The organism is Amphiplicatus metriothermophilus (genome assembly GCF_900199215.1).
In the GTDB taxonomy this organism is placed as follows: Bacteria; Pseudomonadota; Alphaproteobacteria; order Caulobacterales; family Parvularculaceae; genus Amphiplicatus; species Amphiplicatus metriothermophilus.
Map to the genome: position 1 here is coordinate 589,472 of NZ_FZQA01000002.1, position 49,927 is coordinate 639,398.

49 protein-coding genes, 2 other RNA genes, 3 pseudogenes and 1 other annotated feature (1 of these 55 only partly in view) are annotated in these 49,927 nt (G+C 63.9%); of the genes and pseudogenes, 21 read left to right on the forward strand and 33 right to left on the reverse strand.

The features are described 5' to 3' along the window. On the reverse strand, nt 1–870 hold the 5' portion of the coding sequence (locus CHB64_RS07420; RefSeq protein WP_089411940.1) for a sodium-dependent transporter. Its footprint begins 636 nt before the window's first position; 870 of the gene's 1,506 nt are visible here — the first part of the coding sequence; its start codon is at nt 868–870; its stop codon lies off the left edge, out of view. A 146-nt stretch (nt 871–1,016) separates the two neighbouring features. Here CHB64_RS07420 and CHB64_RS07425 point away from each other — a divergent pair, with 146 nt between their 5' ends. Continuing rightward, a complete protein-coding gene (locus CHB64_RS07425) occupies nt 1,017–1,403 on the forward strand; it encodes an Hpt domain-containing protein (protein WP_089411941.1) in 387 nt (128 codons plus the stop codon). Nucleotides 1,404–1,427: 24 nt separating this feature from the next. On the opposite strand, the gene rodA is transcribed toward CHB64_RS07425, so the two are convergent. From rodA to miaA, 7 genes are all read right to left on the reverse strand, one after another. Then, complete coding sequence (gene rodA / locus CHB64_RS07430; RefSeq protein ID WP_183234014.1) at nt 1,428–2,576, reverse strand: rod shape-determining protein RodA; 1,149 nt, start codon at nt 2,574–2,576, stop codon at nt 1,428–1,430. Between the two features lie 3 nt (nt 2,577–2,579). Beyond that, a complete protein-coding gene (gene mrdA / locus CHB64_RS07435) occupies nt 2,580–4,499 on the reverse strand; it encodes a penicillin-binding protein 2 (protein WP_159462439.1) in 1,920 nt (639 codons plus the stop codon). 4 nt (nt 4,500–4,503) lie between these two features. Beyond that, on the reverse strand, nt 4,504–5,016 hold the full coding sequence (locus tag CHB64_RS07440; protein ID WP_089411943.1) for a hypothetical protein: 513 nt from the start codon (nt 5,014–5,016) through the stop codon (nt 4,504–4,506). 1 nt (nt 5,017) lies between these two features. Further along, a complete protein-coding gene (mreC, locus tag CHB64_RS07445; protein WP_089411944.1) occupies nt 5,018–5,956 on the reverse strand; it encodes a rod shape-determining protein MreC in 939 nt (312 codons plus the stop codon). Nucleotides 5,957–5,998: 42 nt separating this feature from the next. Beyond that, nucleotides 5,999–7,039, reverse strand: a complete 1,041-nt coding sequence (locus tag CHB64_RS07450; protein ID WP_089411945.1) for a rod shape-determining protein — start codon at nt 7,037–7,039, stop codon at nt 5,999–6,001. Between the two features lie 154 nt (nt 7,040–7,193). Beyond that, nucleotides 7,194–7,958 carry a TVP38/TMEM64 family protein gene (locus CHB64_RS07455; protein WP_089411946.1) on the reverse strand — a complete coding sequence of 255 codons (765 nt, stop codon included), beginning with the start codon at nt 7,956–7,958 and terminating at the stop codon, nt 7,194–7,196. Nucleotides 7,959–8,131: 173 nt separating this feature from the next. After that, nucleotides 8,132–9,037, reverse strand: a complete 906-nt coding sequence (miaA, locus tag CHB64_RS07460) for a tRNA (adenosine(37)-N6)-dimethylallyltransferase MiaA (RefSeq protein WP_200815272.1) — start codon at nt 9,035–9,037, stop codon at nt 8,132–8,134. A 26-nt stretch (nt 9,038–9,063) separates the two neighbouring features. Between miaA and serB the strand changes: the two genes are divergently transcribed. Then, complete coding sequence (serB, locus tag CHB64_RS07465) at nt 9,064–9,966, forward strand: phosphoserine phosphatase SerB (RefSeq protein WP_089411948.1); 903 nt, start codon at nt 9,064–9,066, stop codon at nt 9,964–9,966. Between the two features lie 167 nt (nt 9,967–10,133). On the opposite strand, the gene CHB64_RS07470 is transcribed toward serB, so the two are convergent. Then, complete coding sequence (locus CHB64_RS07470; RefSeq protein ID WP_327078521.1) at nt 10,134–10,640, reverse strand: MerR family transcriptional regulator; 507 nt, start codon at nt 10,638–10,640, stop codon at nt 10,134–10,136. Here CHB64_RS07470 and CHB64_RS07475 point away from each other — a divergent pair. The 3 genes from CHB64_RS07475 to merA all read left to right on the forward strand — a co-directional run bounded on the left by CHB64_RS07475 (nt 10,639) and on the right by merA (nt 12,881). Continuing rightward, the gene (locus CHB64_RS07475) at nt 10,639–11,028 is read left to right on the forward strand and encodes a mercuric transporter MerT family protein (RefSeq protein WP_089411950.1); all 390 of its coding nucleotides are present in this window, start codon (nt 10,639–10,641) and stop codon (nt 11,026–11,028) included. The two genes, CHB64_RS07470 and CHB64_RS07475, sit on opposite strands and share 2 nt — an antisense overlap. 12 nt (nt 11,029–11,040) lie before the next feature. Beyond that, complete coding sequence (locus tag CHB64_RS07480; protein WP_089411951.1) at nt 11,041–11,373, forward strand: heavy-metal-associated domain-containing protein; 333 nt, start codon at nt 11,041–11,043, stop codon at nt 11,371–11,373. An 83-nt stretch (nt 11,374–11,456) separates the two neighbouring features. Further along, nucleotides 11,457–12,881 (forward strand): mercury(II) reductase, encoded by a 1,425-nt coding sequence (gene merA / locus CHB64_RS07485; RefSeq protein ID WP_089411952.1) that lies wholly within the window; start codon nt 11,457–11,459, stop codon nt 12,879–12,881. Between the two features lie 86 nt (nt 12,882–12,967). On the opposite strand, the gene CHB64_RS07490 is transcribed toward merA, so the two are convergent. From CHB64_RS07490 to hflK, 3 genes are all read right to left on the reverse strand, one after another. After that, complete coding sequence (locus CHB64_RS07490; protein ID WP_089411953.1) at nt 12,968–14,347, reverse strand: Do family serine endopeptidase; 1,380 nt, start codon at nt 14,345–14,347, stop codon at nt 12,968–12,970. A gap of 131 nt (nt 14,348–14,478) precedes the next feature. Beyond that, nucleotides 14,479–15,357 (reverse strand): protease modulator HflC, encoded by an 879-nt coding sequence (gene hflC / locus CHB64_RS07495; protein WP_200815273.1) that lies wholly within the window; start codon nt 15,355–15,357, stop codon nt 14,479–14,481. After that, a complete protein-coding gene (gene hflK, locus CHB64_RS07500) occupies nt 15,354–16,547 on the reverse strand; it encodes an FtsH protease activity modulator HflK (protein WP_089411954.1) in 1,194 nt (397 codons plus the stop codon). Before hflK ends, hflC begins: the two co-directional genes overlap by 4 nt. A gap of 162 nt (nt 16,548–16,709) precedes the next feature. Here hflK and CHB64_RS07505 point away from each other — a divergent pair, with 162 nt between their 5' ends. Then, entirely contained in the window at nt 16,710–17,801 is a 1,092-nt protein-coding gene (locus CHB64_RS07505; RefSeq protein WP_089411955.1) for an Mrp/NBP35 family ATP-binding protein, read from the forward strand. Here the strand turns inward: CHB64_RS07505 and CHB64_RS07510 are convergent. From CHB64_RS07510 to CHB64_RS07520, 3 genes are all read right to left on the reverse strand, one after another. Next, nucleotides 17,791–19,059, reverse strand: a complete 1,269-nt coding sequence (locus CHB64_RS07510; RefSeq protein WP_089411956.1) for a DUF4440 domain-containing protein — start codon at nt 19,057–19,059, stop codon at nt 17,791–17,793. The two genes, CHB64_RS07505 and CHB64_RS07510, sit on opposite strands and share 11 nt — an antisense overlap. A gap of 116 nt (nt 19,060–19,175) precedes the next feature. Beyond that, a complete protein-coding gene (locus tag CHB64_RS07515) occupies nt 19,176–19,673 on the reverse strand; it encodes a dihydrofolate reductase (protein WP_234993324.1) in 498 nt (165 codons plus the stop codon). A gap of 35 nt (nt 19,674–19,708) precedes the next feature. Further along, on the reverse strand, nt 19,709–20,503 hold the full coding sequence (locus CHB64_RS07520; RefSeq protein WP_089411958.1) for a thymidylate synthase: 795 nt from the start codon (nt 20,501–20,503) through the stop codon (nt 19,709–19,711). Nucleotides 20,504–20,618: 115 nt separating this feature from the next. On the opposite strand from CHB64_RS07520, the gene CHB64_RS07525 reads away from it, so the two are divergent. After that, on the forward strand, nt 20,619–22,115 hold the full coding sequence (locus tag CHB64_RS07525; RefSeq protein ID WP_159462440.1) for a DUF4153 domain-containing protein: 1,497 nt from the start codon (nt 20,619–20,621) through the stop codon (nt 22,113–22,115). Between the two features lie 15 nt (nt 22,116–22,130). On the opposite strand, the gene CHB64_RS07530 is transcribed toward CHB64_RS07525, so the two are convergent. Then, a complete protein-coding gene (locus tag CHB64_RS07530) occupies nt 22,131–22,358 on the reverse strand; it encodes a helix-turn-helix domain-containing protein (RefSeq protein WP_089412042.1) in 228 nt (75 codons plus the stop codon). A gap of 96 nt (nt 22,359–22,454) precedes the next feature. On the opposite strand from CHB64_RS07530, the gene ssrA reads away from it, so the two are divergent. The 5 genes from ssrA (at nt 22,455) to CHB64_RS07555 (ending at nt 25,616) form a co-directional block, all read left to right on the forward strand. Beyond that, nucleotides 22,455–22,820, forward strand: a transfer-messenger RNA (tmRNA) gene (ssrA, locus tag CHB64_RS07535). Between the two features lie 203 nt (nt 22,821–23,023). Next, nucleotides 23,024–23,503, forward strand: coding sequence for an SspB family protein (locus CHB64_RS07540; RefSeq protein ID WP_200815274.1), 480 nt, complete (start codon nt 23,024–23,026; stop codon nt 23,501–23,503). Between the two features lie 89 nt (nt 23,504–23,592). Then, nucleotides 23,593–24,984, forward strand: a complete 1,392-nt coding sequence (gene fumC / locus CHB64_RS07545) for a class II fumarate hydratase (protein WP_089411961.1) — start codon at nt 23,593–23,595, stop codon at nt 24,982–24,984. 139 nt (nt 24,985–25,123) lie between these two features. Continuing rightward, on the forward strand, nt 25,124–25,342 hold the full coding sequence (locus tag CHB64_RS07550) for a hypothetical protein (RefSeq protein WP_089411962.1): 219 nt from the start codon (nt 25,124–25,126) through the stop codon (nt 25,340–25,342). Between the two features lie 52 nt (nt 25,343–25,394). Next, a complete protein-coding gene (locus tag CHB64_RS07555; protein ID WP_089411963.1) occupies nt 25,395–25,616 on the forward strand; it encodes a ribbon-helix-helix domain-containing protein in 222 nt (73 codons plus the stop codon). On the opposite strand, the gene CHB64_RS07560 is transcribed toward CHB64_RS07555, so the two are convergent. Beyond that, nucleotides 25,613–28,306, reverse strand: coding sequence for a [protein-PII] uridylyltransferase family protein (locus CHB64_RS07560; RefSeq protein ID WP_089411964.1), 2,694 nt, complete (start codon nt 28,304–28,306; stop codon nt 25,613–25,615). The genes CHB64_RS07555 and CHB64_RS07560 overlap by 4 nt on opposite strands. Before the next feature lie 255 nt (nt 28,307–28,561). On the opposite strand from CHB64_RS07560, the gene CHB64_RS07565 reads away from it, so the two are divergent. Beyond that, nucleotides 28,562–30,196: a chloride channel protein gene (locus CHB64_RS07565; protein WP_089411965.1), complete on the forward strand. Its 1,635-nt coding sequence runs from the start codon at nt 28,562–28,564 to the stop codon at nt 30,194–30,196. Nucleotide 30,197: 1 nt separating this feature from the next. Here CHB64_RS07565 and CHB64_RS07570 read toward each other — a convergent pair whose 3' ends face one another. After that, on the reverse strand, nt 30,198–30,956 hold the full coding sequence (locus CHB64_RS07570) for a squalene/phytoene synthase family protein (protein WP_159462441.1): 759 nt from the start codon (nt 30,954–30,956) through the stop codon (nt 30,198–30,200). 56 nt (nt 30,957–31,012) lie between these two features. On the opposite strand from CHB64_RS07570, the gene CHB64_RS07575 reads away from it, so the two are divergent. Then, nucleotides 31,013–31,615 carry a superoxide dismutase gene (locus CHB64_RS07575; RefSeq protein ID WP_089411967.1) on the forward strand — a complete coding sequence of 201 codons (603 nt, stop codon included), beginning with the start codon at nt 31,013–31,015 and terminating at the stop codon, nt 31,613–31,615. 96 nt (nt 31,616–31,711) lie between these two features. On the opposite strand, the gene CHB64_RS07580 is transcribed toward CHB64_RS07575, so the two are convergent. Next, nucleotides 31,712–34,600, reverse strand: coding sequence for a TonB-dependent receptor domain-containing protein (locus tag CHB64_RS07580; RefSeq protein WP_159462442.1), 2,889 nt, complete (start codon nt 34,598–34,600; stop codon nt 31,712–31,714). A 230-nt stretch (nt 34,601–34,830) separates the two neighbouring features. Between CHB64_RS07580 and CHB64_RS15060 the strand changes: the two genes are divergently transcribed. Further along, nucleotides 34,831–35,193 (forward strand): hypothetical protein, encoded by a 363-nt coding sequence (locus tag CHB64_RS15060; protein WP_143265962.1) that lies wholly within the window; start codon nt 34,831–34,833, stop codon nt 35,191–35,193. A 94-nt stretch (nt 35,194–35,287) separates the two neighbouring features. Further along, complete coding sequence (locus CHB64_RS15065) at nt 35,288–35,899, forward strand: hypothetical protein (protein WP_143265963.1); 612 nt, start codon at nt 35,288–35,290, stop codon at nt 35,897–35,899. Between the two features lie 271 nt (nt 35,900–36,170). Here CHB64_RS15065 and secF read toward each other — a convergent pair whose 3' ends face one another. The 4 genes from secF to CHB64_RS07600 all read right to left on the reverse strand — a co-directional run bounded on the left by secF (nt 36,171) and on the right by CHB64_RS07600 (nt 40,261). Beyond that, nucleotides 36,171–37,136 carry a protein translocase subunit SecF gene (gene secF / locus CHB64_RS07585; protein WP_089411969.1) on the reverse strand — a complete coding sequence of 322 codons (966 nt, stop codon included), beginning with the start codon at nt 37,134–37,136 and terminating at the stop codon, nt 36,171–36,173. Nucleotides 37,137–37,146: 10 nt separating this feature from the next. Then, nucleotides 37,147–38,763, reverse strand: a complete 1,617-nt coding sequence (gene secD, locus CHB64_RS07590; protein ID WP_089411970.1) for a protein translocase subunit SecD — start codon at nt 38,761–38,763, stop codon at nt 37,147–37,149. 44 nt (nt 38,764–38,807) lie between these two features. Further along, entirely contained in the window at nt 38,808–39,137 is a 330-nt protein-coding gene (gene yajC, locus CHB64_RS07595; RefSeq protein ID WP_089411971.1) for a preprotein translocase subunit YajC, read from the reverse strand. Between the two features lie 179 nt (nt 39,138–39,316). Further along, nucleotides 39,317–40,261 carry a bifunctional transcriptional activator/DNA repair enzyme AdaA gene (locus CHB64_RS07600; RefSeq protein WP_200815275.1) on the reverse strand — a complete coding sequence of 315 codons (945 nt, stop codon included), beginning with the start codon at nt 40,259–40,261 and terminating at the stop codon, nt 39,317–39,319. A gap of 119 nt (nt 40,262–40,380) precedes the next feature. Here CHB64_RS07600 and CHB64_RS07605 point away from each other — a divergent pair, with 119 nt between their 5' ends. Beyond that, nucleotides 40,381–40,743, forward strand: a complete 363-nt coding sequence (locus tag CHB64_RS07605) for a hypothetical protein (protein WP_089411973.1) — start codon at nt 40,381–40,383, stop codon at nt 40,741–40,743. Nucleotides 40,744–40,762: 19 nt separating this feature from the next. On the opposite strand, the gene CHB64_RS07610 is transcribed toward CHB64_RS07605, so the two are convergent. The 8 genes from CHB64_RS07610 to CHB64_RS07645 all read right to left on the reverse strand — a co-directional run bounded on the left by CHB64_RS07610 (nt 40,763) and on the right by CHB64_RS07645 (nt 46,288). Then, on the reverse strand, nt 40,763–41,974 hold the full coding sequence (locus CHB64_RS07610) for a beta-ketoacyl-[acyl-carrier-protein] synthase family protein (protein WP_089411974.1): 1,212 nt from the start codon (nt 41,972–41,974) through the stop codon (nt 40,763–40,765). Nucleotides 41,975–41,980: 6 nt separating this feature from the next. Beyond that, nucleotides 41,981–42,232, reverse strand: a complete 252-nt coding sequence (locus CHB64_RS07615; protein WP_089411975.1) for an acyl carrier protein — start codon at nt 42,230–42,232, stop codon at nt 41,981–41,983. A 71-nt stretch (nt 42,233–42,303) separates the two neighbouring features. Beyond that, complete coding sequence (locus CHB64_RS07620) at nt 42,304–42,789, reverse strand: YajQ family cyclic di-GMP-binding protein (protein ID WP_089411976.1); 486 nt, start codon at nt 42,787–42,789, stop codon at nt 42,304–42,306. A gap of 13 nt (nt 42,790–42,802) precedes the next feature. Next, nucleotides 42,803–43,246, reverse strand: a complete 444-nt coding sequence (locus CHB64_RS07625; RefSeq protein WP_159462443.1) for an acyl-CoA thioesterase — start codon at nt 43,244–43,246, stop codon at nt 42,803–42,805. A gap of 76 nt (nt 43,247–43,322) precedes the next feature. Then, nucleotides 43,323–43,713: RNase P RNA component class A (gene rnpB, locus CHB64_RS07630), an RNA gene on the reverse strand. Nucleotides 43,714–43,740: 27 nt separating this feature from the next. Beyond that, nucleotides 43,741–44,448 carry an N-acetylmuramoyl-L-alanine amidase gene (locus tag CHB64_RS07635; RefSeq protein WP_089411978.1) on the reverse strand — a complete coding sequence of 236 codons (708 nt, stop codon included), beginning with the start codon at nt 44,446–44,448 and terminating at the stop codon, nt 43,741–43,743. Next, nucleotides 44,445–45,407: a DMT family transporter gene (locus CHB64_RS07640; RefSeq protein ID WP_089411979.1), complete on the reverse strand. Its 963-nt coding sequence runs from the start codon at nt 45,405–45,407 to the stop codon at nt 44,445–44,447. The genes CHB64_RS07635 and CHB64_RS07640 overlap by 4 nt, the downstream gene beginning before the upstream one ends. Nucleotides 45,408–45,502: 95 nt before the next feature. Continuing rightward, a complete protein-coding gene (locus CHB64_RS07645; protein ID WP_089411980.1) occupies nt 45,503–46,288 on the reverse strand; it encodes a COQ9 family protein in 786 nt (261 codons plus the stop codon). 257 nt (nt 46,289–46,545) lie between these two features. Here CHB64_RS07645 and rpsU point away from each other — a divergent pair, with 257 nt between their 5' ends. From rpsU to CHB64_RS15755, 3 genes and pseudogenes are all read left to right on the forward strand, one after another. Beyond that, nucleotides 46,546–46,755: a 30S ribosomal protein S21 gene (rpsU, locus tag CHB64_RS07650; RefSeq protein WP_089412043.1), complete on the forward strand. Its 210-nt coding sequence runs from the start codon at nt 46,546–46,548 to the stop codon at nt 46,753–46,755. 291 nt (nt 46,756–47,046) lie between these two features. Next, nucleotides 47,047–48,270 (forward strand): annotated as a pseudogene (locus tag CHB64_RS07655) (IS3 family transposase). Beyond that, nucleotides 47,331–47,447 (forward strand) — a sequence feature (AL1L pseudoknot). Its footprint overlaps the pseudogene before it by 117 nt. Nucleotides 48,271–48,278: 8 nt before the next feature. Next, the gene (locus CHB64_RS15755; protein WP_089412044.1) at nt 48,279–48,500 is read left to right on the forward strand and encodes an integrase core domain-containing protein; all 222 of its coding nucleotides are present in this window, start codon (nt 48,279–48,281) and stop codon (nt 48,498–48,500) included. A gap of 20 nt (nt 48,501–48,520) precedes the next feature. Here CHB64_RS15755 and CHB64_RS15835 read toward each other — a convergent pair. Both CHB64_RS15835 and CHB64_RS07670 read right to left on the reverse strand, forming a co-directional pair. Next, a pseudogene (locus CHB64_RS15835) lies at nt 48,521–48,651 on the reverse strand (transposase); the annotation flags it as partial. A 113-nt stretch (nt 48,652–48,764) separates the two neighbouring features. Continuing rightward, entirely contained in the window at nt 48,765–49,466 is a 702-nt protein-coding gene (locus CHB64_RS07670) for a PEP-CTERM sorting domain-containing protein (protein WP_143265965.1), read from the reverse strand. A 286-nt stretch (nt 49,467–49,752) separates the two neighbouring features. Between CHB64_RS07670 and CHB64_RS15760 the strand changes: the two are divergent. Beyond that, nucleotides 49,753–49,927 (forward strand): annotated as a pseudogene (locus CHB64_RS15760) (IS1595 family transposase); the annotation flags it as partial.

The window sequence follows — 49,927 nt, forward strand, 5'->3', positions numbered from 1 at the left end:
GTCCGATAGGCCGATGAATCGCGACGAGCGCGGAATATCCTGATCCTTCTCCATATAAGCTCCGTAAGTCATCATCAGCGCTGAGCCGAGACCGATGGAGAAGAATGCCTGTCCCAGCGCGGCCGAGATTACTGAGCCGTCAGCAAGGCCTTGGAGCAGCCCCTGCTCCCCGCCCAGACGCACGCCTAGAAGAAAATCGAGTCCGCGCCCGCGATCGCCCGTCACCAGCGCGAAGCCGACCAGCACCAATAGCATGACGAAAAATGCCGGCATCAGCAGCGACGTAACCCTTTCAATGCCGCCTTTCACGCCGCGGGCGACGATGAACACCGTCATCGTCATAAACGCCGCGTGATAGAAGATCATTCGTCCCGGATCATTAAGCAGGTCGATCAGCTTAGAATTCACGGCCTCCTGGCTTTCGCCGGCGAATGCGCCTGCGGCGAGGCCGACCGCGCCCTTCGAAGCGAAGGTCTGGATCAGATCGCCGCCGATCATGACGATATAGGCGATCACCCAGCCGGCGATGACCGAATAGTAGGTCAGGATGATGAACGAGCCGATCATCCCCAACCAGGACTGCAAGGCCCACCACGACGATCGCCCCTCCGCCTTGGCTAGAACGACGACGCTGCCCACCGCCGAGCGCCGACCCCGGCGGCCGATGAACAGCTCGGCCGCCAGCACCGGCAGACCGATCAGTACGACGCACAGCACGTAGAGGATCACGAAAGCGCCGCCCCCGTTCTCCCCTGCGACATAGGGGAACCGCCACAGATTGCCGAGTCCGACCGAGGATCCGATCGCCGCCAGAATAAAGGCCGCCCGCGACGACCAACGCGCGTCGCCCGCATCGCTCTGAATCGCCAAATTCCCCTCCTAGACGGTTGCTTGGTTTAGGTTTTCGCCCTCATCGCGATTTTAGACAAATCTTTACGAATCTTAGCAAATCTTCTTGAAGGAGGATGGGGGCATCCGTGGGGACGGATGTTTAGCCTGTGCAGAGGGACGGCGCAATGAACACTGCAAATGTCGCGGCCCCCGCGGGCAGAGCGGGTTGCAAAGCCATAATCGATACAAGTCAGATAGACGGTCTGGTCGAAGCCGCAGGCCCGGAGGGCGCCGCAGAAATCCTGGCGGCATTCTGGCGCTCGACCGACGAGCTTCTGGCGCGTCTCGCCCGGCAGCTGAAAGAACAGGACGTCGAAGAAGCCTCCCGCACGGCTCATGCGCTAAAGGGCTCGGCGCTGAACGTCGGCGCCGCCAAGTTTTCCGATCTCGCTCGGGCCATTGAGGAGGGTTGTCGCGCCGGCGATCCGGACAAAGCGCTTGCCCTGCTGGATCAGACCGATGCGCTGCGCACCGAAACGAAAGCCGCTTTTGCGCGCCGACTCGACCGATGAATCCAGCGCACCGATTCCGGAGGGCTATAAGCTCCCCCTTCCGCTGAAAGCGTCCTGCTCCCGGCTGACATAAGCGCTCATCAACAGACCGAAGCCCGCCATGATGGTGAGCATCACCGTACCGCCATAAGAAACGAGGGGCAGCGGCACGCCGACGACCGGCGCGAGCCCCATCACCATCCCGGTATTGATGAGAACATACAGCGAGAAAGTAACGATGACGCCGAGCGATGCAAGACGCGCGAAATGCGTCTTGGCGCCGAGCGCGATGTTGATGCCGATCATGATGACCGCGTAATAAAGCAGCAAGAGCCCGATCGCCCCGACGAAACCGAATTCCTCTCCGAAGATGGTGAAGATGAAGTCCGTCTGCATCTCCGGCAAAAATTTGAGCTGGCTCTGTGTGCCCAACATGTAGCCTTTTCCATCGAGACCGCCTGAACCGAGCGCGATTTTGGATTGCAGCAGGTGATAGCCCTTGCCAAGCGGATCGCGGTCCGGATCAAGAAAGGTCAAAATACGTTCGACCTGATATTGCTTGAGAATCCCGAAGCGATAAGCTGCCACGCCAGCCACAAAAGCACCAATGACGCCGATAATGCCGATGCGCCAGCTGAGGCCTGCTAAGAACACGATCGCCGCTCCCGTCGCCCCGATGAGAATCGCCGTGCCGAGATCCGGCTGCATGAACACGAGGGCGACTGGCGCGCCGATCATCACAAGGGGCGGAACCAGATAGAGCGGCTGCGAGACCTGTTCTGCGCGCAATCCGTGATAGTAACGGGCCAATCCCAGCACTAGGGCGAGTTTCATCAGCTCGGAAGGCTGAAACTGGAATCCGCCCACCTCAATCCAGCGTTGCGCGCCCATGTTGACCACGCCGATGAAAGGCACGGCCGCCAGCGCCGCCAACGCGAAGAAATAGACCGGATAAGCGAGCGTCATCCAGTGCCGCATGGCGACCATCGCCATCACGAGGAGCAGGCAGAGCGAAACAGCGAAGCGGATCAGATGCTTTAAGGCCCAAGGCTGCCATGAACCTTCCGCCGCCGAATAAAGCGTAACGACGCCGGCGCCGGCGACCATCGTCAGCAGAATGATAAGCGGCCAGTGCACTCGCGACAGACGCTCGCGCAAGCCCCGCTTCCCGCCAGGAAGAATAATCGTCGCCATCGACTATCCCTCCCTTGAGCGTTCAGGCGTCTGAGCAACCACGCGGGGATCGTAAGCCGGCCGCGCGGCCGGGTCTTTGGTCATGACCGCACGCATGATCTCTCGCGCCTTGGGGCCCGCCATGCGCGCCCCGCCGATGCCGTGCTCGACGACGACGGCGCAGGCGTAACGAGGATTATCGAAAGGAGCGTAACAGACGAATAGAGCGTGATCTCGCCGCTCCCACGGCAGGTCCTCTGGATCAGTGAGGCCGCGCGCGCGCTCCTCCGCCGTAATCTGGTAAACCTGACTCGTGCCTGTCTTGCCGGCCAGACGCCAGTCGGGATTATCAAGCCGCGAACGATACGCCGTTCCGCCCGGCTCGTTCGTCACTGCGTCCATGCCGACGCGCACGATGTCGAAATAGGCCGGATCTATGCCGAGGGGCGCGGCCGGCTGCGGCGGCGCGGCGATGTCGCCGAGCACCCGGACGATACGCGGGCGAACCTCCCTGCCCGTAGCAATGCGCGCCGTCATGACGGCGAGCTGCAAGGGCGTGGAGGTTACATAGCCCTGTCCGATAATGACCGAGAGCGTCTCTCCCTGGAACCATGGCTGGTTTTCCGGGCGGCCGGCGAAGAATCTGCGCTTCCACTCGCGGCTCGGCACCACGCCCTCGCGCTGGCCGGGAATGCCGAGCTCGAAGGTCTGCCCCAAACCGAGTTTCTTCGCGACATCGGCGATGATGTCGACGTCAATATCCTTGGCGATCGTATAGTAGAAGACATCGCAGGAATGCTTGATCGATCCTTTCATGTCGACCCAGCCATGGCCTTCCCGCTTCCAGCAATGGAAATAACGGTTGCCGTACCAAAGCCTGCCTGGGCAGTGCGCCCGAAAACCGGGCTTATAGCCGGCGATCTGCGCTGCAACGGCGCTGACCAACTTGAAGGTGGAGCCAGGAGGATAGACGCCTGACAAAGGCTTGTTCAGAAGAGGCTTGTACGGACTTTCGTTAAGCGCGCGCCATTCCTGCGGCGAGATTCCGATGTTGAACGCGTTCGGATCGAAAGCCGGCGTCGACGCGAGGACGAGGATATCGCCAGTCACGACATCCATCACCACGGCGGCAGCGCTTTCCCCCTCAAGCTCTTTCATTGCAGCGAGTTGCAGGTCGGCGTCGATAGTCAGCGCCAACGTTTCGCCCTGCACCGGCGGGATCGCCTGGTCTTTCAGTTCCTCGATCACGCGGCCATAGGCGTTGACCTTGACGTTCATTGAGCCCGCAGCGCCGCGCAATTCCTTGTCGTAAGTGCGCTCCAGACCCTCGCGCCCGACCTTGAAGCCTGGCTGGCGCAAAAGGATCCGCTCTTCTTCGCTTTTAGCCTGAGAAAGATCGCTTTCGGTTACGGCCCCGACATATCCGACTACGAACGCTGCGGCTTCGCCGTAAGGATAATCCCTAGTTTCCCCGACATCGGGCAGAATGCCCGGCAAATAAGGCAATTGGAAATTGATCTTAGAAAACTGATCCCAGCTCAGATTGTTTTCTATTTCAATTGGGATGAACGGCGCGCGTCGGCGGATCTGCCGCATGATACGCGTGCGTTTTTCTTCTGAAATATTGATGATCTCAGAAATGGCGTCAAGCGCGCCCTCGACGTCGCGGGTCTGTTCAGGCACAAATAGCACGCGAAAGTTCTTCCGATTGGACGCGAGCGGTTTGCCGAACCGGTCGACGATCTCGCCGCGCAGCGGCGTGATTATCCTGCGATTGAACTGATTGTCCTGCGCCAGTTCGACATAACGATCATGGTCGAGAATCTGAAGCTGGTATAGCCGCCCTCCCACGACGACGAGCCCGAGGCTGACTGCGCCGCCGAACAAGAAGGCGCGCCGATTTAAGATTTCCTGTCGTTCTGGATCGTGGACGTTGATGCGCACGGCCTCAACTCTCCACGAGAACGCGACGATGGAGATGCGAAAAGGCGCCGCTGAAAACCGGATAGACAAGCGCCGTCGTCGCCATCTGGAACGCCAGCCCCCTGATGGGGAGCAATACGCCTGATAACAAACTCATCGCCAGCCACAAAATGACCGAAGCGGCCGCCGCGGCGAACGCGAACCCTAGCCAGACTACACGCTGCTCGCGACCAAGAAAATAGGACCGCTGCGAGAGCACGATATACTGCGTGAAGAGATAAACGGCCGGCCACAGACCAAGCGGCCCGCCGGTCAAAAAGTCCTGCAGGAGACCAATGGCGAATATGCTGGGCGAGGGCAGAAAGTCCGGCGCGTATACTGACCAGAAAAAGACGACGACAAGCGGCAGGATCGGCGTCGGCACGCCCCCGTAGAAAAGGCGCAAGGGCAGCGCCAGCAACAACACGCCAAGCAGGCCGAGAAGCGTCGGCGTCGCCGCCTTCATCAGCCTGGCAAGTCCTTCGGCGCGTCTGTTCATCTCAGTCAGCGCCCGTCGGTCCGACGACAATCGCCCCCGACTCTACCGCGCCCCCCTCGACATCTTCCGCCATCGTTTCAAGCGCTGATGCCGGCTCGAAAGCAGGGAATTCATAGACGAGGATACGCACCATGCGCGTACGCGCATAATTCGCATAAAGATCAACGATCGCCTCGCCGTCGCGCTCGCCAGCGATCACGCCTACCGCTAAACCGCGCGGCATAGTCCCTCCGGAGCCAGAAGTCATCACGCGCTGGCCTGGCGTGAAGGGAATCGGATCGGAGTTCTCTGTGAACCGGATCGCCGGGCGCGCCTTCGTGCGTCCAACGAGAATGCCCTCGACGCCGGCCTCCTCAACATAAACCGGAACGCGGCTTTGAATATCCGTCAACAACAGAAGCCGCGAAGCGTGCGCGCCGACTTCGACGATACGCCCGACCAGGCCCATATCGTCCACCACCGCCTGCCCGCGCCTGACCCCGTCCGCTGCGCCGGCGTTGACCAGCATGGAGCGTGCGAAAGCGTCGTTGGACTCGCCGATGACGAAGCCGTCTATGGGCGTCGCCTCCGGCGGCGCATGATAGGTCTGCAGACGTTCGTAAACGGCGATCGTCTCGCGCAGATGGAGCGCCTCATTCATCCACTGACGCAGCTCGGCGTTCTCCTCGCGCAGCGCCTGGTTTTGCTCGAGCACGTTGAAATAGTCGCGGACGTCGCCGACGAGCCCCTGAATGTATGCGATAGGGCGGGCCAAAACCTCGAGCACAGGCGCAGCAGCGTCGATCACGCTTTCGCGCGCCTTGCGAAAGACAGACGCCTCGGCCGAATAAAGGCTCGACAACAGCAGGACCGCCGACACGAGCATCATCAGCAGCAAAACGAAGCGGGAGTTCGCCTTGCGCCCTAGTCCCTCGCGCCTGTTCTGGCCCAATACATCCATGCGCCGCCTGACAATTTCGGCCCTTAGCGCGGCTCAAGGCCGCTAGATGGCGGACGTAAGGACGCCGCGCATCAGCTTGCTGTTCTCCAGCGCCGCGCCGGTGCCGAGCGCGACGCAGGACAGGGGATCGTCCGCCACAGAAACGGGCAGGCCCGTCTCGTCGCGCAGCACCTGGTCGAGATTTCTGAGCAGCGCCCCGCCCCCTGTCAACATGATGCCGGTGTCGACGATGTCCGCAGCGAGCTCCGGGGGCGTCGCCTCGAGCGCCACCTTCACAGCCTCGATAATCTGGCTGACCGGCTCGGCGAGAGCTTCGGCGACTTGCGCCTCGCCGATCCGCACCTCCTTGGGCACGCCGTGCATCAAATCGCGGCCCTTGATCTGGATGGTCGCGCCCGACCCCTCGGTGGGAATCATGGCCGATCCGATCTCTTTCTTGATCCGCTCCGCCGACGCCTCCCCGATCAGGAGATTATACATGCGCCGGATATAGGCGATGATCGCCTCGTCCATTTTATCGCCGCCCACGCGCACCGACCGCGAATAGACGATGCCGCCCAGCGAGAGCACAGCGACCTCGGTGGTGCCGCCGCCGATATCGACGACCATGGAGCCCGTCGGCTGGGTCACCGGCAAGCCCGCGCCGATGGCGGCCGCCATCGGCTCTTCGATTAGCTCCACTTTGCGGGCGCCCGCCGACAGAGCCGATTCCTGAATGGCGCGACGCTCCACCGCTGTCGCGCCTGAAGGCACGCAGACAACGATCCGCGGGCTCGCGAAAGAGCGGCGGTTATGCACCTTGCGAATGAAGTGCTTGATCATCGCCTCAGCGACCTCGAAATCGGCGATGACGCCGTCGCGCATGGGCCGGATCGCCTCGATCTCGCCGGGGGTGCGTCCCAGCATTTCCTTCGCCTCATTGCCGACCGCGCGCACGATCTTGCGGCCTTGCCGGGTCTCGATGGCGACGACCGACGGCTCGTTGAGGACGATGCCGCGCCCTTTCACATAGACGAGGGTGTTCGCCGTGCCGAGGTCGATCGCCATGTCCGCGGACAGCATGCCGAACAGGGTGGAGAGCATGGATGAATCCTATCGTCGGAGTTTTTTCCCGACGTTTCACTTAACCTTAATGGGTTCCGAAATCGTCAACAAACGCCGTGACCTTTGCGCGTTCTCCGCAAAATGCGCCCTTTCCGCCTCGCTACACGGATTCTGGCCGCGAAAGCGAGCCTCTTCACTCGCCGTCCTTTCGGCGCATTCGAATATATGCCCGCCGCATGAGCAGCAAGAACGCCAGCCAGGCCGGAATAATGAGCGCCATCAGGGCAAGGTCGCGCGGCTCGCGGCTCTGAAAGAAGGCCACCACCGCATGCACGCCCTCCCGCAGGATTGACTGGTCGGGCGCCAGCGCCCCGATCGCGGCGACCAAGGCGATCTTCGGAATGATCCCGACGCCGGTCCCCGCCCAGTACTTCCAGAGGGGGATGTGCGCCGCCCCAGCCGCAGCGTTGACGACGATAAACGGGGCCGACGGCACGACCCTGATGATCCCGCTCGCCATAATCCCGTGCCTGCCCAGAAAATCGATCATCGATTGCGCGCGCTCGCCGCCAAGACGCCTGGCCCAGCTTCCGCCCAGCATATGGCCGAGAAAAAAGGTGAACGTGGCGCTCGCCATAGTGGCGATCCAGGCGTAAAGCGCGCCCGTCGCCGGCCCGAAAGTCAGTACGGTGGCCGTAAACAGCAGGATCTGAGGAAAACCTGTCAACGCCAGCAGCACGTAGACCGAGATGACCCCGACCAGCGCCCAAGGCGAATTCGCGGCGCGCGCGAGCAGGCCCGTCAGTTTCCCTTCCTGGTCGAGATGCAGCCATTGCTGGCCATAGGCGAACATCAGGATGACGAAGACAAGGAGCGCCGCGGAAACGCCGAGCGAGGTCATCGCCCGCGCGTCCATGGAGTTCAGAAAGCGCCCCAGATGGCGCAAAAACTCGAACATTCCGCGGCCCTGTCCGCCTTGCGGCGCCGAATTCAACAAAGGCGACGGCTCGCGCGGCGGACTCGCCCGCTCCTCGCCAAGCTGAGTTTGAGCCGTGTCTTCCGCCCCCCGCGGCCCCGCGTCTGCTTAACGCGCGGAACGGGGGAAAGCAATGGAGGCCGCTGCAACCGGCCTCAGCGGCCGAGGGTTTGACGGACGTGATCGATGGCTTCCCGCCAGTCTCTGGCGCGCGGCCATTCGGCCGCCTGATGGCGGAACCAGGTGAGCTGTCGCTTGGCGAAGCGGCGCGTGTTGCGTTTGGCGAGCACGACCGCTTCGTCGAGCGAGAGACGGCCGGCGCAATGGGCCATCAGCTCGGCCGCGCCGAGCGCTTTCATCACCGGCAGCTCGGGATCAAGCCCGCGCGCCAGAAGCCGACGCGCTTCTTCGATCGCCCCGCGGCGCACCATCTCGTCGAAGCGCTTCTCGCACGCGGCATAGAGGGCCTCGCGCTCCTGCTCGATCACGACCCGGGCCGCTGGAGGCGGAATAAGCGGGGCGCGCGGCGCCGCTTGAAAGGCCGTGAGCGGCCGGCCGGTCGCCTCGACCACCTCCCACGCGCGCAGAAGCCGCTGACGGTCGCCAGGAGCGATGCGCGCGGCGTCAGGATCGCGGCCGACGACCTCCTCCCGAAAGGCCGCGGATCCCAGCGCTTCCAGCCGCGCGCGCGCCTTGCGGCGAATGTCCCCGGGAACTTCGGGGATCGGCGAAAGCCCCTCCTCGAGCGCCCGGAAATACAGTCCCGTGCCGCCAACTACGACGGCGAAGCGGCCTCGCGCTGCAATTTGGGCGATCACGCGCGCGGCCTGGCGCGCCCAGCGCCCGGCCGAGCAGCGCTCCGCTCCGTCGATGAAGCCGTAGAGATGGTGCGGCGCGCGCGCGCGTTCGGCAGGCCCGGGCCTGGCGGAAAGAATGTCGAGATCGGCGTAGACCTGCAGGGCGTCGGCGTTGACGATCTCGCCGCCCAGCGCTTCGGCGAGCGCTAGCGCCGCAGCCGACTTGCCGCTGGCTGTCGGGCCTGCGATAAACACTGTCCGCACGTTCAGTTCATCCGGCATCGGAAAATATGGATACTGTCGTAACGCTGATTAGCAATCCGGCCGCGCCCCGTCTTGATGAGGCGATTGTCGACCGCGCGCGCAAGGCTATGCGCAACGCCGGTTTTGGAGAGATCGCGCAGCGCTGCCTCGCAGAAGGCGTCGCCTGCGACCTGCTGACCGCGGGGCGCCCCAGAAATTTCAAAAGCCTTGCAGACGATGTGCGCAACGCCCTCGCCGGCGCGCCTGTCGACGTCGTTGCGCAGCCGGCCGAAGCCCGCCGCAAGCGGCTTCTCGTGGCCGACATGGATTCCACCGTCATCGAACAGGAGTGCATCGACGAGCTTGCCGGCGTCGCCGGCAAGCGCGCGGAGATCGTCGCCATCACAGAGCGGGCGATGCGCGGCGAGGTCGATTTTGAAGGCGCGCTGACGGAACGCCTTTCCATGCTTGCGGGCCTTCCCGAACAGGCGCTTGAGCAGGTTTTCAGCGATCGGATCACCCTGACGCCCGGCGCCGGAATCCTTGTTCGCACCATGAAGAAATTCGGGGCCCATACGGCGCTCGTGTCCGGCGGCTTCACCTATTTTACAAGCCGCGTCGCAGCAGCGGCGGGATTCGATTTCAACGACGCCAATATACTCGAAATCGAGAACGGCCGGCTCACGGGCCGCGTGGCCGGCAAAATCCAAGGCGGCGCCGCGAAAAAAGCCGCGCTGATGCGTCATGCGGAAAATCTTGGGCTTTCGCTCTCCGAAACGCTCGCCGTCGGCGATGGCGCGAACGATCTTGCAATGCTCGCAACAGCCGGCCTTGGTGTGGCCTTTCGCGCCAAACCGGCCGTAGCGTCGGCGGCAGACGCGCGCATCGAACATGGCGACCTCACGGCGCTTCTGTACATTCAAGGCTATGAATGGAAAGACTTCGTTTGACGCGCCGCATCCGCCGACGCGCGCTTCGTTTCACATGCCCAACCCGCCAGGGGATCATGCCCGTTTTCTCATCACGGCTCGTCGCCGATGCAATGATTTTCCGCTCAACTGCATCAGCGTGCCTTTTTCCTAATCGACGAAGCGAACTGTTATTGGGGGCGCGATTCTTAGTCCGCAATCAGCGCGTCGACGATTGGACACTCGGGTGCTGAACCGGCCGCACAGCCCTTCGATATCGTTTTCAGCGTTTGCTCCAGCTTTTTCAAGTCCGCAATTTTCGCACTCACCGATCTCAGATGCGCCTGCGTCAGCGCATAAACCTCGCCGCAAGTATATTCGGCGGAGTCGATTATTGACAGAAGGCTGCGGATTTCCGCGATGGAAAAGCCAAGCTCGCGGGCCCGCAGGATGAATCGCAATCGGCGCTGGTCATCCTCCCTATAAAGGCGGTGCCCCGCCTGTGTCCGAGCCGGCGGCGGCATCAGGCCGACGTCTTCGTAATAGCGGATCGTTTCGAGATTGCAGCCTGACCGCCGGGCGAGCTCGCCGCGTTTTATAGAGCCTCGCGCCACTGTGAACGTCATAGCGGACTTCTCGCTTGATCCTGTAGTAACCACAGACCTTATGTAAGGACCCAAGCGATGTCGAGCCCTATCGGGAAACGCCGAATCCATGCTGGAAAAAGAGACTGAAATCGCAAAAGCGCGCGCCGGCGACTCGAAGCGCGGCGGCTGGTTTGCCTCATGCGGCTTGGCTGGCGCGCTGCTCGCCTCCGCCTGCTGCGTCGTTCCGCTGGTGCTGATCAGCCTCGGCGTCACCGGCGCATGGATCGGGAGCCTGACGGCGTTCGAACCCTATAAACCGATCTTCATCAGCGTGGCCGTCATCTTTCTCATCGCCGGCTTTTGGCGGGTCTATTTCCACAAGCCCGAACCTTGCAGTGAAGGAACGCTCTGCGCGCGCCCGCAATCGTCCTTGATCACCAAGGCCGCGCTGTGGGTCGGAACCGTTCTCGTTCTACTGGCGCTAACGATCAATTATTGGGCGCCGCTGTTTTACTGAAAGGAGCAGCTCATGAAGAAAGGACTTTTGGTTGGCGCAGCGCTCGCTGCTGCGGCGTTTGGCGGCCTCGCAATCGCCCGCGTCTCGCTATCTTCCAGCGGAGCCGTCGCCGCGACTGAGGCGCGCGAGGCGACGGCGCGATTCGCCATTGAGAATATGACATGCCCGACCTGCCCGATTTCAGTGCGCGCCGCGATGAACCGCGTCGACGGAGTGAAATCCGTTGAAGTCGATTTCGACACTAAGACCGCGACGGTAGTTTACGATCCAGCCAGGACGACCGCCGCCGAGATCGCCGCGGCATCAACAAAGGTCGGCTATCCCGCGACGCAGATTGAAGCATAAAGACGCTGCTGAAGACGCCGCCGGCCGGACGATCGTTGATGGAAATACGGCGCAGGGAAACCGCCTGCGTTGAAGGAGATGATATGTCAGACTCCACCTCGCCGAACGACGCAAAACGCTACGATCTGATTGTCGTCGGCGCCGGGTCGGCGGGATTTTCCGCCGCAATCACGGCGGCTGAAAACGGCGCGCGCGCAGCGCTGATCGGTCACGGAACTATCGGTGGAACCTGTGTCAATGTCGGCTGCGTGCCGTCGAAAACGATGATCCGCGCCGCAGAAGCCATCTATACGGCGCGCGCTGCTAAGCGGTTTGACGGTCTTGCGGGCGAGGCCTGCGTCGCCGATTGGGGCCGTCTCATCGCGGCCAAGGACGACCTCGTCAGGGAACTGCGCCAGAAGAAATATGTCGATCTTCTGAGCTCCTATGACGCGATCGCCTACATCGAAGGGAAAGCGAGGCTCGCCGACGGCGGCGTCTTTATCGACGACGCGTTGATCGCCGCTCCGAAGATCGTCTTGGCGACAGGCGCGCGACCCAAAGTTCCTCCCATACCGGGTCTCGAAAACATCCGCTTCTTGACCAGCACGACGCTGCTTGCGCTCGAGACCTTGCCGAAAAGCCTTATCGTGATCGGCGGGGGATTCATCGGCGCCGAACTCGCCCAGATGATGGCCCGCATGGGCGTTGCGGTGACGCTCGTCTGCCGCTCGCGACTCCTGCCGCAGACAGAACCGGAAGTCTCCGACGCGCTCGCGGAAGTCTTCCGCGCCGACGGCGTGAGGCTCCTTTGCGGCGTCGCCTACGACGCTTGCCGCAAGGATGATACGGGCGTCACGGTCTGCGTGAAGGAGAGCGGCGATCTCGTCGAGCTCAAGGCGGAGAAACTCCTCATTGCGACGGGGCGCGCGCCGAACACGGAGAGGCTCGGCCTTGAAGAGGCCGGCGTCACGCTCGACAAGCGCGGCGCCATCGTCGTCAACGATCATATGCGCACGTCGAAAGAGGGCGTCTACGCCGCCGGCGATGTGACGGACAAGGATCAGTTCGTCTACATGGCGGCGTACGGCGCCAAGCTCGCCGCAAAGAACGCTCTCAATGGCGACCGCCTCGCCTACGACAACCGAACGATGCCGTGGGTCGTTTTCACCGATCCGCAAGTCTCCGGCGTCGGGCTCAGCGAGGCCGCAGCGAAAGCTGCAGGTCACGACGTCAAGATCAGCGTGCTCCCGCTCGGCCAGGTCCCGCGCGCGCTCGCCGCGCGCGATACGCGCGGGCTGATCAAACTCGTCGCCGACGCTAAAACAGATCGCCTGCTGGGCGCGCAGATTCTCGCCCCCGAAGGCGCCGATTCAATCCAGACCGCCGCGCTCGCCCTTAAGTACAACATGACAGCGGCTGAGCTTGGCGAGACGATCTTCCCCTATCTTACCACCGTAGAAGGCCTGAAGCTCGCCGCGCAAGGCTTCGGCATGGATATAACGAAGCTCTCCTGCTGCGCAGGATGAGCGACCTATATCGCAAATGAACCAACCGGCTCCTCATGCAAAAGGGAGATTCGGAATCGAATGCAGAAAGTCGCCGACCATAGCTGTTATGGCCGCAGCAATTCGAAGAACAGCAGATCGCCGCGCTGAACATAGATCTGCACAGGGCCGCTATTGAGGTTGCGCAGCTTCTCCAGCTTGTCCACCGCGGCTTCAGGCCGGGTTATGCGCTCCCACCCGATTTCGAGGATCACGTCCCCCGGCTGGAGAACGATCGCCGCGGGACTATCGGGATCGACCGCCGTCACGACGACGCCTTCGATGTCGGGCGGCAGACCGAAGGCCGCCGTGACCTCGCGGCTAGGTTTCTGCAAAGTAAGCCCCGAACTCTTCATCGCGCCAAGCGGCAAGGCATCCAGACTGGAAGAGGCGGCCAACACCCGTTTTTCGCGCCGATCGAGCCGCACGTCCAAGATGATCCGACGGGAGCCGCGCATGAGCGTCACGCGCGCCGTTGAGCCGACCGGGGTTTGCGCCACAGCGCGCGTAAGGTCCCGGACGCTGCCCACCGGCTTGCGGTTGAACTCCAGGATGACGTCGTTTGGCGCAATGCCTGCCGCAGCGGCTGGACTGTTCGGACGGACGATCGTCACGACGGCGCCGCGGGGCCTGTCGAGGCCTAACTCGGCGGCGCGCTGTGACGTCATTTCTTCGATAGTCACGCCGAGCCAACCGCGGCGGGTTTCGCCATATTCGAGAAGCTGCTCGACCACGGTCGAAGCCAGACCCGCCGGTACGGCGAACCCGACGCCGACGGAGCCGCCTGTCTGGGAATATATCGCCGTGTTGACGCCGATCACCTTGCCCTCGAGATCAAAGAGCGGACCGCCCGAATTCCCCCGATTGATCGCCGCATCAGTCTGGATGAAGTCGTCGAAATTGCCAGCCTCGATATCGCGGTTGCGCGCGGAAATGATGCCTACCGTCACAGACCCGCCGAGCCCGAAGGGATTGCCGATGGCGAGAACCCAGTCGCCGACGCGCGCCTTGTCGGAATCGCCGAACGTCACATGCGGAAAACGTTGGCCGGGCGCATCGAGCTGCAGAACCGCAAGGTCGGTCTCGCGATCCACGCCTCTTATGGCGGCCTTGAACTCGCGTCCATCGTTGAGCGTGACTGTAATCTCATCGGCATTTTCAATAACATGATTGTTGGTCACGACGATGCCGACCGGATCGATGATGAAGCCCGACCCCAACGACACCGCTCGCCCGCCGAACTTGCGCGCGAGCGGCTCAAGCTCGCCCGTTGCAACCGCCCCTTGCACGCGCTGCGCCGTAGAGATGTTCACCACTGAAGGCGTCAACGCTTCTGCGAGATCAGCGAAACTCTCCGGCGCGCTGCGCGGCGCCGCCGGCGCTTCGCTGAAAAACATCGCCGCCCCAACCGCGATGAGAATAATCGCCACCCTGCCGCCGAACATCATTTTCAGCCTCGATCAGCGCCGCGGACTTCCTTACAGGCGCTTCAGGTTAACCTAACACGACGCCACGACAAGGGTCCCTTCGATAACCTGCGCGCGCGACGCGTCAGTCGCGGTCGGCCAGGATCCGGAACCTATCGGCGATTCCCACGTAAGTCATTGAAATAACGGAAGAATTCACTGTCCGGCGACAACACTAGCGTCGTCTCGCCATCCGCAAGAGCGGCTTCATAGGCGACGAGCGACCTATAGAAGTCGAAGAATTCCGGATCCTTGCCATAGGCGGCGGCGTAGACTGCGTTACGCTCGGCGTCGGCGGCGCCGCGGATACGCTCAGCCTCTTCTTCAGCTTGGGACAGAACCTCCGTCGCCTGTCTGTCGGCTTGGGCGCGGATCTGCTTCGCGGCTTCAGCGCCTTCGGAGCGGATCTGCTGTGCGAGTTGTTGGCGCTCGGTGATCATCCGCTGGAACACCGCCTGACTGTTCTGCGGCGGCAGATCGGCGCGGCGAATCTTCACGTCAATGATTTCGACCCCGAGCCCGCGCGCGCTTTCGCCGAACAGATCTCGGATCCGTCGCATCAGCACCGGACGCTGCGTGGTCACGATCTCATCGACGCTGACTTCAGCCAGCACGCGGCGCAAGCTGTCCTCCATCAGCGACAGCAGACGGCGCTCGCCGTCGGAGATCGTGCGCACGGCCTGGTAGAATTGCAAGGCGTCGACGACGCGATAGCGCGCGAAGGCGTCGACCCGCAATCGTTCTTGATTGCTCGCGATAATCTCGATCTCAGCATGATCGAGTTCGCGATTGCGTTTATCGATGAATTGCACGTTCTCGATAACAGGCGCTTTGAACTTGAGCCCCGCCATGGTGTAGACGTTCGTCGGCTCGCCGAACCTCAGCACGATCGCCGAGCGCGTTTCCGGCACGATGAACGCCGCATTCAAGATCAGGAACACAACGATGGCGGCGATGACGCCAACGACGACGATGGAAGCCTGCCGCATCATTGTCCGCCTCCCTGATTGCGTTGGGTCTGACCGCGCTGAAGCTCATTCAGCGGAAGATAGGGCACGACCCCGCCCGCCGCTTCTTCATCGATGATGACTTTGGTCTTGCCGCGCAGAATTTTCTCCACAGTCTCAAGATACATGCGCCGGCGGGTTACATCCGGCGCGCTTTGATATTCCGCAAGTATGGCTTCGAACCGCGCCGACTGTCCGCGCGCCTCCGCCGTGACCCGGGCCGCATAACCACGGGAGCCTTCAAGAATCCGCTGCGCCTCGCCGCGCGCTTCTGGAATCACCCTATTCGCGTAGGCGCGCGCCTCGTTGATGGAGTTCTCACGGTTCTGCTTGGCCGCCTCAACGTCGAGGAAGGCGGCGTTCACTTCTTCCGTTGGCGGATCGGTGTTGAGGATGTTGACGCTCCTTACTTCGATGCCGGAGCGGTATAGGTCAAAAGCTTCCTGCATCAGCGTACGGGTTTGCGCCTGGATTTCATCGCGGCCCGCCGTCTGGATGAACTCAAGCGGATGACGGCCGACGACTTCTCGAATCGCCGCCTCGCCAACGGTTCTGACAACTTTCTCGGGATCGTCGATGTTGAAGATGAACTGCGCTACGGGCGGCAGAACGCCGTCATCGGTGGACTGCAGATCTTCCTTGATTTTCCATTGAACCTGGATGTCCACATCGACGATGTTTTTATCGCCGGTGAGCATCAACCCTTCGAGCGAACCCGCCCGCCGAGCTGTCGCTTCATCAGGAATGATCGTCGGGCGCACCGTCGTCACTTTTTCGAGGCGCGCATTCTGCACAGGAAAGGGAACGTGCCAGTGCAGGCCGGGCCGCTTGACGGAATCATATTTGCCGAAAGTCGTGACGACGGCGAGCTCGTCGGTGTCGACCTGATAAAAGCCGCTGACCAGCCACAGCGCCAGAATTGCCCCTCCCGCATACAGAAGCGCGCTACGCGAAAGGACCGGCCCGCCTCCGCCGCCCTTGCCGCCGCGAGGAAAGGCGCGTTTCAGCCGCTGGCGCGAGGCCTGAAGCAGCTCTTCCAGATCGGGCGGCTCGCCGCGGCCGCGCCCGCCGCCGCCGCCGCCGCTTCCCTGATTGCGCGGGGGCTGCCCCCACGGTCCGCGGGCTGGCCCGCGATCGCCTGAGCCGCGGTTGCCGGAATTGTCTGACCAAGGCATGCGCTTCCTCCCAATCGCCGCACCCGGCCCAAATTGAGGCGGGAGCGGCGATGTGCGGCGCCGGGAAATCCTTTTAAAGGGTCGCCGGCCGGTTGCGTCGTATATATGTCAATGATTTGGGCAGGCGCAACGCACGCTCCAAGTTTTTCGCCGCAGGTTCAAATGGCTAACGACTCCCTCACGATGCGCGTCCGGGCCGCCCTAAGCGCTGTCGCCAATCCGCGGACAGGGCGCAGCATCGTTGCGGACGGTCTGACGCAGGGACTTACGGTCGGCGCTGACGGCGCCGTTCGATTCGCCATAGAAGCGCCCGACTCGGCAGCGGCCGAATCGCTTCTCGAAGAGGCCAAACGGGCCGTCGCAGCGGTCGAGGGCGTCACGCGCGTTTCGGCTGTCGCCACCGCCCATCGAGCCGCAGCGCAATCCTCTCCATCAAGCGGCGGACATGATGATCCGCTCAGCGTGCGCAAGCGCGCGCGGATCGACAAGGCAAGCGATTCCCTGCCGGGCGTACGTAATGTCATCGCCGTCGCCTCCGGCAAGGGCGGCGTCGGCAAATCCACGATCGCCGCCAATCTCGCCGTCGCTTTCGCCGAACGGGGGCTTGCGACCGGCCTTCTGGATGCGGACATCTACGGTCCGTCTCTGCCGACCTTGTTCGGTCTCAAAGCGAGGCCCGCCCTGCGCGACGGCAAGATCGTTCCGCTCGAAGCCTTCGGCGTGAAAGCCATGTCAATCGGCCTGCTCGTCGATCCGGATAAGGCGCTCGCCTGGCGCGGACCGATGGTGATGGGCGCGGTGCGTCAGCTTATGGGCGATGTGGACTGGGGCGCGCTCGACGTGCTCGTTATCGACACGCCGCCGGGCACCGGCGACGCGCATCTGACGCTTGCGCAATCGAAAAAACTAACGGGCGCCGTGATCGTCTCGACGCCCCAGGAGCTGGCGTTGGCGGATGTGCGCCGCGGGGTCGCGCTGTTCCGCACCGTCAATGTGCCGATTCTGGGCGTCATCGAGAACATGGCCTGGCTTGAAGGCCCGGACGGGACGCGCAGCTATCTTTTCGGCCGCGGCGGCGCCGAGCGTTCAGCGCGCGAGCTCGATGCGCCTTTTCTCGGCTTCGTGCCGATTTTTCCGGAACTGCGCGAGGCCAGCGACACAGGCGCGCCGCTTATCGCGCACGCCCCGGACTCGCCCGCGGCAGCCGCGATCCGCGATCTCGCGGACAAGCTGGCGACAACGCTCAATCCTTGATCGCGACAGCGGCGGGAGGCGCGTCGGCGACCGTGTGATCGTGCACGATGCGCCAAGCGCCGTCGATCCGACGCATCACCAGCGTGAAGGCGCCGGCGCCGTTCCCTTCAGCGCGTTCGAGCAGAAAGCGGCCGACCACGATCGCCACATCGTCCTCGATCATCTGCACGTCGAGATTTTCGAAGCTCAGATAGCCGAGAGAATCGCCCTGTCCGTAACGCTCGCGATAGCGTTTCAGGGCGGCTGCCCATCCCCTGGATACGCTCGATCCCGACACGAAACGCATATCCGGGCTGTTCCAGTAGACCTTCATAAAGGCCTCCAGATCGCCGTCATTCCATGCCGCCGCCTGGGCTTCCAGCGTGGCCCGGATGACCTCAGGCGCAGAACGAAGGCGCGCCGGCCGAGCCGGTTTATCCGCGACAGGAGGCGCGGCCGGCGAAATTATCGTCTCAGGCGATTGGTCTTCGCCCCCGGTCGTTTCCGGGATGACAGGCTCGTCCTCGGCAAACCGCGGCTCAATCGTATCGGGCGCGCGGCCGGGCGTAATGGGCGGCTCTTCCGGGCTTGCGCCGACAAGCTTGCCGGCCGAAACCTCGCGCGGCGCGGTCCGAACCTGTCCTTCAGCCGCCGCCGCTGGCGTCGGCGTCAGAGGGGTGGGCCCGCGCATGGCGTCTCCGCGCGCGGGGTCGGAAGGCTCCCCGCTGATCCGCGCGCCGTCCGCCAATTCGTCGGGAAGCGTTGCGTCGGCTGGAACCGCATCGGCGCCCGGCCCGTCGCCGCGAGGGGAGTCCAACGAAGGCGGCGGAGCAAGCGCTTCGGAGCCGAATGAGTCGAGAATTGGCGGCTCATCTTCCGACGGCTCCGAAGAGGGCTCGGAAGACGTCGCATTCGCTGGCGGCTCCCCCGCCGGGAGGCCTTCTGCGAACGCCGCCTCTTCCCTAACCCCGGCTTCGGCGGGCAAATCCGCCGGCGTCGCCTTTCCGCATGTGAAACCCGCCGCGACAAGCGACGCCGCAAGCGCGCGCGCGCGTTCGCCGCAGAAACCGGCGTCGTTGTCAGCGTGGTAAGGCACTGAAACATTCGTTCCGGCGTCGCGCACATAGCGCACGTCGCAGGCCGCGCCGACCTCCCCCGGCACGAGCACGGAAATCGTACGTTCATCTTCACCGCGCACGCATTTCTGCGTGGCCGTCTCGGCCTGCGCCGCGCCCGCCGCCGCAACGCCAAGGCCTGCGCAAAGCATGATCCGACGCATTGCTCCCCTCCTAATCGTCGCCTGCGACGCTCCGGCCGCCCTCCGTAAGGAAGAATAAGGGGTGTCGCGGTCCGGCGCGACCTCCAGACTCGCGTCGGTCGGCGAATTTTTCGTTGCTAGACAGGCGCTTGGAGGCGGTCGAGGATGAAAAAATCGCAAGCATGGTCGTTTTTCGCCCCGGCTTCGCAGCCGCCGGCGCAAACTTCCCGCCAGTCGTCCCGATTGAGGACAGGAAACGTCGCCTCACCCTCGACGTCCGTAGCGACGCGCGTAAGGTAAATGCGCCCGGCGAGCGGCAGCGCCTGGCGGTAGATCTGCGCCCCGCCGATGACGCAGATTTCGTCAGCGCCCACTTGTTCGGCGCGGGCTTTCGCCTCGAGCAGGGCCGCCTCCAGAGAGTCTGCGCAAATAACGCGTTCGGCCCGCCAGCCATGCTGGCGCGTCACAACGATATTGTCCCGTCCGGGGAGCGCCCTGCCGATGCTGTCGAAGGTCTTCCGCCCCATGACGATCGGCTTGCCCATGGTGACGCGCTTGAACCATTTGAGATCATCTGCGATGCGCCAGGGCAGGCGTCCGCCGGCGCCGATCACGCCGTTACGTGCCGCCGCCACTACGAGCGCGATCCGCGGATGTGAAACATCCCGACTCACACCGCCACCGGCGCCTTGATATGCGGCTGGGCTTCGTAGCCTTCGATGACGATGTCGTCATAGCGGAAGTCGAAAAGGTCCTGTACGGCCGGATTGAGCTTCAGCCGCGGCGGCGGCCACGGCTCGCGACGGAGCTGCTCTCGCGCCTGCACGAAATGATTGTGATAAAGATGCGCGTCGCCCAGCGTGTGAACGAAATCGCCCGGCTTCAAACCGGTCACATGCGCGATCATGTGGGTCAGCAGCGCATAGGAGGCGATGTTGAACGGCACGCCGAGAAAAATGTCGCCGGAGCGTTGATAGAGCTGGCAGGAAAGCCTGCCTTCCGCAACGAAGAACTGAAACAGGCAGTGGCAGGGCGGCAGAGCCATGGACTCCACGTCGGCCGGATTCCATGCGCTGACGACGAGCCGGCGCGAATAAGGATTGCGTTTTATTTCTGAAACAAGCCAGGCGATCTGATCGATCGAGCCACCGTCAGGGGCGGCCCAGGATCGCCACTGCTTGCCGTAAACCGGCCCCAGATCGCCCTTTTCATCGGCCCATTCGTTCCAGATGCTGACACCGTTCTCCTTAAGGTAGCGGATGTTCGTATCGCCCGAGAGAAACCAGAGCAGTTCGTGCACGATGGATTTGACATGCAGCTTCTTGGTCGTGAGCAACGGAAAGCCTTCCGTCAGGTCGAATCGCATCTGATAGCCGAAGATCGAGCGCGCGCCGACGCCGGTCCGATCCGGCCGATCGACGCCTTCTTCAAGCGCGCGGCGCAAAAGGTCGAGATATTGCTTCATGGGCGGGCGAATCTATTGCTGCGGGCGTATTGTAACAGCGGACGAAACCTGGTCACGGGCCTATCGGCGCGCGCGCGCAAGGATGGTAGGCTCTCATCTGCAGGGAGGGGCGGGCATGACATCGGCGAATAACGAGCGCAAGGGACCTGGTTTTGCCCTTTTCGGCCTTGCGACCGGCGCAGCGGCGGGCCTCGCCGGCTACGCGGTCGTCGAATTGTGGGCCGATCGGGCCGCGGACGAACGCGGCCCGCTGACGGTCTTCGCCTTTCTCGCCGCTTTCACGGCGGCGTTTCTGCTGCTCGCCGAACGCAAGCGGATCGCCTGGGCGGCCGCGCCCGCCTTGGCGATTGCGGGCGTACTGGCGATCCCGACCTGGTTCATGCTGGGCGCGGCCGCCCCGGAGGCGAATCTCAACGAATTTCCTGTGCGGTTCTGGTTTTTGATCGGCGCGCCGCTGGCCGCCTATGTAATGACGACGCTCGCCAAGGCGGCTCTCGAAGAGGGCGTCCCGCCCGGCTATTCGACGGTGTTTTTTCACGGCCTCACCCTGCCGCTGATCTATGCGGGCGCGTCGTTGTTCGCCGTCTTGGCGATCCTTCTGCTTTTCGCCTGGGCCGCGCTTCTGCGCGCCATGAACGTCGACTTTTTCCACAACATATTTCAGGAGGCGTGGTTTATCCTGCCTTTTTCAGGCGCAGTGGGCGGGGCGGCGATCGCCATGATGCGCGGCCTCGAATCGGTTCTGGGCGCGCTGCGATTCATTCTTCTTCTGTTCTGCCGGATCGCCATGCCGATCACGGCGGTTTTTTCGCTTACCTTCCTGCTCGTGCTCGCAACGAACGGCCCTGCGCCGATCTTCGAGAAGCCTTATCCCGCCGCAATCATGCTCGCCCTCGCCTTCGCCGGAATGCTGATCTTCAACGGCGTCTACCAGAACGGCGAAGGCGGTCCGCCGCCGCTCTGGCTGCGCGTTTCGTCCATCGCGGCGCTCATCGCTTTCCCGGTTTACGCCGGCCTTGCCGCCTATGCGCTGTGGCTGAGGATCGACGATTACGGCCTGACGCCGCCGCGGGTCATCGGGCTCGCCGCAAGCGGCCTCGCCGCGGCTTACAGCCTTGTCTGCCTCGCCGGCCTCATCACCGAAGCGCGCTGGCGGGGCGAGCGTTGGATGCCCCTGGTGGGCCAGTTCAACGTAGTCATGGCCGGCGCCTGGGCGCTCGTCCTCATCCTTCTCGCCACGCCCCTGCTGGATCCATGGGCGATGAGCGCGAAAAGCCAGGAGACGCTTTTGCGCCAAAGCAGGATTTCGCCAGAGGAGTTCGATTTCGGCTATTTGCGCTTCAAGCTTGGCGCGCACGGAACCCGCGTGCTCGAACGGCTCGCCGCGATAGAAGATCATCCCGAAGCCGCTCTCATCCGCAGGGGCGCGGAAAAGGCTCTAAGGGCCGAAAATCGCTGGGCTTATGAAAACGACGGCCGCGCCCCGACGCCCGCGCCGCGCGATCGGGCGGACCGGCCGGGCCCGCCGACGGACGTGGAAGACCTGCCGCTCAATCCGGCGGAGCCTGGAGAACGCGATGCGCGCCCCGAGAGCGAAGCGTCGCACCCCTGATCGGCCGCCCGCCGCCTATTCGCGCATCTGAACTTTACGGGTGGGACCATGATAGTCCGCCACCCCTTGCGCTAAGGCGTAACAGGCCAGCCGCACCGCCAGAGGAATCTTGACCTTTTCGCCGTCGCGCTCGCCCTTTTCGTAGTACTGGATCATGCGCCGCTTGAGGCCGAGGGCGTGCGCTGCATCCTTTTGGGACAGCTTTAGGGACTTTCGCCATTTCTTGAAGTCCGCCGGCTCCATGATCCCGCCCTGCATGACGCGCCCGGCGCGGCGCCAGCGCATTTAATGCACGGAAGTTGTTACAGTCGTTTGACAGAGGCCGACTTTTTCCGGGGCGCCCTTCAAAAACCGCCGTTCAGGCGTTACATAGGGAGCGCCGGTTTCGGCCGGCTATGGCGATAAAGGACTCGTGCAATAAGCGCATCGGACCCGGGGGCGGTACCCGGCGGCTCCACCAAAGCCTCTCCCCGTCTGCGGCCGGGGGATTTCGGCGGGGCCGAAATAGGATCGACGAGCGTGTAAAGACGAGATCTTCGCCCGGATGGCCTCCGTTATTGGGCCGCTCCAAATAGTTGCCAACGACAACTATCGGGAAGAGCTCGCTCTCGCTGCGTAATGCGGCTGAGCTGCTCGCTTTGAAGTCCTAGCCCCCTTCCAGGGCCAGGCGGGGTTCGGGAGCACCTGGCAACAGAAGCTCCCACTTTCATCTCGCGGCTGTTGGTTTGGGATCGCCTCTCCTCGCGGGCGAAAGGACAAGGCTATAAGCGTTTCCCCTCGGCGCAGACATTCTGTCCGGCGGGACATGACGAAGCGGTCATTTTTCGCAAGCCAGCCGCCTGACAAAACCGCAAATGCGGTCTAGGTATTTCTGCAGACAGCCGATACTAGGCGTTGGGGATCAGTCCGTGAGCGACGTCGAAATCGATTACGAATATCTGACCCAGAAGGCGCTCAAGGGCGTGTTGCGAGACGTTCTGGAGATGACGCGCGAATTGGGCGAGCCGCCGGGCGAGCATCATTTCTACATTGAGTTTCTCACCGACGCGCCCGGCGTCGAGATTCCGGACTTCCTGCGGGAGAGCTATCCCGAACGCATGACCATCGTGCTGCAACACCAGTTCGCCAATCTCGCCGTCTCCGAGGAGGCGTTCGAAGTCACGTTGTGGTTCAAGGGCCGCGAGGCGCGCCTGCGCGTGCCGTTCGAGGCGGTGGCGAGCTTCGCCGATCCGAGCGTGCAATTCGGGATGCGTTTCCTAGCCCCCGCCGAAGCGCGCGAGGCCGAGCAGCCTGAATCCGCAGCCCCTGCGCCTGACCCCGATGAGACGAAAAACGCTGCGGACGCCGGCGCCGAGGTGGTCAGCATCGACGCCTTCCGGAAGAAATAGCCGCGCGTGCAACTCCCCTCGCCTTGCCGGGCGCGAGCGCGCTGGGTACATGAGCCCGGCGAACGGTTCCCAATCTCAGCAAGGCGCCCATGACCAGGACACGCACTGAAACCGACAGCTTCGGCCCTATCGAGGTTCGCGCCGACCGCTACTGGGGCGCGCAGGCCGAGCGCTCGCGCAACAATTTCAAAATCGGCTGGGAGAAGCAGCCCGCGCCGATCGTGCGCGCGCTCGGCATCGTCAAGCGCGCCGCAGCCGAAACCAACATAGCGCTGGGCAAGCTTGACCCCAAGCTCGGCGAGGCGATCGTCAAGGCCGCGCAGGAGGTGATCGAAGGCAAGCTGGACGACCATTTCCCGCTGTCGGTGTGGCAAACGGGCTCCGGCACGCAATCGAACATGAACGCCAACGAGGTGATCGCCAACCGTGCGATAGAGCTGCTCGGCGGCGAGATCGGCTCGAAAAAGCCGATCCATCCTAATGACCACGTCAATATGAGCCAGTCGTCGAACGACACCTTTCCGACGGCGATGCATATTGCGTGCGCGGAGGAAATCCATCGCCGCCTACTGCCCGCCCTGCAGAAGCTGCGCAACGCGCTCAACGACAAGGCGCAGGCCTGGAAAGACATCATCAAGATCGGCCGCACGCACACGCAGGACGCAACGCCTCTCACCCTGGGCCAGGAGTTCTCCGGCTACGCCAAGCAGGTCGAGAACGGGATCGCGCGCGTCGAGCAGACCCTGCCGGGCCTGATGGAGCTCGCTCAGGGCGGCACCGCGGTCGGCACCGGCCTGAACGCGCCGAAAGGCTTCGCGGAGATGGTCGCCGACAAAATCGCCGCAATCACACAGCTTCCTTTCAGGACCGCGCCTAACAAGTTCGAGGCGCTCGCCGCCCACGACGCCATGGTGATGAGCCACGGCGCGATCGCTACGGTCGCAGCTTCTCTCTTCAAGATCGCCAACGACATCCGCTTTTTAGGATCGGGTCCTCGCGCCGGCCTTGGCGAGCTCGCCTTGCCCGAGAACGAGCCCGGCTCATCCATCATGCCGGGCAAAGTCAATCCGACCCAGTGCGAAGCTATGACCCAGGTTTGCGCTCACGTCATGGGCAATAACGCCGCCATCGTCTTCGCCGGCAGCCAGGGTCATTTCGAGCTCAACGTCTACAATCCGATGATGGCCTACAACTTTCTTCAGTCCGTGCGCCTCATCGCCGACGCCGCCGTGTCGTTCACAGACAATTGCGTCGTCGGCATCGAGCCGCGCCTCGACAATATAAAGGCCGGCGTCGAGCGCTCGCTAATGCTGGTGACCGCTCTCGCCCCCCATATCGGCTATGACAAAGCCGCAGAGATCGCCAAGGCCGCCCACAAGAACGGCACGACTCTCAAGGAAGAGGCCGTCCGTCTCGGCTACGTCGCGGCCGAGGACTATGATCGCATCGTGCGCCCCGAGAAGATGATCGCGCCGGAATAGAACTCCGCCGGGCTTGATCCGCTTCCATCCCCGATAGCCAAGCATGATCGACATGGACTAAATCTTGCTGAGGGACAAGAGAAAGCCGCCGGCAGGAGCCGGCGGCCCGACCTCCTTGGACCGGGTGATGGGGTTAACCATGTCAGAGACGAAATCGCCAAGTCAGACTCGGCTTCTGCTGGCGCAGTTCCTGTTCGCCAACAACATCGATGTCGAGACCCTTTACAAGGCGCTCGGCGCCGACCTCGCCGAATGCGACAACGAGGCCGTCTCTCACATGGCCGGCATCATCGACGGCATCACGCTCGCAACGGCGAAAATCCGCGAACACGGTCTCGAAGAGTGGGCGAAGCGCTGACGCCTCGGACCATGCGCTTGCCCGCCAGGCGGCGTTCTGTTGTTAAAGGCGGATGCGCAAACGCTCTTTCGCCATTAAAGGCCACCGGACAAGCGTCGCTCTGGAGCCCGAATTCTGGGAGGCGCTTGAAGCGCTCGCGCGCCGGGAGGGCCTGTCTCTTTCCGCCCTTATTGCGAGGATCGACCGGGAAAGACTCAAGCGCGATCCGCAGCCGGGCCTTGCGTCGGCGCTGCGGGTTTTCGCTCTCGACAGGCTCCGCGCGCAAGACGGTTAGGCGTTCGCCACGAGGCTGAGCGAGGGCCGGCCGAGCACAAGCTGAGTGTAAAGGCGCGTCGCTTCCTCCGCATAACCGCGCATGATCGGACGCACTTGCGCGAAGCGCTCGACCTCTGCGGCGCGCGCAAGCAGCGCCGCGAAACGCGGGCGCGCCGGCTCGCGCTGCGGGTCGGACCACTGCGCGAGCGCGCGCGCCGTGGCGAGCCGCGTCCAGAACGCGCGGGCCGATTTCAGCGTCTCGGCGACGCTCTGCTGAACCAGCCCCGCGCGCGCCAACACGTCGAGCGCATGGTCGGCGCCGCCCTCCTGAATCGCCGGTTGCGCCGCGGCATGGCGGTAGATCAGTGTGCTGATGATAAGCTCGACGTCATGCAGCCCGCCTTCGGTCTGCTCGATATCCCATTCCGAAGCGGCGCGGTCGCGGCGCAGCCTTTGGGCGCGCGCCCGGTCTAGGTCGCGGAAGAGCACGTCGGCCCGACGCGGATTCGAAACCGCCGTGCGCAACGCCGCCTTGGCGGTCTTGCGCGCCTTGTCCGCGCCCGCGATCACCCGCCCGCGCGACAGCAGGATCTGGTCGTATGCGACCGCTTCCGACTGCACGAAAGACTTGAACGCCGCCGCGTCAGGCGCGAGCGGCCCCGCCGCGCCGCCAGGGCGGTGCGATACGTCCGGGAGGACGGCGAAGAACCCTTCGCCAAGCGAGTCGACCGCCTCCAGGAACGCCCGCGCGAGTTTCTCTCGCTCTTCCGGATCGCCGCCGTCGGCGATGAAGCCGAACAGGGCCGGCGCGCCGGGAAGTCCGCGCGCCGGCCCGTCGAATACATGCAGAGCGAGATGTTCGCCGGTCTTGTCGTCTTTGCATGTCGTCTCAAAAACGCGCGCGAGCGCCTCCCAGCCCGTCGCCTCAAGCGCGGACGCGGCCGCGTCGAAGCTCATGTCGCCGCAGGCCGCATAAAGGGCGATGCGTGCGATGCTCTCACGCCGCCAGGCGGCGATCTCCTCGACCGGCGCACCGCTGGGCGGAGGAGCGAAGCGGGACAGCCACTCCGCGCCGTTCCGCGGCGTCTCCGCGCCACGCTCCTCGAAAAAGATCTCGACGCCTCTCTCCGTCTCTGTTAGCGGCGCGACCGCCGCATCGAAGCAGCCGAAGGCGGTCACAAGGCCGTCGCGGAGAGCGTCCTGCGCATTGAATCGAGCGAGCACCTGATCGGCCTTGTCGAAAGCCGCGCGAATGACCGTATCGAAAAGCCGCACCGCCCCATCTGGACGCTGCGTTTCGCCGAACGCGGTGAGCAGCCCCGGCGCCAGCGCGGCGAAGCGCCCGGCGCCGGCCTCAACGCCCGCAAGGGCCGTCCACTGATCGATTACGGAGGCAAGCCGCGCGCCGTCGCGGAACCCCAAATCCTCAAGTTTATCGGCGTCGCCGGGATTTTCCGACGCCGCACGATAGCGCTCGAATTCGCTCAAAGGCGCGGCCAACAACCGATCGAGCGTGTTGCGGGCGTCAGCCGCAAATCCGCCGACAACGGCGCGCAGGCCGGACGCGCCGTCATAGCCGCACAAGGCCGCCAGCGCTTCCTCTTCGTCCTCTCGCGCCGGCCCAAAGGCGGCGCAGCCCCGCATCATCTGCGCCCGAGAGACATAGAAATGCGCAAACTCATTGCCGGCGCGCAAACGATTGGCGACATCAGACGCAAGCGCCCCCGACTTGGCGGCGAGGTCGAAGACCTGATCGGCCGAGGCTGCGCGAAACACAGGACGCGCGGCGCCGAAAGACCAGCGGAAGAGATCGGCGATCGCGCGGAAAGCCGACCGGGGATCGTCGCTTTGCCGCCTGAGAAGCGCCCGCTTTTCCTCATCAAGGCCGTTCAACCCACGCCACGCTGTCTCTTCGACGCTTTCCAGAAAAACGCCGCCAGCGCGGCGATCCCCGGCGACGACGCGCGCCGTCGCAAGCCAGGCGCGCAGAGCTCCCTGCGGCGGCGCAGATAGCGTCGTGACGGCCCTTGACTGCGATTCGACCAAGCCTGCTCCGCTCACGCCCGAACCGAAGGGCGTCTTCAGCGTGAAGATCGGATAATCGCCGGGCTTGCCTTCGAACGCCTCGCGAAGCTCCGCGCCGACGCGCACGAAAGCGCGCTCCGCCATGCGCGCGGCCGGCCCTGTAAATCGTTTCTCGTCATAGATGACCGCAAGCTCCATCGGGCCATAAGGAGCCAGATCCTCATGAGCGAAGTCGCCGCCGGCGAGCGCAAAGACGCCGGCGCCGGGCGCGTCGGCCTCTGCGGCGAGCTCGCCGCGATTGACGGCGGCTCGCAGAAGCCAGGCGAGCGCGGTCTCGACTAGCCGTTCGGCGAAATCGGCGCGCGCGCCCGTCGCCTCGCGCGCCGTCCAGACGCCGGACAGCTCCGCCAGACCGATCGCAATGTCAGCCCGGCTCTTGAGCGGCGCGAGCGCGCCATAGAGCGCCTCCGCCCCGCCGACCCCGCCGCTGAGCGCGGAAAGGTCGCGGGCGGCCTCGGCGAGGACGCTCGACGGACCTTCGATGAGCGTGTCCGCGGCGGCTACGGGATGTTTGAGACAAAGGTCGGCGAGCCGGCGCGTCAGGCCGAACACCTTGAGCATGGTCAGAATGCGGTCCGGCCGGTCGAGCCGCGCGCCGGGGTCCTCGCCCAGGGCCTCGGCCAACGCCCGCCGCCAGCGGGCGGCGCCGGCGGCGGCGCGAGCGGGATCAAGCCGATCCGCGCCGGGCTCGGGACAGCGGGACGACTCGGGGCGGCTCTCGGCCGCGTGACGGGGTGGTGACGACAAGGCAACGCCCCCTTGTTTTCGCCCTGAAAAGGGTTTTGTGCCATGACGGGATGAAGCGGCTGTTAATGCGGCCCGAACAGTTCGACCTTTCCCGCCTCGAGCCGGGCCTGAGCGCAAGGGAACACATTCGTCATGGCGCGGAAGATCGCGCGCATTCTGGTATGGCTGCGCCGGCGGGGACGGCGCGCGCTGCCCATCGCGCCCCTGCGACTATGGGCGTTCGCAGTCGCCATCGGGGCGGCGGGCGCCTACGGCGTGATCGGCTTTCGCATGGCGATCGACGCCGTTTCGCTTCTCGCTTTCGGCGAGACGGAAGCGATGGTCGTCAGCGGCGCGGCCGCGCTCGATCCTCTGCGCGCTTGGGCGGCGCCTGTCGTCGGCGGATTTGTCGTGGCGGGGCTCCTCTTTCTCGCCGCGCGCTTCAAGTGGCTTCAAGAGGGCCGCTGCCAGGGCGTCGCGGAAGTTATCGAGGCGCGCGCCGTCGGAGGCGGTCGCATCTCACTCAGAGCGGGGCTCGCCTCGGCCGCCATCTCGGCGATCTCGCTGGGCGCAGGCGCGAGCGCCGGTCGCGAAGGCCCGGCGGTCCATCTCGGCGCGACCATCGCCTCGCTGCTCGACCGCTGGTTCGGATTCGCGGCGAAAGAGCGGCGCACGCTGCTCGGCTGCGGCGCGGCGGCTGCGGTGGCGGCGAGCTTCAACGCGCCGGTCGCGGGCGTTCTGTTTGCTCTTGAAGTGATTCTCGGCAACTACGCGTTGTCCGTATTCGGGCCGATCGCGGCGGCGAGCGTCACTGCCGCCATCGTCACGCGGATTCATCTGGGCGATTTTCCCGCCTTTGCGCCGCCCGACTACGGACCGGTCGCCGCTCTCGACATAGGGCTGTCGGCGTTGCTCGGCGTTCTGTGCGGCGTCATCGCCGCCGCGTTCCTGCTGAGCGTCGAGCGGACGAGCGCCGCCGCGCGCATGCTCGCGGACCGCTGGCGGCTGCCCTATTACATGCTGCCGCCGCTCGCCGGCGTCATCATCGGCGCGATCGGCGCGTTCTTCCCTGAAGTGTTCGGCGTCGGGTATGAGGCCGTGACGCGTGCGCTAGAAGGCGGCTACCCCATTCATCTGCTCGCGATATTGGCCGCGCTCAAGCTCGTCGCGACGGCCGTGACGCTGTCATGCCGGTTCGGCGGCGGGGTCTTCTCGCCCGGCCTCGTCATCGGCGTTTTCGCGGGCGCGGCTTATGGGGGACTTCTCGACCATTATGTTCCGGGCGTCGCGGCGAGCCCCGTCTATTACGCCATGATCGGCATGGGCGCGGTCTGCGGGGCGATCATGGGCGCGCCGATCTCGACGACGCTTATCGCCTTCGAGCTCACCGGCGATTACGGCATCACGATCGCGCTGATGGTGGCCGTGGCGCTTGCGACGCTCATCACGCAACAGCTCGCCGGCAATACGTTCTTCCACTGGCAGCTCGCGCGCAGGGGCTACGACCTGTCAGAGGGTCCGCAGGGCGTCATCCTGGAAACGATCAGGGTGCGAGACGTGATGGAGCCGATGCCGCCCAGCGCCCCGCTCAATCGCGACGCCGCCCGTCTTTATGCTGAGGAATCGCTGGGCGAGGCGCTGGCGCGGCTTGAGAAAAGCGAAGAGGCCGGTTTGCCCGTCGTCGATGAGGCTGACGAGGCGCGCGTCGTCGGCTACCTCACCAGAGTTCGCGCGCTTGCGGCGTACAATCGCGCCTTAGTCGAAAGCCATGTGGAGCATCACCGGTGATTCAGGCCTCGATCCGGCCAGTCGCCGTCGCCCAGAACAAACGCAACCGTTTGCTTAAACCGGAAGGCTTGCGCCCGCCTCGATAAAGGCGCGCAAGGCAGAGATAGCGCGTCCCTGCCGCCGCAGCCTCGGGAAGCTCGCCGAGGCGCTTGCGCGCTTCGGCCGCGAGTTCCGCGGCCCGCTCGGCGAGCGGGCCCGCCAGCGTCGGCGCGAGCACGCGCCCGCGCCGCGCCAGGCCGTACGCGACAGCCGCTTTCTCGAGCGCCAGTCCCGCTTCCGGGGTCAAGCCCTCCCAAGCGCGCGCCGCCGCTGCCGCCAGCGCGCCTTCGCACCTCGCCAGCCAGCCGGCCAAGTCTTCGACAGAACTGAAAGGATCATCGTAAAGCAGCCGCGCCTGCGCGTCGATCAGCTGGTGCAGGCGGGCCATCGCCGCCGCCTCGAACAGCCCGCACGCCGCCCCCGCCTCGATCGCCGGGTGCGCCCGTCGGAGCCCGCCCGCCGCCGCCGCATCGACCGCTTCGCGCCACCATTGCAGCCGGATCTCTCCGAGCGGCGCCTCGCGCACGAGCGTCGGGATGCGCCCGATCTCATGATAAAGCGCAAACAGCGTGATCAGGCGCGGGCGCGCAGCCGCGGACGCGAACTGCGCCGACAGCCAGCGGTCCTCGTCGCCAGCCCTGAGCGTCCGCTCGCAGTAGGCGAGCGCGTCGAAGGCCGCCGGCGCCTTATTGTCGACTTGGCCCGTTGACCCTTGCGTCATGCGGCTTACGTAAGGGGCGCGCATTCTCCAGGCAACGATAGAGAGAGGATCACACAATGGCTGTCACGCTTCCCGATTTGCCTTACGCCCGCGACGCGCTCGCGCCGCACATTTCAGAAAAGACCCTCGATTTCCATTACGGCAAGCATCATCAGGCCTATGTCGACAACCTGAACAAGCTGATATCAGGCTCCGCGCTCGACGATGCGAGCCTTGAAGAAATCATTCTGGAGACGGCCGGCAAGTCCGACAGCCAGGGCGTCTTCAACAACGCCGCGCAGGTATGGAACCATACGTTCTACTGGCGCTCGATGAAGCCGAACGGGGGCGGGACGCCGGAAGGCGACATCGCCAAGGCGCTCGAGAAGGATTTCGGCGGCTATGAAGGCTTCCGGGAAGCGTTCGCCAAGGCCGGCGCCACGCAGTTCGGCTCCGGTTGGGCGTGGCTCGTCGTCAAGGACGGCAGGCTCGAGGTTCGCAAGACGTCGAACGCGGAGCTTCCGCTGACGGAGAAAGGCGTCACGCCCCTCCTGACCATGGACGTGTGGGAGCACGCCTATTACCTCGACTATCAGAACCGTCGCCCCGCCTATATCGAAACCTTCCTCGACAAGCTCGTGAACTGGGAATTTGCGGAGGAGAATCTTAAGCTGGTTTGAGCTTTGGCCTTTCGATCATCGACTTTAATAGCCGTACATAAAAAGAGGCCTGACCAAGTCAGGCCTCTTTCTTTGGCTCAGCGTCTTCGCCCTCAGTTAAAACTGACGGCGAACGTTGAGCGTGTAAGTGCGGCCGAAGAAATCATAGCCGACGCCAAGCGGGAAGTTGCCAGCGGCTGACACCAGCACCTCTGCCGAATCGGCCTTCGGGGGATCTCTGTCGAAGACGTTGTTGATGCCCGCGGTGACGCTCCACACGTCGTTCCGCCAAGTGACGGCTGCATTGTGCACCCAGTAGGACTTCACGAAATCGACATCACGGCAAAGGACGTCCGAGGTGTCCCGCGCGCCGCTGAGATCGATAATCGGCCGACAGGTGTCGCGCGCGCCGAAGGTCGATGGGGCGTCGTTGACCTGCGGTCCTATATAGCGCGCCCGCCACAGAGCACGCCAGTTACGCCAGTCCGCAATGGCCGTGCCTTGGCCGCGCCATCTAGGATTGCCGACTTCGCGAATGTTGTCGTCAAGCGAATCGATGATTTCTTCTTCCTGTTCGAAAATAAACGTGCTGCGAACGTCAAGAGTGAAATCAACCGGGTCGTTGCCGATCGAGAAAGGCGTGGCCCCAAGCAGCGTGTTGAAATCGAAACCGCGCACCGTCACCCGGCCGATATTAATGAACCCGGCGTCAACGAGATCGACGAAACCAGTCGCCGGATCGCGGGTGATGCGGCCGCAGAATGCGCTGCTCAAGCCTGCGTTGTTCACGTAGCAGTCGTTAAACAAAAAGGCGACACTAGGCTCTTCGATCGTGTTCGTCACCTTGATGTCGAAGTGCGTCGCAGAGATTTGGAAGCGCAGGTCATCGCTCACGCCCAGAGTATCGAACGGCACATCGAGGACGACGCCGCCCGTAAACGAGCGCGACGTTTCCGCGTCTAGGTCGGTCGTACCGCCGGTCAACACTTCGATGCTCGACGCCCCTGTCAACCCTAAGCTGAACGGATCGACGCCGTCGAGAATGCAGTTGTCGATCGTGGTCTGGTTTCGGTTGTCGCCCGTGGGATCATAAACCCCGCCGTTGTTCGCCGCCGCTGGCACGATACATGGATCGTTGAAGGCGTTGACGAAACCAGTCGCCCCTCTGAAGAACTGCTCACGCAAGTTCGGCGCACGAAACGAAGTGCCGCGCGAGCCACGGAACGCCAGCCAGTCAAACGGCCGCCACAGGCCCTTAAACGACCAAGTCCAATTCGAGCCGTAAAAGGTTTCATTGGTCAGGCGACCGGAGAAGTTGAGCGATAGCTCTTCAAAGAACGGACGGTTTCTCAACAACGGAAGGTCAAGCTCGCCGTAGCCTTCCTTCAGCTCGCGGCGACCTGTGGCCCCCCTGTCGGAGAAGAAGCCAATGAAATTGCCATCTTCGGCGTTGTCGTCGGGGCGTGATTGAATTTCATCCTGACGATACTCAAAGCCGAGCACAAGCGCGGCCTGACCGCCGGGCAGCTGAGCAATATTGCCTGTGATGAAGCCGCTGATGATGCTCTGTTGGATCTCTGTCGAGAAAGTCCGAACGCCGAATAGGTACTCTTCCTCTTCAGGCGTCAGTCTATTCGATCCCTGGACGCTCTCCGACAGTAGGTCCACCGGCACGCAGTCCGGACCGCCCAAGAAACCGAACAAATCGAAGTCGCCGATGTTATTCGGAATCCCGTCCCCATCCGGATCGATGCCGCAAGCAAGGCTACCGTCCGGCAGGCGCGTGGTTGTCAGCAGAGAAAGCGCCAGCCGATCCTCAAGAATACCCCGACGTACGGAGTCGCCGAAGGACCGCTGGTAGCTGCCGCTCAGTTCATACGTCCAGTTATTGAAGTCGATGAATCCGCCGCCGCCTTGACCATCGAAAAATGGCAACTCGCCGCGAATCCCGCCTACCAGTCGAATTTGCGACTGGGTCACTTCGTTGTTGTTCCGATCCCCGTTTACCAGAACGATCGGAACTACCGGGACGCCGACGCCCAAACCGCCGCAAATTGATGGGTTGGCCGCCACAGCTTCATCACCGCAAGGGTTCAGCGGGTTCCAAGCCGGCAACGTGGGAAAAATCTGAGCGCCGCTGCTAAGGATCACCGAATCCCGCTGGAAATAGCCAACCTCAAAGAACGTCTCCATGTTGTTCAGCTCTTGGAGCTCGTAATTTCCAAAAGCCATGAAAGAGATGCGCTCAAGCTGGGAGATCAAGTCCTGATTCCGAACCAGATCCCGACTCGGATCAATGCCGTTATACAAGGGCGCTTTTACGTCGACGTCGCGCAACCCGTCCCCATTGAGATCAATGTCATCCGAATAATTGGGGATTCCCGTATTGCTCTGGCCTGGCGTAAAGAAGATATCGCCTTGACCGGAGAACAGGTTGCGGAATCGGCCGATAATCTGCGTCTTACAGGTGTTAATCGTCGTTCCCGGGAAAACGTCGACTTCCAAGCTCCGCCGCTGGCCGTTTTCGTCGATTTCAATGTGCTCATTGCACAGAAGTCCGCGATCGGCGACAGACATCTGATCGCGACGGAAAAACTCCGCGCCGACACCGATGAATCCACGATCGCCCGTAACGCCCCACGTCGCGGAAACCTGGGAGGTTTTACCGCCGCCCGTTTCCGGAACGCTGAAGGCCGTTTCCAGCTCAAATCCGTCGAAATCGTCACGCAAGATGATGTTGGCCACGCCTGCGACAGCATCCGAACCGTAGATCGAGGAGGCGCCGTCCAACAGCACTTCAACCCGACCGATCAGCGACGATGGAATAAGGTTGAGGTCGGGCGAAGTCGGCGCGCCTTCCACGCCGCCAGGGCCAAGCCGCCGGCCGTTGATGAGAACGAGGGTGCGCTCCGGATCGATGCCCCGCAGCGACAACGTCGAGGCGCCCGGTCCGTTGTCAAGCACGAAACCTGTAAAGGTGTTATCGATCTGGACGCCCGTCGCCACCGTTGATTCTTGCTGATTCTTGCAGCAGTCGAGCAGTATCGAAGATGCCGAGTTCCCTGGAGACTTGACCATCGATGACCTGAAGCGGTTGGGCCGACGAAAACTCTGTCCTTCTGACCCGAGAACCGGTAACGACGATCGTGTCTTCAGATCGCACGTCCTCGATAGTTTCATCTATTACCTCCGGCTCGGGCGGGGTCTGCTGCCCCAATGCAGAACCGTAAGCGGTCATGGCGAAAACCGAAACGCCTGCTGCAAGCGCCGTTCGCAATCCGCCAGTTACGAAAAGTGCACGCGATGAGCCCGTCATTTTGATTGCCCCTTCGAAATTGATGCCCGAAAGGACTTTGGAGAAGAATCACGCCCCTCCCGACGGCGTAGACCCGATGGAAAAACGCCGCCTGGAACTCTCGCCCATTTCGCGCATCGTTACGGATTCCAAGCTATTGGCGCTGCGTCGGAAGTGTCAATTTTGTAAGACGCCCCCCCTGCATGAAATCACTAAGATTGTTGCAGAATTGCATCAGGCGGCTTTAAATGGATTGATTATGGAAGCCGCGACCTTAGGACCTCGCACCAATAGGAGGAATTGAACTCAGTCGGCGAAAGCGTCATGCTTCGCCGCATTCGCGTGATGAAAATGGACTGCGAGGTTCTTTTGTGACAGCGCCAAAAAGATCCGAATATGTGCTTGCGACATCGATCAGCGCAGCTATTGTGCTCTGCAATATTGCCTATGGCCAGACTGCCGAATACGAAGATCTGACGATCGAGGAAGCGCTTCAGATATGCGCCGCATTCCCTGATGCGAGCGAGCGTTTAGCGTGTTTCGAAGCCCTCGCGGCATCCGCTCGAGACGAGACGTTGGGTTCATCGGCTTCGTCCGACTCTGGCTCGTCCGCTGCAGGAGCGGAGAAATCGCCCCTTTCCTTGAGGGATTCATCAGAGCGCGGGCGCCAAGACTCAGCTGAGTCGCTGGAAACAGAAGTCGACAACCCAGCGATAACTAAGTCAAAGCCCCGATTTACATTCACACGCTCAACCGAAGAAGAGCAGAAACGCAAGAATCGCCAACGATTTGAATTGACCGTATACAGAGCCTGGCGCAATCCTGTCGGCGACCTTCGTATCGCTTTCACAAATGGTGAAATCTGGGTGCAGACGGGACGGGGAACGCGCTACACGCCCGAACCAGGTGAAACAATCACCTTTAAACCTGGTCTTCTGGGAGGCTGGACCTTGAGTATGAATGGGGGCCGATTTGGCATTCGTGCACGACGCATTAACGAGCCCGACTGACGCGAGCAGGTTATAAATCTCATCGCGAAGCCTCCCGTCCCAAACGCCTATCTAGAATAGTAAAAGATTATGTTTGCTCGACAGTCGCACATTGTCGAGGCATGCACGACGAGTTCGTAAGCAGGAGCTCTCCGACGGAGGTTGCCGCCGCCCAGACGATTTTGGCTGTTAGCTGAAGAAGGCTCCGCGCGCTTGTGGCGCGAATTCTTTCATAAGAGCGCGAACTACCGCTCAAACCTTTGTCTAAGCGGGTGCGCGCCGCCGTCTTCGCTCACGGCGTCGCGGCCGCGGCGGCGGCCTTGCCCCATTCGCGGCGCACGCCCGTCAGCGTCAGGAACGGCGCCGCCACGAAGATCGAGGAATAGGTTCCGATCACGATCCCCCAGATCATGGCGAAAGTGAAGCCGCGAAGCACTTCGCCGCCCAACACGTACAACGATAAAAGCGCCAGCAGCGTCGTGCCCGAAGTCATGATCGTGCGCGACAGCGTGTCGTTGATCGAAAGATCGAGCAGCTCCGGCAGCGGTTTTTTCTTGTATTTGCGCAGGTTCTCGCGCACCCGGTCATAAACGACGACCGTGTCGTTCATGGAATAGCCGACGATGGTCAGGATCGCGGCGATGATCGACAGATTGAACTCGAGCCGGGTCGCCGCGAACATGCCTAGCGTGATGATGACGTCGTGGACGAGAGCGACGATCGCGCCGAGCGAAAACTGCCATTCGAAGCGGAACCAGATGTAGATCAGCATCATGCCGATCGCGAGCATCACCGCGATCGCGCCGCGCTGAATGAGCTCGCCGGAAACGGTCGGGCCCACGACTTCGATCTTGCGGAACTCGATGCCCTCGCCGAGCAGGCCGCGCAGCGCAGCCTGCACTTCTTCGGACGCGCGCTGCTGGGCGGCTTCGTTCTCCTCCGCGCCGCCTTCGGCCCGCTGCTGCTCCACGACGACGAGCACGCCTTCCTCGCTGCCGGCGAAATCCTGTATCGCCTGCACCTTGACGTTGCCGAGACCAAGATCGGAAACGGTCGATCTTACGCGGCCGATGTCGATCGGCTGATCGTCAACGACTTCGATGGTCACGCCGCCGCGGAAATCCACTCCGAAATTCAGCCCCAGCGTCATCACCGCGACGATCGAGGCCGCGACGAGCGCCGCTGAGAACGCCAGCGCGAGACGCCGCCACTTCGTGAACGGAATTTTCGTGTTGTCGGGAATGATCTTGAGGGGCATCGCGCCGCTCCTAGATGGTGATCGTGGCGGGACGCCGCGCAAGCAGATAACCGCCTGCGAACATGCGCGTCAGCACGAATGCGGTGAACACGGAGGTGACCACGCCGGTCGCCAGCGTCACGGCGAAGCCGCGCACCGGCCCCGCGCCCAGCTGGAACATGATGAGCGCGGCCAGGAACGTCGTCACATTGGCGTCGAGAATCGCGGACCAGGCTTTCCGATAACCCGTCTCGACGGCGTTGACCGGCCCTTTGCCCGCAACGAGCTCCTCGCGGATGCGTTCGAAGATCAATACGTTGGCGTCGACCGCCATGCCGACGGTCAGCACGATGCCGGCGATCCCGGGAAGGGTGAGCGTCGAGCCGAACAGCGACAGGGCCCCGGCGATGAGCACGACATTCGCCAACAGCGCCATATCGGCGTAAACCCCGAAACGGCCGTACGTCGCGACCATGTAAATAATTACGGCGAGGAAGCCGATGACAAGCGCCGTCGTGCCGGCGCGCACGGAATCCGCGCCGAGATCGGGCCCCACCGTGCGCTGCTCGAGCGTCGTCAGCGGCGCCGGCAGCGCGCCCGAACGGATCAGGGTGGCGATGCGCGCGGCCTCATCGGGGGAGAAATTGCCGGTGATGCGCCCCTGTCCGCCCGGAATCGGGGTCTGGATACGCGGCGCGGAAATGATTTCATTGTCGAGCACGATGGCGAACAGCTCGCCTACATGCTCCCGGGTGTAGTCCGCGAACCGGCGCGCGCCGCGGCTATCGAAGGAAAAGTTGATCTGAAAGCCCGCGCCGTCGGTGTTCAGGCCGGCCGAAGCGGTCTCGACCATGTCCCCCGTAACCTCCGGCTCTTCATAGAGCACCAGCGCGCCGGGTCCTTCGCTGGCCGCGAAGGGGACCAGGATTCGGCCCGGCGGCAGCAGGCCGGCTTCGGCGTCGGCGAGGCTCACCGTCGGATCGACCCGGTGAAAGCTGAGCTGCCCCGTGCGATTGACGATGCGCTTCAGTTCTTCTGGGTCGTTGTCGCCCGGCGCCTGAATGACGATCCGGTCCGCGCCCTGAGGCTGAATCGACACTTCCTTGTTGCCTGCAGGGTCGACCCGGCGTCGGACGACTTCGATTGAGTCCTGCAACGCCTCGGCGGCGTATTGACGGCGCGCCTCCGGCGTCAGCCGCACTTCGATGAGATCGCCCTGTACGGAAACCGTATAGGGCGGCGCAGTGAGGAATGCGACGCCCGTGCGGGTCACGTCGCGCACTCTGCGGGCGGCTTCGTCCGCCTGATCCGGCTCGCGCACCCGCAGTGAGATCGTCCCCATCTCCAGATCGACGCTTGGCAGGCTGACCAGGGCGACGCGTTCGCGACCGCCTGAGGGACGCATCGCCCGCTGGATTTCCTGACGCATGCCGGAGAGCCGGTCGGCGATGACTTTGTCCGTATCGACGCCGAGCAGGAGATAGGAGCCGCCCCGAAGGTCGAGACCGAGATTGATCGTGCCCTTCGGCAGGAACCCGGGCAGCCGGTCGAGCTGTTCTTTCGGAATCAGATTGGGCGCGGCGAAAATCGCGCCGAGCGCGACGACCGCGGCGACCAGCGCGACCTGCCATTTGGAGAACTGGAGCATGGGCGATGAACCGCCGGACCGCCTGGACGGCCCGGCCCCTTATCTTATTGATCGTTGGCGGGCTGGGGCTTCGAACGCACGTCAGCGAGCGTGTTTCTGACCACCTTCACGTTCACATTGTCGGCGATCTCGACCATGAGCTCGTCCCCTTCGAGCACCTTGGTCACCTTGCCGATGATCCCGCCCTGCGTGACCACGACGTCCCCGCGGCGCACGTTGGAGACCATCTCCATGTGCTTCTTTCGGGCCTGCATCTGCGGCCTGATGAGAAAGAAATAGAAGATCACGAAGATCAGGATGAACGGAATGAAGCCGATCAGCGGGTTCTGCGCGGCAGGTTCGGCGGCCTGCGCGAAGGCGGGCGAGATGAGCATGAAAAGGCGTCTCCTGTGTTGGGAGCTTCCCGGATGCGGCCGGCGGGGCCCCTCGCGCCATGCGCGCCCTCTCCGGCCGGGGCTCGCGGATATATAACGATCCGTCAGGGCGTTGCAATGAACGCCCGCCAGCTTTGCCGAAAGCGGGGAGCGCCGGCCTTGCGCCGGGGAAAGTCGCCTCAGGCGGCGGTCGTCGCCGGTCGGGCGAGCGCGCTTTCGATGGCGAGGAGCGCTTTTTTGCGGGCCGCGCCCCAGCGGTAATTGTGGACGACGCCGGTCGAGAGGATCACCCGGTGGCAGGGGATCAGAAGCGAGATCATGTTCGCGCCCACCGCGGCGCCGACCGCGCGCGAGGCCCTCGGCGCGTCGAGCGCGCGGGCGATGTCGCCATAGGTGGCCGTCTCGCCGAGCGGAATGCGGAGCAAGGCCTCCCACACCTTCAGCTGGAAATTGGTTCCCTGCACGTGGAGGCCGAGCGGCCGATCGAGCCGCAAGCCCCGCGCGAAAGCGAAGGCGCGCGCCGCAAGCGGGCCGACGAAGGCGGGATCCTCCACATAGACCGCCGCCGGCCAGTCCCCTTTCATCTCGGCGAGCGCGCGGGCGTAGCCCACGCCGGCGATGAAGCTGAGCCAGCAAACGCCCTTGTCGGTGGCGCCCATCAGCGCCTCTCCGAACGGACCAGGGACCCGCGCGTAACGGATCGTCTCGCCCGCCCCCTTGTTCCTGTAAGCGCCAGGGGTCATCGCCTCTGCGACGAGGAACAGATCATGCAGCCGCGAGGGGCCTGACAGTCCGGCGCAGTAGGACGCTTCGAGCACGCTCGCCCCCTCGCCCATCGCGCGCCTGGCCTCGCCCGCGGCGAGGTACTGCAGAAAGCGCTTCGGCGAGACGCCGGCGCCGGCCTTGAACACCCGCTGGAAATGGGCGGGGCTCATGCCGACCTGCGCCGCCGTCTCTTCAAGGCTCGGCGGGTTCTCAAAACGCTCCACCAGAAAGTCGATCGCCTTGCCGACCGGCGCATAGGCGTCGGCGCGGAACTTTCGAAGGGCTTCGAAGTCTTCTGCGGAGAGAACGGATGAGGAAGCTGCGCCGGCCATGTCGATCCCCGAACTGCTAATTCGCATCACGCATGACCCTTATGGAACGGGCGTCCGCCGCTCCACCCGGTTCTTGCGGGCCGCGCGGGCGGATTTTACGCGGTCTTAACCTTGCTGGGGCGTAAATGCGCCCGAGGAGGCCGATCATGAAAGATCTCGAATATATCGTCTCTCTTGGCTTTTCGGGCGGAGACGTCTGGCAGGCGGTGGCGCTGGCGTTTTTCCTCGCGATGATCGCGAGCAGGGACCCAGGCGCATGGAGGCTGGGGCTTCTGGCGCTCTTCATCGACCGCTTCGTATGGCCGATCGCGGCGCAGGCGGCGGCCGGAGCCGAGATCCACACGATCTATGCCTCCATCGGCGCCTTCTTCACGACGTTCCCGGAAAATCTCGGCGTCTATGCCGTGCGCTATCTCGGCCTGACGATCATGATCGCGCTCTTCCTCGAAACGCGCCGCCGACTGCACCAAGCCGGTCCCTCGCGAAAAGCGAAGCCGGCGGCGGCCTGACGGCGCCGGCCCGCGCCGCCTACAGCCTGCGAAAGGCCAGAACCGCGTTGAGGCCGCCGAAGGCGAAAGAGTTCGACACGGCGAGCTCGAGAGGCCGCCGGCGCGCTTCGTTCGGCGCGTAGTCGAGATCGCAGGCGGGGTCCGGCTCGTCGAGATTGATCGTAGGCGGAACGACGCCGCGCTTCAGGGCGAGAATAGACGCGACCGCCTCGACGCCCCCCGCGGCGCCGAGCAGATGGCCGTGCATGGACTTCGTCGAGGATACGATCAGCCGGTCCGCGTCCGCGCCGAAGACCGCGCGGATCGCTTTCGTCTCCGTCGGATCGTTCATCAGCGTGCCGGTGCCGTGCGCATTGACATAAACGGCCGAAGGGTCGTCGATGCGCGCGCGTTCAAGCGCGGCGCGCATGGCGCCCGCGGCGCCCTCCATCGCCGGATTTATCATGTCCTTGCCGTCTGCGTTCATGCCGAAGCCCGCGAGCTCGCAGTAAATCTCGGCGCCGCGCGCCCGCGCCCGCTCGTATTCTTCCAGTACGAGCACCCCCGCCCCCTCGCCGATCACGAGTCCTTTACGGTTTTTCGAGAACGGCCTGCATAACTCATCAGACATGATGTGCATCGCCCGCCATGCTTCCAGCGGTCCGTAGCATAAAAGCGCTTCGCTCGCCCCGGCGACGCCGATATCGGCCGTTCCCGCGCGGATCAGATCGGCGCACGCGCCGATCGCGTGCGCGCCCGACGCGCATGCGCTCGAGATCGCAAAAGCCGGTCCCGTCAGACCGTAACGAATGCTCAGCTGGCTCGCCGCGGCGTTCGGTATCGCGCGCAGCACCGTTAACGGGTGCGGCCGTCGGCCGTGGCGCAACATCGAGATATAGGTCGTATCGAGCGCGCTGATCCCGCCGATGCCCGTGCCGATGATCGTCGCGACGCGCCGGCCCGTCGCCTCGTCGATCTCAAGGCCCGCGTCGGCGAGCGCCTCGTCGGCGGCGGCGATCGCGAACTGGGTGAAACGATCCGTGCGCGTTACGTCCCGGCCGAGGCTCGCCGCACGCTCGGCGAAGCCGTCGACCGGAGCGACCGGAACCGTCAGGGAAAGGTCTTCCTCCGGCGCGAAGGTCCGCTGCACGATGCCGCAGACGCCGTTCTCAAGCCCGCGCCAGAAAGCCTCGACGCTCTCTCCGATGGGCGAGACGACTCCCAGCCCGGTGACGACGACGCGACGCGGCATGAACGGTCAACTCTTCTCGGCGAGCTTGCGGACGGCCTCGATCAGGTCGCCGACGGTCTTCATGTCGGCGAAAGGGTTTTCGTTGGCGTTGAAGGGAACCTCAACGCCGAGCTTTTCCTCCACCTCGTAGACGATTTCGACCACTGCGAAGGAATCGATGCCGAGGTCGGCGATCGGCGTGTCGAGAGTCGGCGCGCCGGCGAGGCCGACCGCGTGCTCTCCGATGATTTCAAGCAATGTCGTTTCGAAATCGGCCATGACGATCCCCTGCCGCCCTTTCACTGCGCGGTTTATCTCAGGCCCCGGCGCCTGTCCACGCGAACGCCGCCCTAATCGCGGAAGTTCTTGAATTGCAGCGGCTGCTCGACGCCAAGCCCCTTCACGAAAGCGATGACGGCCTGCAGATCGTCCTTTTTCTTGCCTGAGACGCGAAGCGCCTCGCCCTGAATGGCGACCTGCGTCTTGAACTTCTCGTCCTTGATCGCCTTGACGATCTTTTTGGCGAGCTCCTTGTTGATGCCCTGTTTCAGGCGAACGGTCTGGCGCACGGCTTGTCCGGCGGCCGGCTCGGGCTTCTGGTAGTCGAGCGAGCCGGGCTCGATCCCCCGTTTCTGCATGTGACCTTGAAGAATCTCGCGAAGCTGCTTGAGCTTGAGATCGTCGTCCGCGTGAATGGTCACGACGCCGTCGGCGAACTCGACCTTCGACTTCGATCCCTTGAAGTCGTACCGCGTCGCGATTTCGCGCATGACGTTCTGCACGGCGTTGTCGGCCTCGGCGAGATTAATCTCGGAAACGATGTCGAACGACGGCATGTCTTTTTCCTTGCTATCCGGCGGGCCGATACGCGGCGACGAACTCCGGCGGCATGCGCGCCGGCCGGCCGGTCTTCATGTCGATGGTGACGAATTTCGTCCGCCCGCGAAACAGCGCCGCGCCGTCCGACTCGCGGCGCATCTCGAAAGCCCGCGTCAGACGCACGCGACCGTCGCATTCTGCGATCCACGTGGCGACCGCCACGGTCTCGCCTGGCATGACAGGCGCGAGATAGTCGAACTCATGGCGCTGAACGACGCAGCCGACGCCCAGTCTTTCGTAATCGGCGAAGGAAAGCCCGAGCGCCTGCGAATGCGCCCAGGCGGCCTCCATCGCCCAGTCGATATAGCGGACATTGTTGACGTGACCGAAGGCGTCGGCGTCGCCCGCAGTCGCCAGCCGGCGCACGACGAAGGGCTCTGCGACGGGCCAAGCAGGGCGAGCCGCGTGTGACATGGCGCGCACCATAACCGGCCGCTGCGCCTTGGCAATCCGCGCCTGCACTCGGCTCTCTCCTGCCCCGCATGAAGAAAGCGTCGGACGGCCTGTAAGCCGGGTTCTGTCCCTCTCGCGAGGGGGCGGCCATTCCTCTGGGGCGCGCGCTTGCGCGCGGCCTCTAGCGACCAACCCGGACCGCTCGGGGCGGAGACGCCCCTGCCTTTCGGCGCGCGGTCCCTACGCGGTCTTGCTCCGGGCGGGGCTTGCCATGCGCGGCTCATTGCTGAGCCGCCGGTGCGCTCTTACCGCACCTTTTCACCCTTGCCCCGGCGAGCCGGGGCGGTTCGATCTCTGTGGCGCTTTCCCTCGGCCCGCCCCGAAGGGCGGACCGGCCGGGCGTTACCCGGCGCCCTGTCTCCGTGGAGCCCGGACTTTCCTCGAGCAGCGACCCCAAGGCCGCGGCCCGCGGCCGCCCGGCCGTCCGACGCAAGAGATGTGCGCGCGCGCAGGCGTCAGGTCAAGGCGGCCGCCCACAGAAGCGCGGCCTTGGTGAGGGGATTCATGCCCTGGCCCAGCGCGGCGCGACAAAAGCGCCGCTGGAAGGCGAGAATCGCGGCGGCCGGCGCCGGCGCGCCCGGCGCGGCGTCGGCGACCTCGTAGCCGATGGCGCGCAGCGCCGCGAGCGCGTCCGCATAAGGAACGTCCGCATTGGGCGGGCCGTCATAAGGACCGAGCGCGAGGCCCTCCTGCGCGAGCCGGGCCCACGGAAACCGCTCGCCGGGATCCTCCTTGCGCGCCGGCGCGACGTCGGAATGGGCGAGCACGCGCGCGGCCGCAATCTTCCGGCGGGCGCGAATATCCTTCAGAAGCGCGACGAGCGCGTCGATCTGCGCGGGCGGAAAATCCCGATAGCCCCATTCATGGCCGGGATTGACGAGTTCGATCCCGATCGAGCGGGCGTTGATCTCGCCCTCGCCTTTCCAGCTCGACAGGCCCGCATGCCAGGCGCGCTTTTCCTCCGCTACAAGGCGGAAAATCCGGCCGTCCTCCTCGATGAAGTAATGGGCGCTCACCTTCCCCGCCGGATCGCGCAGGCGCGCGATAGCCTCCTCGCCCGTCTTCATGCCGGTATAGTGCAGGACGATCATGTCGACCGGCCCTTCGAAACCGTTGACGTCGCGTTCGTCGAAATTCGGCGAAGGCTGATCGATGATCTTCATGCGCGCCCGGCTTCCTGCGCTTCTTCCTTCGGCTCCGTCGCGCCTGCCGCCGGTCCCGGCATGTCGGCGCTCGCCGCCGGCGGGGCGGACGCGGCGATGATGGGCGCCTTCTTCGCCGAGCGCAACAGCACCAGCCCGACGCCGGCGAGCGCGATGGTTCCGCCGACTGCGAAGCGCCAGGTGAGCGGCTCGCCGAGCAGCGCGATGCTGAACGCCACCGCGAGCAGCGTCGTCAGGAGCCCGCTGACCGCGGCTTGGCTCACCGGCAGGCGCTGCAGGAGCCAATAATACGCCGTGTGCGCGAAGATCGACGCGCCGAGAGCGGAGTAGGCCACCGCGCCGAACACCATCAGATGATCGCTCGCCGCCAGCGCCGCCCCCTGCCCGCGCTCGAGCGCCCATGTCGCCGCCCACAGGGCGGCCGAGCCCGTGGCGGCGAACCAGGCGAGCAGCTCGTGCGGGCGAAAGCCCGTCGCGCGCTTGACGAGGATCGCCCCGCACGCCTCGACGAAGGCGGCGAGCGCCACGAGCCCGACGCCGAAGCCGAGACGCGCCTCGCCCCGGCCCAGCGCGATGATGGCCACGCCGACGAACGCCAGCGCGACGCCGAGGGCGCGCCGCCAGCCGACCTTCTCGCCGAGAAAAACGACCGAAAGGATGGTGGCGAACGGCACGTAAAGCTCGATGGCGACGGCGCTGGCCGAGGCGGTGGCATGGCGCAGTCCTGTGAACAGCAGCGCGTAGTTCGCCGCGCCGAGGCACAGCCCGGCCGTCAGCACCCGGCCCATCTGGCCGGGCCGCCAGCGCAGGAACGGCGCCATGACCAGCGCGACGAGACTCATGCGCATCGCCGCGTAGAAGATCGAGGGCACGGCGCCCACCGCCGTCTTCACGACGACGAAATGCAGCCCCCAGACCGTGCAGATGGCGAGGAGGACGAAGAATTCGCGCAGGCTCACCGGCGATGACCGATTTCAACTGAGGAAAGGCGGCGGCGGAGATTTCCGTTTAGCCCCTGAGGAGACAGCCGGCCAGCGCAGGTTTTCCGCCGCGCTTACGCGCCGCCGGTCGTCCAGTAGGGCGGATCGCTTGCCGGGAAGCTTTCTTCGAGCGCCTCGTCGACCTTGGCCTCGGCGCGGGCCCGCGCCTGCGCCCGCCCGCGGCCGTAGCGCAGCCGGGCGAGCCAGCCCGCCGGCTTCGCCGGATCGAGGCCGAGTTCGCGCGCGCGTTTTTTCAGCTTCTCGAACTGCATGACGTTCTCGATGCGTCGGGCGAGGAACGCCTTCGTGTCGGCGTCGCCGGGCGATTCGTCCGCGAGCCAGCGCGCCAGCGTCGCCGACCACACGCCGGCGAGTATCGCACGCTTGGTGTAGAAGTTGAAATCCGTCGACCGGTCGTCAAGCCCGCGCCAGACGGCGTCGGCGGTCTTCCAGGCAAGGCGCGCGGCCAGCGGCGCGTAAACGGGCAGCGCCAGCGTCGCCGCGGCCCGGCGCGCGGCCTCCCTGTGCGGGCGCAGGAGATCGAGGCGCGTCTCGATCGCGAAGGCGACCTTGTCGCGGATGCGCCGGGCGGCGAAGTCGGGCCCGCTCATCCGGGCGGCCATTTCTTCGTCGGCCGTGAGGGACCAGTAGGCGAGCAGATCCGCGACGCCCTTGGGGAAAGCCGCGGCGAGCGCGGCCCGGTCCGCGCCGGCGTCGGCGGCGGCCCGGCGCAGCATCACGGGGCTCCAGCCCTCGAACGGCGCGCGGGCGAGCGCGGCGGCAAGCACGGCCCGGCGCGCGGGCTCGAAGCCGTCGGCGCCGTCGCGATCCGGAGCCGGTCGGGGGCGGGCGTCGTCCATGGCGCCATGCTAGCGCATGGCCGGCGAAGCGCCATGCGGCGCGAGCGCCCGGCCGGGCCCGCGGCGAGCGGCCGCCGGCGCGCCGCCCTGTGGACAGTCGAAGAGGCATTTGCTATAGGCCCGCGCGCGCCGCGGGGCGAAAAACGCCCCTGCGGCGAGGCTGTGCGGAAAGTCATGTCAGTCTCGCGCCGAACGCCCCGCCCGCGCAGGAGCGGGCGCCGCCGGGCGGGACGGTTCATTGCGAAGGAGGACTAGCCCTGGTTCAGATCGTTGTCCGCGACAACAACGTCGAGCAGGCGTTGCGCGCGCTGAAAAAGAAAATGCAGCGGGAAGGCACTTTCCGGGAGATGAAGCGCCGGAAGTTCTACGAGAAGCCTTCCGAGAAGAGAGCCCGCCAGAAGGCCGAAGCGATTCGGCGCGCGCGCAAGCTGATCCGCAAGCGGCTGCAGCGCGAAGGCGCTCTTTGACGTCTCTCCTTCGGGCGCGGGCCGCGCGCGCCCGTTTCCTCCATTGCAAACGCGGAACGAGCGGAACCCGGCGCCGCCGGCGGGCGCGGGTTTGCCTTCGCCGCGCTTCCGGTTAAGTTCCGCCGGCCGCCCGAGCCGGCGCCCGCGCGCCGGCGGCCATGCCGAGGGTCATGACATGCGCCTGATCGCCTTGCTGCTTACAAACGATGCAACTAAGCATGCGCAGCCCAAACAAAATCACTGAACCGCGCCGGGTTTGGCGGAGGCTCCAATCTTTGAGAGGATGGAGCCATGGATACAGAAAGAAGGCTGCCGAGATATTCGGCTGAGATCCGCGACCGTGCGGTGCGCATGGTCCTTGATCATGAGAACGACTACGGGTCCCGCCGGGCGGCGATATCCTCGATCGCGGAGAAGATCGGCTGCACGTCGGAGACGCTGCGGCGTTGGGTGAAGACGTCGGAGCGCAACGGCGCCGCGGCGACGACTGGCGGGGATGCGAACGCGCGGCTCAAAGCGCTGGAGCGGGAGAACCGGGAGCTCCGGCAGGCCAATGAGATACTCCGCAAGGCCTCTGCTTATTTTGCCCAGGCGGAGCTCGACCGCCGGTTCAAGCCATGATCGCGTTTATCGACGAACATAAAGCATCATACGGGGTCGAGCCGATCTGCCGGCTGCTGGCGATCGCCCCGTCGACTTATTACGCGCATCAGGCGCGCCGCGCCGATCCTTTGAGGCAATCGGCGCGCGCGCCGGGACGCCGATCGCTGCGAGAAGATCCGCCGTGTCTTCGATGAGAACTTCTCCGTCTACGGCGCGCGCAAGGTCTGGCGGCAGTTGCAGCGCGAGGGCGTCGAGGTTGCGCGCTGCACGGTCGAGCGATTGATGCGCAGGATGGGCCTTTCCGGCGCCGTGCGCGGCAAGCCGGTCAGGACGACATTCAGCGACAAAGCGGCGCCGTGCCCGCTCGACAAGGTAGGCCGCCAGGTCTCGGCGGATCGGCCGAACCGGCTCTGGGTCGCCGATTTCACTTACGTCTCGACCTGGAGCGGCTTCGTCTACGCTGCCTTCGTCATCGACGTCTTTGCGCGACGGATCGTCGGCTGGCGCGTCTCGCGGTCGATGGAAGCGCAGTTCGGGCTCGATGCGCTGGAGCAGGCCGTCGCGCAAAGGCGCCCGACTAACGGCCTCATTCATCACAGCGATCGCGGCGTGCAATACGTTTCGATCAAGTACACGGAACGCCCTGTCGATGAGGGGATCGAGCCCTCCGTCGGCAGCGTCGGCGACTCTTACGACAATGCGCTCGCCGAGACGGTGATCGGCCTCTACAAGACCGAACTCATCCATCGGCGCAGGCCGTGGCGCAGCTTCGAGGCCGTCGAGTTCGCGACGCTCGGATGGGTCGACTGGTTCAACAAGCGAAGGCTCTTGGAGCCGATCGGAAACATCCCGCCCGCCGAAGCCGAAGACCGCTTTCACGCGCAGCTTGAAGGAACCCCGATGGCCGCGTAGGACTCACAATCAATCGCCTCCGCCAAACCCGGGGCGGTTCAGTCCGCGACTACAATCATTGCCGCCCGCACTCGGCGCTCGGATATCTCACGCCCAACGCCTACGCCGCGGCGTTACGCCCGCAACGGGACGGCGCGCTTGAGCTCCTTGACGGCTCCGCGCGCCACCCCGTTGCTAAACCCGCTCATATGAGCAAAATGCAACCGCCGACTCTGGATCATGCTGGATGATCGTCGGCGGGCACAGCACAGTTGCCATACTTCTCCGGCACGTCGCGTGCGGCATTCCGCACCCCAGACGCCACAGAATGCCGTTGATAATGTTGCGATTGTCCTCAGGCGGACGGCCCCGGCCGCGCTCCACCGGCAACAGGACCTTCAAAACCCGCTATTCCGCTTCCGTCAGATCGCCGCGACTCTGATCCGCCTCCCTCGAGAGGCATCCTTGAATCAAACGCCGATTCCTGCGTCAATGACTTGTCCACGCAACCTAAGTCACGCGCCCATTTTTTTGCGACGCCGCGCGCCGAACAGCCCGACGCCCGCCAACGCAGTGCCAAAGAGCCATATCGCGCCAGGCACAGGGTTGACCAAAGTTTTCTCGTTATTGAGCGCGGCGAAAGCGACGAAATCCTCTGGATTCACGCCCCCTCGCCCAATTGTAACTGTCAGTGAACTGATCACTGCGTTGGCGGCTACGCCGAAAAGATCCAAATCTAGCGCATAGGCGAGGAGAGCGTACCCATTGGCCATCTCCCCCGTCAGCTGCGCGCCCTGATTCGCCAACGTCACGCCATTTATAGAAATATCGAACAACTCGTGACCGCTGCCGCCTACAGCGTAGAGGACGATATCATTTCCAGTCCCATTAAAAGCGACATTGTCAATAAAATGAGCCGTAAAACTACATGGCCCGGAATCCACAACACATTGTATGGCGGTCGACGTATCTCCACCAATCAGGCCCGCTTCAGGGGTAGGCGCCAAATGAGCCTGGAAGCTGCCGCTGTTGAGCGTCACGCCATCAATAAACGCGGATTCGTCATGATCTACGCCATTGATGGTGATCGTGGACGCGTGCGCGGCGCTCGCAGCAAAGGCGGTTGCCGCGCTCACCGCCAAAAGTACGCAACGAAAACATGTCATGACAAACTCCCACCCCATCTGAAGGCTCGCTGCGCGCCTCTTCACGCTCAACGTCCACACACCTCTTTAGCCTGTCGCTCCCGCGCCAACGCGAACCCGAGCTAATATACTATCTATAAATCGTTATTAGAGCCCGCGCAATGAATTTTTGACTTTAATATGGTTTTTTGGGTTTTACAACTAACCGGCGTGATGATGCCCGCTCGCTCCCGAGGCGCGAGAATTATCTTGGCGACAGCACGATTCACTTGTTTCTACGAATAGTAATCTCCGGTTAACGCTCTTGAAGTTTAACCTTGGGGCTGTCCTAGATGTCTGAGACATTTAGGATGGCGGGATGCGGCTAAGGCATTCAAAACTCACGCATAATCAGACCAATCGGCTCATCGAGCACTTTGTGGCCGGTACGCCGGCCCAAACGGCGTCTGCACTGATCGGGGTGAACAAGGATACGGCGGCGACCTTCTACCATCGGCTCCGGAGCGTCATCGCCGAGAAGCTGGCCGAGGAAG

Coding starts and splice junctions, on each gene's coding strand:
- CHB64_RS07525 (WP_159462440.1), top strand. CDS start 20,619: ATGACATCGGCGAATAACGAGCGCAAGGGACCTGGTTTTGCCCTTTTC.
- CHB64_RS07570 (WP_159462441.1), bottom strand. CDS start 30,956: ATGACGCAAGGGTCAACGGGCCAAGTCGACAATAAGGCGCCGGCGGCC.
- CHB64_RS07510 (WP_089411956.1), bottom strand. CDS start 19,059: ATGCGTCGGATCATGCTTTGCGCAGGCCTTGGCGTTGCGGCGGCGGGC.
- CHB64_RS07455 (WP_089411946.1), bottom strand. CDS start 7,958: ATGTTCGAGTTTTTGCGCCATCTGGGGCGCTTTCTGAACTCCATGGAC.
- CHB64_RS07555 (WP_089411963.1), top strand. CDS start 25,395: ATGCGCAAACGCTCTTTCGCCATTAAAGGCCACCGGACAAGCGTCGCT.
- fumC (WP_089411961.1), top strand. CDS start 23,593: ATGACCAGGACACGCACTGAAACCGACAGCTTCGGCCCTATCGAGGTT.
- CHB64_RS07480 (WP_089411951.1), top strand. CDS start 11,041: ATGAAGAAAGGACTTTTGGTTGGCGCAGCGCTCGCTGCTGCGGCGTTT.
- CHB64_RS07440 (WP_089411943.1), bottom strand. CDS start 5,016: ATGAACAGACGCGCCGAAGGACTTGCCAGGCTGATGAAGGCGGCGACG.
- serB (WP_089411948.1), top strand. CDS start 9,064: ATGGATACTGTCGTAACGCTGATTAGCAATCCGGCCGCGCCCCGTCTT.
- rodA (WP_183234014.1), bottom strand. CDS start 2,576: ATGGCGACGATTATTCTTCCTGGCGGGAAGCGGGGCTTGCGCGAGCGT.
- CHB64_RS07625 (WP_159462443.1), bottom strand. CDS start 43,246: ATGTCACACGCGGCTCGCCCTGCTTGGCCCGTCGCAGAGCCCTTCGTC.
- CHB64_RS07610 (WP_089411974.1), bottom strand. CDS start 41,974: ATGCCGCGTCGCGTCGTCGTCACCGGGCTGGGAGTCGTCTCGCCCATC.
- CHB64_RS07470 (WP_327078521.1), bottom strand. CDS start 10,640: ATGGATTCGGCGTTTCCCGATAGGGCTCGACATCGCTTGGGTCCTTAC.
- CHB64_RS07520 (WP_089411958.1), bottom strand. CDS start 20,503: ATGAAGCAATATCTCGACCTTTTGCGCCGCGCGCTTGAAGAAGGCGTC.
- CHB64_RS07490 (WP_089411953.1), bottom strand. CDS start 14,347: ATGATGTTCGGCGGCAGGGTGGCGATTATTCTCATCGCGGTTGGGGCG.
- mreC (WP_089411944.1), bottom strand. CDS start 5,956: ATGGATGTATTGGGCCAGAACAGGCGCGAGGGACTAGGGCGCAAGGCG.
- secF (WP_089411969.1), bottom strand. CDS start 37,136: ATGCCCCTCAAGATCATTCCCGACAACACGAAAATTCCGTTCACGAAG.
- CHB64_RS07530 (WP_089412042.1), bottom strand. CDS start 22,358: ATGGAGCCGGCGGACTTCAAGAAATGGCGAAAGTCCCTAAAGCTGTCC.
- merA (WP_089411952.1), top strand. CDS start 11,457: ATGTCAGACTCCACCTCGCCGAACGACGCAAAACGCTACGATCTGATT.
- CHB64_RS07550 (WP_089411962.1), top strand. CDS start 25,124: ATGTCAGAGACGAAATCGCCAAGTCAGACTCGGCTTCTGCTGGCGCAG.
- hflC (WP_200815273.1), bottom strand. CDS start 15,357: ATGATGCGGCAGGCTTCCATCGTCGTCGTTGGCGTCATCGCCGCCATC.
- CHB64_RS07620 (WP_089411976.1), bottom strand. CDS start 42,789: ATGCCGTCGTTCGACATCGTTTCCGAGATTAATCTCGCCGAGGCCGAC.
- CHB64_RS07425 (WP_089411941.1), top strand. CDS start 1,017: ATGAACACTGCAAATGTCGCGGCCCCCGCGGGCAGAGCGGGTTGCAAA.
- CHB64_RS07505 (WP_089411955.1), top strand. CDS start 16,710: ATGGCTAACGACTCCCTCACGATGCGCGTCCGGGCCGCCCTAAGCGCT.
- CHB64_RS07645 (WP_089411980.1), bottom strand. CDS start 46,288: ATGGACGACGCCCGCCCCCGACCGGCTCCGGATCGCGACGGCGCCGAC.
- CHB64_RS07615 (WP_089411975.1), bottom strand. CDS start 42,232: ATGGCCGATTTCGAAACGACATTGCTTGAAATCATCGGAGAGCACGCG.
- CHB64_RS07565 (WP_089411965.1), top strand. CDS start 28,562: ATGGCGCGGAAGATCGCGCGCATTCTGGTATGGCTGCGCCGGCGGGGA.
- CHB64_RS07575 (WP_089411967.1), top strand. CDS start 31,013: ATGGCTGTCACGCTTCCCGATTTGCCTTACGCCCGCGACGCGCTCGCG.
- hflK (WP_089411954.1), bottom strand. CDS start 16,547: ATGCCTTGGTCAGACAATTCCGGCAACCGCGGCTCAGGCGATCGCGGG.
- secD (WP_089411970.1), bottom strand. CDS start 38,763: ATGCTCCAGTTCTCCAAATGGCAGGTCGCGCTGGTCGCCGCGGTCGTC.
- CHB64_RS07605 (WP_089411973.1), top strand. CDS start 40,381: ATGAAAGATCTCGAATATATCGTCTCTCTTGGCTTTTCGGGCGGAGAC.
- CHB64_RS15060 (WP_143265962.1), top strand. CDS start 34,831: ATGGCGAAAACCGAAACGCCTGCTGCAAGCGCCGTTCGCAATCCGCCA.
- yajC (WP_089411971.1), bottom strand. CDS start 39,137: ATGCTCATCTCGCCCGCCTTCGCGCAGGCCGCCGAACCTGCCGCGCAG.
- CHB64_RS07450 (WP_089411945.1), bottom strand. CDS start 7,039: ATGCTCTCCACCCTGTTCGGCATGCTGTCCGCGGACATGGCGATCGAC.
- CHB64_RS07600 (WP_200815275.1), bottom strand. CDS start 40,261: ATGCGAATTAGCAGTTCGGGGATCGACATGGCCGGCGCAGCTTCCTCA.
- CHB64_RS07475 (WP_089411950.1), top strand. CDS start 10,639: ATGCTGGAAAAAGAGACTGAAATCGCAAAAGCGCGCGCCGGCGACTCG.
- CHB64_RS07635 (WP_089411978.1), bottom strand. CDS start 44,448: ATGAAGATCATCGATCAGCCTTCGCCGAATTTCGACGAACGCGACGTC.